The organism is Pseudonocardia sp. WMMC193 (genome assembly GCF_021728735.1).
Lineage (GTDB): Bacteria > Actinomycetota > Actinomycetes > Mycobacteriales > Pseudonocardiaceae > Pseudonocardia > Pseudonocardia oroxyli.
In genome coordinates this window covers 2,959,324-3,016,122 of the sequence record NZ_JAKKDO010000003.1, presented here as the reverse complement: position 1 = coordinate 3,016,122, position 56,799 = coordinate 2,959,324, and the positions used below count along the sequence as shown (strand labels likewise).

Genomic DNA, 56,799 nt, shown 5'->3' with positions numbered 1-56,799 from the left:
AGCCTCGGCAACCTGCTCGCCGACGCGATGGCGGCCTACCGCGGCATGTAGACGAGCGCACTCGGTGAGCCGGCGCGGTGGTGAGCCGGGACCTCGCTGACCGGCGGCCTTGGTGAGTGGCCTGACAGCCCCTCCTCCGGCGAACGGCGCGTTCGCTCACACCAAGTGAGCGAACGCGCCGTTCGCTCTTGCTCTTGGCGCACTCCGGGTTGGTCAGCCCGGTGTCAGAACGGTGGCCTCGACGGTCTTCGACCGTCGCGCACAGCGCACGGTCCACTCGCTCAGCGCCGCGACCAGGGTCAACCCGCGGCCCCGGTGCTCGCCCTCGAACCGCGACCGGCCGGGGACGGGGTCGCGCTCCGGGCTGCCGTCGGTCACCGCGACACGCACCCGGTCCTCGGAGACGGCCAGCTCCACCGACCGCGGCCCGCGCGCGTGCTCCACGGCGTTGGTGATGAGCTCGGTGCAGACGAGCTCGGCGTCCCCGCAGCGCTCGGCCTCGCCGACGTGCTCCCGCAACCAGGCCCGTAACCGGGGCAGACAACGCGCGTCCCGGAACGCGGTGGTCAGGGCGACGGGATCCGCGCGCAACGTCGTGGTCACGGACGGCGGGTACCCCGACCGGGCACGGATCATGTGCCGACTGCCCGGTTCGTCCCTATGCTCACGCCACTGTCTCGTGGACCCCTGAGGAGACCTCGTGTCCGTGCCTCCCGTCGTGTGGTGGCTGACGGTCCTCGCGATCGTCGGGCTGCTGGTGTTCGACTTCGTGTTCCACGTCCGCAAGGCGCACGTCCCGACGTTGCGGGAGGCCACCGTCTGGTCGGCCCTCTACGTCGGCATCGCGGTGTTGTTCGGCGTGGGCCTGCTGCTCTTCGGCGGCCCGACGATGGGCGCCGAGTACTTCGCGGGCTACGTCACCGAGAAGGCACTGTCGGTCGACAACCTGTTCGTCTTCCTCATCATCATGGGCAGCTTCTCCGTGCCCCGCGCCGACCAGCAGAAGGTGCTCCTGTTCGGCATCGTGTTCTCGCTGATCGCGCGGACGGCGTTCATCTTCGTGGGCGCCGCGCTGATCAACACGTTCGCCTGGGTGTTCTACCTGTTCGGCCTCATCCTGTTGATCACGGCCGGGAACCTGCTCAAGGGCGAGGGTGGCCAGGACGAGGCGGACAACTTCGTGATCCGGCTCGCGAGGCGCTTCCTGCGCACCTCCGAGCACTACGACGGCGACAAGCTGTTCACCGTCGACAACGGCAAGCGGGTCATGACCCCCATGCTGCTGGTGATGGTCGCCATCGGCGGCACGGACATCCTGTTCGCCCTGGACTCCATCCCGGCGATCTTCGGGCTCACCCAGAACACCTACATCGTGTTCACCGCGACGGCCTTCTCCCTGCTGGGCCTGCGCCAGCTCTACTTCCTGATCGACGGCCTGCTGGACCGGCTCGTCTACCTGTCCTACGGGCTCGCGGCGATCCTGGCGTTCATCGGCGTGAAGCTGATCCTGCACGCGCTGCACGAGAACAACGTGCCGTTCATCAACGACGGCGAGCACGTCAACGTCGTCGAGATCAGTACGGCGGTCTCGCTCAGCGTGATCATCGGCGTGCTGGTGGTGACCGTCATCGCCTCGCTCGCCAGCCCGAAGGGCAAGGCGGTCAACGCCTCCGCGACCGTGCGCCGTCGGGCGAAGGAGTACCTGGCCTGCGAGGACCCGACCGAGCGGGCGCGGCTGATCGAGGTGCTGCGCGGCGAGGAGAAGCGCCTGCAGGAGCTTCCGCCCCGCGCGCGCAAGGCGCTGAAGGAGGACGCGGAGCTCGTCGATCTCGTCAACCGGGTGCGGGCCGAGCACGAGGCGAGCGCCCGAACCTCGTGAGTGGCGATGGTCGCCATGGCGGCCATCGCCACTCACGGGTTCAGTGGTTCAGTGGCCGTTGCTCTGGAACAGGCGGGCCGCACCGGTGCGGGCGCGACGGCGCGGGACCGGCTGGGGTCGTGGGCCCTGGGGGTGGCCGACCGGGTAGCGGTGGCGGGCGCGCTCGCGGTCGAGATCGGCCCAGACGGCGCCGGGCCTGCCGGTGCCGCCCTGCGTGGTCGGGCTCTGGGCGGTCGCGCTCTGGGCGGTGCCGGCCCGACGGGCGCCGGGGCCGTGGTGCAGGCGGTGCAGATGGGCGTAGCCGGGGCAGTTGATCAGCAGCTCACGATGGGTGCCCGCACCGAGGACCCGGCCGTGTTCCAGGTAGAGGATCTGGTCGGCGTCGGTGACGGTGAGCAGGTTGTGGCTGATCACGATGGTGGTCCGGCCGTGCATGAGCCGCCGCATCGGGCCCATGACCTGCTCGGTGGAGTGGGCGTCGAGGCCGGTGGTGGGCTCGTCGAGCAGCAGGACCGGGGCGTCGCGGATCATGGCGCGGGCGATGGCGAGCCGTTGGCGCTGGCCGCCGGAGAGCATCCGACCGCGCTGTCCGACGGGGGTGTCGTAGCCCTGGGGGAGCGCGGTCACGAAGTCGTGCGCATCCGCGGCCACTGCGGCGGCGACCAGCTCCGCCTCGGTGGCGTCGGGTCTGCCCCACAGGATGTTGTCGCGCACGGTGCCGTCGAACACGAGGGTCTCCTGCAGCACGGCGGCGAGGTTCTCCCGGACCCGCACCAGCGACAGGTCCCGCAGGTCGACGCCGTCGAGCCGCACCCGGCCCGCGTCCGGGTCGTAGAAGCGCAGCAGCAGCTTCGTGAGCGTCGTCTTGCCCGCCCCGCTGGGCCCGACGACGGCGAGGGTCCCGCCGGGCGGGACGGTCACCGTCACGCCGTCGAGGGCGGGCCGCTCGGTGCCGGGGTAGGTGAAGCGCACGTTCTCGAGCGTGATCGCGCCGTGAGCGCGGCCCAGCGGCACCGGGTGCGGTGACTCCTCGACCGACGGCCGCTCGCGGAGGATCTCGATGATCCGCTCGGCGCCCGCGCTGGCGGCGAAGACGGTGTTGGTCAGCCCGGCCAGCCCCTTGATCGGCGCGTACATCTGGGAGAGGTAGCCCAGGAACACGATCAGCCCGCCCAGGGTCAGCGCGTCCTGCGCCATCTGCCAGACGGCGAAGCCCGCCACGACCAGGACGGCGGCGACCTCGAACAGGTCGATCAGCGGCGAGAACAGCGCGCGCAGCCGGGCGGCCACCATCGACGCGGCGAAGGAGCCGAGGTTCTCGGTGCGGAAGCGGCGGGTCTCGGCGGGCTGGCGGTTGTAGGCGTGCACGAGCGCGGCGTTGCCCAGGGACTCCTCGGCGACGGCGCCGATCTGCCCGCCGCGCCGGCTCGTCTCGCGCGCGGCGGCCTTCAACCGCCGGGAGAACCAGCGGGAGGCGAGCGCGAACGCGGGCACGCTGACGAGCGAGACGAGCGCCAGCTGCCAGTTCAGGAAGAACAGCAGGCCGCCGTAGACGAGCAGGCGGGTGCCGAAGGAGACGAGCTGCATGAGACCGGACACGACGAGTGACTCGATCGCGTTGACGTCCCCGGAGAGCCGGGCGAGCAGGTCACCGACCGGCCGGCGCTCGAAGAATCCGGGCGACATGCGATGCATGTGGGCGAACAGTCGATCCCGTAGATCCAGGACGAATCGTTCACCGACCCACGTGCAGAGATAGTCGTCCGCAAAGGACAGAATTCCGCCGACGACCATGACGCCGACGAACAATGCAGCAACCGTGCCGAACAGTTCGAAATTGCGCGGAGCCAGGACGTCGTCGACGAGGACCTTGAACAGCCACAGGTTCGCCGCATCGAGCACCGGGCCCACCGCGATGAGCGCCAGGCAGATCGCCAGCCGGCCGCGATAGGGCTTGATGAAGGGCCGGAAGTGGGCGAGGACCGTGCGGACCGGGAGGGCGGGGGTGGCCACCGTGAGCTCCGTTCGTGCAGGTCAATCGCACGGACGACCCCGCCCCGCGGACGGGGCGGGGTCGTCTCGGGTGCGGCTCAGTGGTGGCGGTGGCCGCGACGCTTGCCCTCGAAGGAGCGGTACTCCTCCTCCTTGGACTTGTCGTAGGACTCGTACTCGAACGCGAGCCGGCGACCGGACTCCTCGGACGACTTGCGCTTGAAGACCGACGTCACGCTGTCGAACGCGTTGCGACCCATCTTGGGCACTCCATTCACGGGATCTCTTCTCGAGGAGCAACTCGCGCCTCGCACTGAGTTAATCGAGGAGAGTTCCCCGGCGGTTCGGTGCCCGCGGGGATATCACCCCGACGTGAATGGTCGCGGAAGTGGATTCGAGAATCCACGTCCGTGACGCCGTCACAGAAAAGTCGGCTGTCACGCAGAGTGTCCACGGCCCCGTCCGGCACTCGTTCGGGGCCGGCCTCGGTCAGTGGGGCTCGACCTCGGCCATCTCGTTCCAGGCGTCCCCGTCGAGGTCCTGGTAGTTGATGTACGGCTTGCGAGTGACCACGCCACCCATCCACGGGAAGAAGTTCCGGGCGTGCTCGGTCTGGACGTGCGCGGACCCCGCGTCGCCGTCCCGGAACGTCTCCACGATCACGAACTCGTTCGAGTCCTGGGCGTTCTCGTAGAAGTCGAACGAGACGTTGCCCGGCTCCGCGCGCACCGCCGCGGTGTACTCGGTGATGCCCTTCAGCCACTCCTCGCGCTTGTCCGGCTTGATCGACGCCTTCAGGACGATGAGGATCACGGCTGCCTCCGCACGTGCTCGGTCCCCGGCCGGTCCGGGGACGGTGGGGGCAGCGTCTCACCCCCGCGCGAGGGTCGCTGTCTCAATCCGGGACGGACGCGGGTGGGTCGCTCAGCGGGTGAGCCGGGTCGGGGTGTCGAGCCGGGGCGGGGCCGCGACCTGCGCGAGGGCGTCCTCGATCGTGCGGACGGTGTCCTCGCCGAGCCGGTTCGCCCACTCCGCGCGGAGGGCGTCGAAGATCGCCGCGGAGCGGGCGAGCAGGTCGCGGCCGTGCGCGGTCGGGCGGACGACGACGCGGCGGGCGTCCCCGGGATCCGCGGACCGTTCGACGTAGCCCGCCGCCTCGAGGCCGGCGATCGTCTTGGCCGCGGCCTGCTTGCTCACGCCCAGCGCCCGACCCAGGTCCGCCGCGGTGCAGCCGGTGCCCACGGCCTGCAGGGCGAACCCGTGCATCGGGCGCGCCTGCGGGTGGCCCTGCTCGGCCAGCGTCGCGTGGAGCCGGTCGACCAGGGTCTGGAAGCCGGCGAGCAGCAGCAGGGGCAGCGCGTGGCCGGGCCTTGACGTCATTCGACAACCAGGTTCACTATATCGACAACCATGTTGTCGAACTTACCGGAGGATGCCGTGAGCGTGATCCGCCGCGCCGCGCAGCGCGTGCACGAGACCCCGAACGCCGAGATGACCACCCTCGCCTCTCCTACCCTGGGCGGGGCGGCCCAGTCGGTGTGGTGGGTGCGCATGCGGGCCGACCAGACCGGGCCCGCGCACGTGATGGACCGCGAGCAGGTGTGGACCGTGGTCGAGGGCGCCGTGACCGTGGAGCCGTACGGGAGGCTCGACGCGGGGGACTCCATCGTGCTCCCCGGCGGCCGGGTCCGCCGGGTGGTCCCGGGTCCGGACGGCGTGTCCGCGCTGGTCACCGCGCCCGGTGACAGCCGCGCCACGCTGCCCGACGGGACCGACCGCGGCGTCCCCGACTGGATCGCCTGACCGACGGATCAGCGGCGGAGGAGGGCGACGATCTCCGCGCGGCGGGCCCACGCGACGACCGCCATCAGCACGCCGATGATCACGGGGGTGTACCAGTAGGCGTGCACCACGGTCAGCTGCACGACCGTCGCCCCGATCATCAGGGCGACGAAGCAGGCGGCGGCGAGGCCGGCGACCACCGGGACCAGGAGCCCGATGCCGCCCGCCACCTCGCAGATCCCGACCAGGTAGCGCAACCACTGGCCCGCACCGATCTGGTCGAAGATCTGCACGGCGGTGGCCTCGCCGAACAGCTTCGGCAGCCCCGAGCCGACGGCCAGGAAGAGGCCGAGCAGGACCTGCAGCGTGGACAGGGCGATCCGGGCGGGGGAGCGGCGGGCGGCGGTGACGGTGCCGGCGGTCGTGGCGGTCGTGGTTCCTCCTGGGTGTGGGTCTCGTCAGGAGGGACCGGGGCCGTCACCGGAACTCATCGCTGCGGGGCGCTCCCACACGGTCGCGTCGGCCGGTCGGAACCCGAATCGCTGGTAGAGCCCCTCGGCGTCCTTCGTGTGCAGCACCCACCGCATGCGCGGGCCCCCGGCGACGATCTCCTCGACGAGCGCCTTGCCCAGCCCCCGCCCGCGGGCCGACTCGTGGACCCAGACGTCCGCCAGGTAGGCGAACGCCACGCCGTCGGACACCGCGCGGGCCGAGCCGACCATGTCGGGGCCGCGGTAGACCCCGACCACCCGCCAGGCGCTGTCGAACTGCGCCTCCAGGTGCTCGCGCCGCCGCCAGCGGCCCCAGTAGGCCTGGGTGGACAGCCACGCCCAGGCCGCGTCCCGGTCGATCCGGGACGCGTCGTCGTCGATCTCGAACTCGTCGATGGTGCGCCTCACGCGCGCACTGTGCCTCACCAGGCGACGGGCAGCGACTCCATTCCGAAGATCGCGTTGAAGGAGCGGAAGTGCTCCTCGTCCGAGGCGACCCGCAGGGTCGGGAAGCGCCGGAACAGGGCCGGGAAGGCCGTGCGCATCTCCATCCGGGCCAGCGGGGCGCCGAGGCAGTGGTGGACGCCGTGGCCGAAGGCGACGTGGCCGAGCGCGCCGCGCCGGACGTCGAGCTCCTCCGGGCGGTCGAGCAGCTCCGGGTCGCGGTTCGCCGCGGGCAGCGACAGCATCACCGTGTCGCCCTTCGGGATCGGGGTGCCCGCGATCTCGGTGTCCTCGGTGACGATCTTAAACGTCCCGCTGTGCACGATGGACAGCCAGCGCAGCAGCTCCTCGATCGCCGGGCCGACCGCCTCCGGGTCGTCTCGCACCAGGGCGAGCTGGTCGGGGTGGTGCAGCAGCGCGAGCGTGCCCAGGCCCAGCATGTTCGACGTGGTCTCGTGGCCCGCGATGAGCAGCAGGTTCGCGATGCCGATCAGCTCGTCGGTGGTGACCTCGGTGCCGTGCTCGCGGATCAGCATGCCGAGCAGCTCCTCGCCCGGGTCCGCCTGCTGCCCGGCCACGAGCCGTGCCATGTACGACCGCAGCTCGTCCGAGGCCGCCAGCCGCTCGGGCAGCGGCAGCGAGACGTCGAGCAGCCTGCTGCTGCGCTCCTGGAACTCGCGGCGCTCCTCGTACGGCACGCCGAGCAGCTCGCAGATCACCAGCGAGGGGACCGGCAGCGCGAAGTCCGCGACCAGGTCCGCGGGCGGCCCCTTCCGTTCCATGGCGTCGAGGTGCTCGTCGACGATCGCCTGCACCCGCGGCTCCAGCCTGCGCATCCGGCGGCCGGTGAACTCCCCGGTCAGCAGCCGCCGCAGCCGGGTGTGCTCGGGCGGGTCCTGGGCAGCAGGTTGCCCGCCCGCATCCGGGCGATCTCCTCGGGGCTGCGGCCCTGCTGCATCGGCGCGACGAACGCGTTGCTGAACCGCGCCGGATCCCCCAGCACCTCGCGTACGTCCGCCCAGCGGGTCACCAGCCACGGTTCCAGGCCCATCGGCGTGCGGACCTTCGTCAGGCCCGGCCGCTCGCGCAGGGCGCCCAGCTCGGGGACCGGGTCGAAGCGGTCCCGTCGCATGTGCAGGGGGAGGGTGGTGGCGTGCGTCATCCCCCGACTGTCACACCGCCCGGCCCCGCCCGACAGGGTGGGCGCTGAACGACTCCTGAGAACGCCACAGGTCCCGCAGGAGGAGGAGCTCCGCGCCGTGGTGCAGCGCCTCGCGGGTGATGTGCAGGACGAGCGTGATCATCGGGTGCTCGGCGTACGGCCCCTCCGCGGGCCCGACGGGGCGGGCGAGCGCCGCGTCGTCCAGCCCGCGGACGCCGGCCATCCACCCCGCGTAGGCCGCGTCCAGCTGAGCGAGGCCGCCCGCGGCGGTGCCCGCGTAGGGGAAGGTCCCGTGGTCCAGGGGCGGTCCGTCGAAATGCGCCGCGGTGCGCATGCCGAAGACCCCGATGGTCAGATGCGCCATCCGCCAGGCGATCGAGGTGAGCGGTGGTGGTTCGGGGGTGGGGAGGGAGTAGTCGATCCGGAAGTCCCCGGAGCCGATGTCGGTGGCGCCGGGGGAGCCCGCCGCCCGGATCGTCCAGCCCGGCGCGGGCTCCCAGAGGTACTCCTCGTCGGTGAGCCCCGCCAGCCTCGGGCGGGTCGCCCCCTCCCACTGGAAGGTCAGCTGTTCGACGAGCTCGGTGGTCAGGGTGCGCGTCATGGCGGGGACACTAGACACGCCCCCCGACGGTTCCTCAGCTCTCGGGGACCGGCACGTTGCGGATGCTGGCGTCGAGGAGCTGGACCGGGTGCAGGAGGGGGAGGTCCCCGCCCAGGTGCTTGCCGATCTGCAGCAGGCAGCCCGGGTTGGCGGTCACCACGATCTCCGGGTGGACGGAGCGCACGTTGTCCGCCTTGCGCCTCCCCAGCTCGTCGGCAGGCTCCGGGTTGATCATGTTGTAGATCCCCGCGGAGCCGCAGCACAGGGCCGCGTCGGGGATGTCGACCAGCTCCAGCTCCGGGATGCTGCGCAGGACCGCGCGGGGCTGCTCGCGCACGCCCTGGGCGTGGCCGAGGTGGCAGGCGTCGTGATAGGCGACGCGGGCGCGCACCGGTGAGCGGGGTGCGACCGGCCCCGCGGCGGCGAGCACCTCGGAGACGTCCTTCACCGAGTCGGAGAAGGCCTTGGCCCGGGGCCCCCACTCGGGGTCGTCGGCGAGCAGGTGCCCGTAGTCCTTCATGGACGACCCGCACCCGGCGACGTTGGCGATCACGTGGTCCACGCCCAGGTCGGCGAAGGTCGCGATGGTGCGCTTCGCGCGGGCGAGCGCCGGGTCCTCGCGGCCCGCGTGGAGCTCCAACGCGCCGCAGCACTGCTGGTCCCGGGGCACGACGACATCGAACCCCTCGGCCGAGAACACCCGGACGGTGGCCTCGTTGACCCGGTGGAAGAACACGTCCTGCACGCAGCCGGACAGCAGCGCGACGGTCCCCCGCTTCGGCCCGACGGCGGGGGTGTGCTCGGGCAGCCGGGCGAACGCCTCGCGCACGGTGACCGGCGGGAGCAGGGACTCCAGCGCGGCGAGCCGCGCAGACAGCTCGGTGGCGAACCGCTCCGGGAGCTTCCCGGTGAGCGTCCGCAGGAAGGGGAGCTTCTGGTAGAGCGCCCCGGGCAGCGCGGCCGCCCGCAGCCGCCGCTTGTAGGGGAACAACGCGAAGATCGCCTCGCGGAACAGCCGGTCGGCCCGGCTGCGCTCGACGTTGCGCTCGAGCTGCGGGCGCACCGACTCGAGGAGCTTGTCGTACTGCACGCCGGAGGGGCAGGCGGTCACGCAGGCCATGCAGCCCAGGCACGCGTCGACGTGCTCCTGCAGCGGGCCCTCGAGCCCGATCTCGCCCTTCTCGGCCAGGTCCATGAGGTAGATCCGGCCGCGCGGGGAGTCCATCTCCTCGCCCCACAGCTGGTAGGTGGGGCAGGTGGGCAGGCAGAACCCGCAGTGCACGCAGTCGTCGAGCAGCTCGCGCTGCGGCGGGTGGTGGTCGTCGAAGGCGCTCGGGCCGGTCTGCGGCAGGTTCGTGTGCGCGGAGCCGGCAGGGGTGGTGCTCACGAGATCTCCCACGGGTCGAAACGGCCGGGGCCGAACCTGGAGTCGGGGTCGAACTTCTGTTTGACGGCGCGGAGCACGGCCACCGCGCTGGGCGGCGGTCCCCACGCGGGCACGGCGGTCCCGGACACGGGTCGGGTGCGCAGCACGCTGGTGCCGCCCGCGGCGTGCACGGCCGCGTGGGCCGCGGCGACCTCGCCGACGGGCACGGACACCGTGGCCACACCGGTGCCGAGGCCCGCGGTCACCGTGCCGACGGGCAGCCGCGCCAACAGACCGGGCAGCAGCGAGGGCTTCACCCCGATCCGCAGCACCGCCTCGCCGGGGGTCCCGCGGGTGAGCGCGGCGTGCTCCTCCCACCCTCGTGAGCGGCGATCGTCGCCGGGGCGACGATCGCCGCTCACGGGGTCCGGGGTGCCGCCGACCAGCGCGACCACCCGGTCGAGCCGGGCGGGGAGTGCCTCCTCGGTGGAGTCGATGCGGACCAGGAGCCTCCCGCTGGAGAGCCACTCCACCGCCGTCGGCTCGAGCTGCGACGCGAGCAGCTCGCCCGCGAGCCGGGCGGCCTCGGACAGGTCGCACTCCACCGCGACGGTGCCGACCGCCGCGGGCACCGGGTGCAGCCGCAGGACCACCTCGACGAGCAGGCCCAGGGTGCCGTAGGAGCCGTGGAGCAGCTTCGAGACGTCGAAGCCGGCCACGTTCTTGATCACGTGCCCGCCCGAGCGGACCACGGCGCCGTCGGAGAGCAGGGTGGTCGTGCCGATCACGAGATCGCGCAGCGAGCCGTGGACCAGCGCGGACGGTCCCGCGTCCCCGGTCGCGAGGAGCCCGCCGACGGTCGCGCCCTCCTCGACGCGGGCGGCGTCGAACGACACGTGCTGGCCGTGCTCGCGGACGGCGGCCTGCAGCTCGCGCAGGGGCGTCCCGGCGCGCACCGAGACCGTCATGTCCCCGGGGTTGTGGGTCAGCACGCCGCTCAGCCCGGTCGTGGACAGCTCGGTCTCGACCGGGCCGAGCGCGCCCGCCCAGGTCGCGGCCGTGCCTGCGCCCGCGATCGCCACCGGGCCCGCCGAGTCGAGCAGCGCCGCGCGGGCCTCGGCGAGCGAGGTCGGTCTCACCAGGGTCCTCATAGCCGCTCGATCACTCCCGCCTCCTCCAGGGGATGCGCCCGGTACCTCCCGGGTCGCTCGCCGCACAGCCGCGGCGTGGGCAGGACCTTGCCCGGGTTGCTGATCCCGGTGGGGTCGAAGGCCTCCCGCACGCGCTGCATCACCGCGAGGTCCTCCTCGCCGAACATCGTCGGCATGGAGCAGGCCTTGTCCATGCCGATGCCGTGCTCACCGGACAGCGACCCGCCCAGCTCCACGCACAGCTCCGCGATCCGCCCCGACAGGTGCTCCGCCCGCTCGGTCTCGCCCTTCGCCGCGCTGTAGAGCACCAGCGGGTGCAGGTTGCCGTCGCCCGCGTGGAAGACGTTCGCCACGCGCAGCCCCGCCTCCTCGCCCATCTCCGCGATCCGCTGCAGCACCTCGGCCAGCCGGGTGCGGGGGACGACGCCGTCCTGCACGAAGTAGTCCGGGGAGATCCGGCCGACCGCCGCGAACGCCGCCTTGCGGCCCCGCCAGATCGCCGCCCGCTCCTCCGGGGAGCCCGCGATGTGCAGCCGCGTGCACCCGTGCCGGTCGCAGATCTCCTTGACCTGCGCGAACTCGGAGTCGCACTGCTCGATCGGCCCGTCGAGCTCCACGACGAGCGCGGCCGGGGTGCCCACGGTGTAGCCCGCGTGCACCGCCTCCTCGGCGGCCTCGATCGCGAGCGTGTCCATCATCTCGACGGCGGCGGGCACGATCCCCGCCGCCACGATGTCGCTGACCACGTCCCCCGCCGCGGCCACGGACGGGAAGTCCGCCAGCAGTGTCCGGACGGTCTCGGGCGTGCGCAGCAGCTTCACCGTGACCGACACGGTGATCCCCAGCGTGCCCTCCGAGCCGAGGAACACCCCGCGCAGGTCGGGGCCCTGCTGCTCGCCGGTGTCCCCGCCGAGGGTGACCAGCGACCCGTCCGGCAGGACCACCTCGCAGGAGTACACGTGGTTGGTGGTGAACCCGTACTTCAGGCAGTGGGCGCCGCCGGAGTTCTCCGCGACGTTCCCGCCGATGGTGCACACCTGCTGGCTCGACGGGTCCGGGGCGAAGTACAGCCCGTGCCGCGCCACGGCCGCGGTGATCTCCAGGTTCGTCACCCCGGGCTCGACGACGGCGCGCCGGTTCTCGACGTCGACCTCCAGGACGCGCTTGAGCCGGGCCACCGAGATCACGACACCGTCCGCCACCGGCAGCGCGCCGCCGGACAGTCCGGTCCCGGCGCCGCGGGCCACGAACGGCACCCCGTTGCGGTGGCAGGCCGCGACCGCCCTCGCCACCCCCGCGGCGTCTCGCGGGATGAGCACGATCTCCGGCCGGACGCGGTAGCCGGTCAGCCCGTCGCACTCGTAGGCGCGGGTGCGGACGGGATCGTCGACGACCTCGTCCGGCGGGAGCGCCGCGGTGATCGCGGCGCGCGCGATCGGGTCCAGAGGCATCACTGACCTCCTCGTGGTGGGAACGTGTGGAGCGTAGGTCGGGGCGGGCGGCTCGGGCGTCCCGAGACCAGACGTTCGGTCAGGGTCCGGGGTGCCGTCACGCCGTGGCCAGGAGGGCGCCGAGCCTGCGGCCCGCGGCGACGACGAGCGGGGCGATGCGGGTGATCGTCGCGTCGTCCATGCGGGAGGTGGGGCCGGAGACCGAGACGGCGGCCCGGTTGTCGCCCGCGCCGGGGCCCACGACCGGGGCGGCGACGCAGCGCACGCCGGTCTCCTGCTCGCCCTCGTCCAGCACGTAGCCGCGGACGTGGGCCTCGGCGAGCTCGGCCGCGAACGCGGCGGGGTCGGTGATCGTGGTCGGCGTGACGGCGGGCAGCCCGGTGCGCGCGACGATCGCGGCGGACTCCGCGGCGGGCAGCGCGCTGAGCAGCGCCTTCCCGACCCCGGTGCAGTGGACCGGCACCCGGCGCCCGATCTCGGTGAACATCCGCATGGAGTGCGGCGACGGGACCTGGGCCACGTAGACGGCCTGGTCGCCGTCGAGCAGCGCGAGGTTGGCCGTCTCGCCGATCTGCGCGACCAGCTCCGCGAGCACCGGCTGCGCCCAGCGGCCGAACTGGTGCGCCGCCGTCTCACCCAGCCCGACCAGCTTGGGCCCCAGCGTGTAGCGCCGCGACGGCAGCTGCCGCAGGTACCCGAGGTCCACGAGCGTGCGCACGAGCCGGTGGATGGTGCCCGGCGCCAGGCCGGTGGCCGCGGCGAGCTCGGAGAGCCCGGCCTCGCCGCCCAGCTCGGCCAGCGACTCCAGCACCCCGAACGCGCGGGCGAGGGACTGCACGCCCGTCGGGCGGGGTATGTCCGTGGTCACAAGCGCGGACTCTACATTCCATGATGCGGAAAAGCCACTCCGTCTGGTAGAAATGAGCCAGACGTGACGAGAGGATTGCCGATGGCCCTGCAGGTCGACCCCCAGCTCAAGACCTTCGTGGAGGACGAGCTCCTCGCGGGTCTGGACCTCACCCCGGACGCGTTCTGGACGGCGCTCGAGGACCTCCAGACCCGGTTCGCCCCGCGGATCGCGGAGCTGCTGGCCCGCCGGGACGAGCTGCAGGCGCAGATCGACACCTGGCACGAGTCGCACGGCGCGGGCACGGCCGAGGAGTACGCCGCGTTCCTCACCGAGCTGGGCTACCTGCTGCCCGCCGACGAGCCGGTCGCGATCTCCGTGGAGAACGTCGACGCCGAGATCGCCGAGATCCCCGGGCCCCAGCTCGTGGTGCCCGCGACGGTGCCGCGCTACGCGCTCAACGCCGCGAACGCCCGCTGGGGCTCGCTGTACGACGCGTTCTACGGCACGGACGCCCTGCCGCAGGAGTTCGAGCTCGCCAAGGGCTACGACGAGCGCCGCGGCGCCCAGGTCATCGCGGCCGCGGACGAGCTGCTCGACGAGCTGTTCCCGCTGGCCCAGGGCTCGCACGCGGACGTCGAGCGGTACACCGCGGGGGAGCAGGGCTTCGTCGCGTTCAGCGGGGCGGCCGAGTCCGGGCTGGCCGACCCCGCCCAGTTCGCCGGGTTCGGCGAGTCGTCGATCCTGCTGCAGCGCAACGGGCTGCACGTCGAGCTCACGATCGACCCGGAGTCGCAGGTCGGGCGCCAGCACCACGCCGGCGTCTCGGACGTGCTGCTGGAGTCCGCGGTCACCGCCATCGTCGACCTGGAGGACTCGGTCGCGACGGTCGACGGCGAGGACAAGGCGAACGCCTACCGCACCTGGCTGGGCCTGATGACCGGCGAGCTGGTCTCGGAGTTCTCGAAGGGCGGTCGGACCGTCACCCGCCGGGTGAACGGCGACCGCGAGTACACCGGCGCCGACGGGACCCCGCTCACCCTGCCCGGCCGCTCGCTGCTGCTGGTCCGCAACGTGGGCCACCACATGACCACGGACGCCGTGCTGGTCGACGGCCGGGAGATCGCCGAGGGCGTGCTCGACGCGCTGGTCACGGCCGCCGCCGCGCAGTACGACCTGACCGGCAGGGGTCGGTACTCCAACTCCCGCACCGGCTCGATGTACATCGTGAAGCCCAAGCAGCACGGGCCGGACGAGGTGGCGCTGACCGTCGAGCTGTTCGCGGCGGTCGAGGAGGCCCTCGGGCTGCCCGCGCGCACGCTCAAGATCGGGATCATGGACGAGGAGAAGCGCACCAGCGTCAACCTCGCGAGCGCCGTCGCCGCGGCGCGGGACCGGGTCATCTTCGTCAACACGGGCTTCCTGGACCGCACCGGGGACGAGATCCACACCTGCTTCGTCGCCGGGCCGGTGATCCCCAAGGGGGACATGAAGTCCTCCACCTGGCTCACCACCTACGAGGACCGCAACGTCGACGTCGCGCTGGCCTCCGGGTTCGCCCACACCGCGCAGATCGGCAAGGGCATGTGGGCCAAGCCCGCCGCGATGGCGGACATGCTGGCGCAGAAGGGGGCGCAGCCCCGGCAGGGCGCGAACTGCGCGTGGGTGCCGTCGCCGACCGCGGCGACCCTGCACGCGCTGCACTACCTGCGCACGGACGTCCACGCCGTCCAGGAGTCGCTGAAGGGCCGCACCGCGGACCGGTCGAAGCTCCTCGTGCTGCCGCTGCAGGCCGAGGCCCCCTCGGCCGAGGCGATCACCCACGAGCTGGAGACGAACGCGCAGTCGATCCTCGGCTACGTCGTGCGCTGGGTCGGGCTGGGCATCGGCTGCTCGACCGTGCCGGACCTCGAGGGCGTCGGGTTGATGGAGGACCGCGCCACGCTGCGGATCTCCGCGCAGCTCGTCGCGAACTGGCTGCACCACGGCCTCCTGGACGAGCAGACCGTCCGGGACACCTTCGCCCGCATGGCGGTGCTGGTCGACGAGCAGAACGCGGACGAGCCCGGCTACCCGGCCATGGCCAAGGACCTGGAGCACAGCGAGAGCTTCCAGGCGGCCCTGGAGCTGGTCCTCACCGGCCGGACCGAGCCCAACGGCTACACCGAGCGCGTCCTGACCACGTGGCGCAAGAAGGCCAAGTCCGCCTGAGCCGTGAGTGGCGATGGTCGCTCTGGCGACTATCGCCACTCACGGGGGTGTTGGGGATGGGTATGAAGTCGTGGGCGCGTGTGGCCGCCGTCCTGTTCGTGATCGGGTACGGCGCGAACCAGTTCTCGCCGCTGATGGTCATGTACCGGGAGCAGGGGCACTACTCGGCGACGGTGGTGGCGGCGTTCTTCGGCGTCTACGTCGCCGGGCTGGCCCCGGGGCTGTTCGTCGGCGGTCCGCTGTCGGACCGGTACGGGCGCCGGGCGGTGCTGCTGCCCGCGGTCGTCCTCTCGGTGCCTGCGAGCGCGGTGTTGGCGCTCGGGGCGTTCTCCGAGACCCTGCTGTTCACCGGCCGGTTCCTGTTCGGGCTGGTCACGGGTGTGGCGATGGCGGTCGGGTCCACCTGGGTGAAGGAGCTGTCCCAGGCTCCGCACGATCCCGAGGCGGACTCCTCGGCCGGGGCGCGGCGGGCGGCGTTGTCGCTGTCCGCCGGGTTCGGCGTGGGCCCGGTCGTCGGCGGGGTGCTGGCGCAGTGGGCGCCGCTGCCGATGGAGCTGCCCTACCTCGCCCACATCCTGGTGACGCTGCCGGTGATCGTGCTGGTCCGCCGGGCCCCGGAGACCCGACCGCGGGCCGAGAGGACCGCCGAGGGCGCGTCCCCCGCGGCGGGCGGCTGGACGACCCGGCTGCGCGATCCCCGGTTCCGGGCCCGGGTGCTGCCGCTCGCCCCCTGGGTGTTCGCGGGCCCGGCCGTGTCCTTCGCCGTGCAGCCCGCCGCCCTGGGGGACCGCACCGCGGGGTTCGGCTTGTTCTTCGCGACCCTGCTCACCGCCGTCACGTTGTCGGCGGGGGTGGGGATCCAGTCCACCGCCCGCAGGCTCGACGCGCGCAACCCCCTCGTCGGCGGCAGGCTCGGCCTGGGCCTGATCGCGCTGGGCTCGCTCGTCGCGGCGCTGACCGCGGTCACCGGCTCGCTCGTCGTCGCCGTGGTGGCGAGCGCGATCCTGGGCTCGGGCTTCGGGATCTCGCTGGTCAGCGGGCTCATCGAGGTGCAGCGGATCGCCGCGCCGGACCACCTCGCCGGGGTCACCGCCGTGTACTACTCGCTGACCTACCTCGGGTTCCTGCTGCCGCTGGTGCTCGCCCCCCTGGCCCCCGCGTTCGGCTACCCCGCGCTGCTCGTGGTCGTCGCCTGTCTGGCGCTGGTCTGTCTGGCCGTGCTCAGCCGGGCAGGCGCCCGCCCGGGGGTGACGACACGTCCGGCCCGGTAGGGTGGGGTGCGGCACCCGGGTTCGCCGAGTAGCCCGGCCGCCCCCGCCACACCCTGTTCCGACCCGACCTCGCGCCGGGCCGCTCCCCGCAGCATGCGCGCCGCAGGTCGTCCGACACGCCACGGAGGTGCCTTGCTCGCGCTCGTCGTCGCTCATCTCGTGGTGGCCGCCCTGCTGCCCCTGGTGTCGCGACGCAGTCGACGTGCCGCCTTCGGCGTCGCCGCCGTGCTCCCGGCCGCCACCCTCGTCTGGGGGCTCGCGAACCTGCCCGCGGTGCTGGGCCCGGGCCCGGCGCCGTCCGAGACCCACGTCTGGGCGTCGGCGCTGCACCTCGAGTTCGGGTTCCGGCTGGACGCGCTCGGCGTCGTGATGATCGTGCTGGTCGGCGGGCTCGGCGCCCTGATCCTCGCCTACTCGGCCTGGTACTTCGGCAAGGACAGCCGGGACGCGCCGCGGAACTCCGCGCTGCTGCTGGCCTTCGCCGGCGCCATGCTCGGCCTCGTCCTCGCGGACGACCTGCTGACGCTCTACCTCTTCTGGGAGCTGACGTCCATCGCGTCCTTCCTGCTGGTCGGGCAGGGCGGTCTGCACCGGGCCAACCGGCGCGCGGCGGTGCAGGCGCTGCTGGTCACGGTCATGGGCGGGCTCGCGATGCTGCTCGGGATCGTGATCGTGGGGGAGTCCGCGGGCACCTACCGGATCTCCGAGATCGTGGCGGCCGCGCAGCACGGGGCCGGGCCCGCGGGCGGGCTCGCGGCGACCGGGATCGTGCTGATCCTGATCGGCGCCCTGACGAAGTCCGCGCAGTTCCCGTTCCACCCCTGGCTGCCCGGCGCGATGGCGGCGCCCACGCCGGTCAGCGCCTACCTGCACGCGGCGTCGATGGTGAAGGCGGGCGTCGTGCTCGTCGGGCGGTTGTCGCCCGCGTTCGCCGACCGCAGCTACTGGTGGGTGCCGATCGCGGTGCTCGGCCTGGTCACCATGCTCGTCGGCGGCTGGCGGGCGCTGCACGAGACGGACCTGAAACGGCTGCTCGCCTTCGGCACCGTGAGCCAGCTCGGCTTCCTGATGGTGCTCTTCGGCTCCGGCGACCGGATCGGTGAGATCGCCGCCCTCACGATGCTGCTGGCCCACGGCCTGTTCAAGGCGCCGCTGTTCATGGTCGTCGGGATCGTGGACAAGGTGACCGGGACCCGCGAGGTCGGCGCACTGTCCGGGCTCGGGCGGCGGCTGCCGGGGCTCGCCGCCGCGGCCACCCTCGCGGCGGCCTCGATGGCGGGCATCCCCTTCCTGCTCGGGTTCCTGGGCAAGGAGGCCGCGTTCGAGGCCTTCGTCCACGACGGCGACTGGGTGCTCGCCCTCGGCCTGCTGCTCGGCTCGATCTTCACCGTGGCGTACTCGGCGCGGTTCCTGTGGGGCGCCTTCGCGACCAAGGCCGGCGTCGAGGCCACCGAGCCGAAGGCCGTCGTCCCGGGGCTGTCCGTCCCGACCTGGATCGCGGCGTTCGCCGGGCTCGTGCTCGGGTGCGTCCCGCCGCTGACGGACGCGCTGGCGCGGAACTACGCCGCCGCCTACCCGGCGGAGGACGCGGTCGCGGCCGACTACCACCTCGCGCTCTGGCACGGGCTGTCGCTGCCGTTGCTGTTCTCGGCGGTCGCGCTCATCGTCGGCGCCACCCTGCACCTGCAGCGCGCCCGGGTGACCGGGCTGCACACCGCCTTGCGCCACCCGCTGTCCGCCCAGCGCGGCTACGAGGTCACCATCGGCGGGATCGAGCGGTTCGCGGTGTGGGTCACCGGCCGGATCCAGGCCGGTTCGCTGCCGGTCTACCTCGGCGTCCTGCTGCTCACCGTGCTGGTGCTGCCCGGGCTCGCGCTGGTCTTCGGCGGCACCCTGCCCGCGACGGTGCCCGGCTACGGCTCGCTGATGCAGCTGCCGCTCGGCCTGGTGATCGTCGCCTGCGCGGCCGCCCTGACCCGGGTGCGGCGCCGGTTCACCGCCGTACTGCTCGTCGGCGCCATCGGGTACGCGATCGGCGGCCTGTTCGTGGTCGACGGCGGGCCCGACCTGGCCCTGGCCCAGTTCCTCGTCGAGACGCTGACGATGGTCGCCTTCGTGTTCGTGCTGCGCAGGCTGCCCGCGCACTTCGACGCGGGGCCCCGGGTGGGGCGGGGGATCCAGCTGCGCAAGGCGGCCCTCGCCACCGTCGCGGGCGTGTTCGTCGCGGTGGCGGCGGTCGTGCTCAGCGGGGCGCGGCAGGAGCCGCCCGCGGTCAGCGGGGAGTTCGTCGCGCGGGCGCCGGAGGCGGGCGCGGACAACGTGATCGCCGCGATCCTCGTCGACTTCCGCGCGTTGGACACGGTCGGGGAGATCACGGTGCTGCTCATCGCCGCGGCGGGCACCGCGAGCCTCGTGCTGGCCACCCGGCACGACAAGAAGGGGAAGTCGGGCCGCGTCGAGAGCGGCGGCGGCACCCCCGAGCACGAGGAGGAGATCGCCGGATGACCGCCACCCCCGAGCAGAAGATCCCCTTCGAGCAGTGGGACGCCCCGTCCGGCGAGTGGACGCTGCCGGGCGCCTGCCCCGTGCGCACCAACCGCACCCTGCTGCTCGAGGCGGCGACCCGGTTCCTGTTCCCGGTCGTCCTGGTGTTCTCGGTGTACCTGCTGATCGTCGGCCACTACGCGCCCGGCGGCGGGTTCCAGGGCGGGCTGACCGCGGGCCTGGCCTTCGTGCTGCGCTACATCGCGGGCGGCGGGTCCGAGGGCGTCGAGATCGGCTCCCGGCTGCGGCTGCGCCCGCCCGTGCTGATGGGCACCGGCCTGCTGCTGGCGATGATCACCGCGTTCGCGCCGGTGCTGGTCGGCCGCCCGGTGCTCAGCAGCGCGAAGGTCTCGTTCCTCGGCGTGGAGGTGGTGTCGAGCCTGCTGCTCGACGTCGGGGTGTACCTGCTCATCATCGGCGTCGTCCTCGACCTGCTGCGGTCGCTGGGCAGCGGGATCGAGCGGGACGCCGAGGCCGGGCAGGGGGAGCGCCCGTGACCACGATCAACATCGGGATGGCGGTCGTGCTGGCCGTCCTGTACTCCGTGGGCTTCTACCTGCTCATGCAGCGCTCCCTGATGCGCATCCTGATCGGCATCGTGGTCCTCGGCCACGGCGCGAACCTGCTGCTGCAGCTCGCGGGCGGCCCGCCCGCCCGCGCTCCCGTGCTGGGCACCGCGCCCCCCGCGGAGTTCGCCGACCCGCTCCCGCAGGCCCTGGCGCTCACCGCCATCGTCATCACGTTCGCGCTGACCACCTACCTGCTGGCGCTGGGTTACCGCAGCTGGGTGCTGACCGGGCACGACGAGGTGCAGGACGACCTCGAGGACCGCCGGATCGCGCTGTCCGAGCGGCCCGACGGCGCCATGGAGGAGGACACCGAGGGGGCGGACGAGGACACCGAGGACCCGGGCTCCGCCGCGGCGTCCAACGAGCCGGCGGAGATCGCCACCGGCGGCCCGGACGCGTCGTCGGAGGTGTCCCGGTGAGCACCCTGGTGACCCTGCCGGTGCTGCTGCCGATCCTCGGCGCGGCGCTGAGCGTGATCTTCGTGCGCCAGGCCACGCTGCAGCGGCTGATCGGCATCGTGGTGCTCGTCGCGGTGTGCGTGGTGGCCGCGGTGCTGCTGGTGGCGGCGGACCGCACCGGTCCCGTCGTCGTCGAGCTCGGCGGGTGGCCCGCGCCGGTCGGGATCGTGCTGGTGGCGGACCGGCTGTCGGCGCTGCTGCTGCTCATCTCGACGGTCGTCACGCTGGCGGTGCTGGTCTACGCCATCGACCAGCGGATCTCCGACTACGGCCGGGACACCGCGAGCACCACGTTCCACCCGATCTTCCTGCTGCTGTCGACCGGGGTGTCGCTGGCCTACCTGACCGGTGACCTGTTCAGCCTGTTCGTGGCGTTCGAGATCATGCTCGCGGCCTCGTACGTGCTGATCACGCGGCGGACGAACGCCGAACGCATCCGCTCGGGGATGACGTACGTGATCATCTCGCTGACGTCCTCGCTGCTGTTCCTCACCACGATCGCCCTGGTCTACGCGTCGACGGGCACGGTGAACCTGGCGGACCTGGCGGGCCGGGTGGCCGCCCTGCCGCCGGGCCTGCGGACGCTGCTGTCGATGCTCACGATCGTCACGTTCGGGATCAAGGCGGCCATGGTGCCGCTGCACTTCTGGCTGCCGGACAGCTACCCGAACGCCCCCGCCCCGGTCACCGCGCTGTTCGCGGGCCTGCTCACCAAGGTCGGCATCTACGCGCTGCTGCGCACCCAGACGCTGATCTTCCCCGGGGACGGGCCGAGTGCCGTGCTGCTGGTGTTGGCGGTGCTCACGATGGTCGTCGGAGCGCTGGGCGCGCTCGCCCAGAACGACCTCAACCGGTTGCTGTCCTTCCTGCTGGTCAGCCACATCGGCTTCATGCTGTTCGGGCTCGCGGTGGACGACGCGCGGGGCGCGGCGGGCACGGCCCTCTACATCGTCCACCACATCACCGTGCAGGCCACGCTGTTCCTGGTCAGCGGCTTGATCACGCGGCGGACCGGGACCGTGTCGATCGACCAGATGGGCGGGCTGGCGCGGCGGTCGCCGGTGCTGGCCGTGCTCTTCGCCGTCCCGGCGCTGACGCTGGCGGGCATCCCGCCGACGTCGGGTTTCGTGGCGAAGCTCGCCCTGCTGCAGGCGGGCGCCGCCGGGACCGTCGGCACCGTCGTGGTGGCCGGGTTCGTGGTGCTCGCGTCCCTGCTCACGCTGTGGGCCGTGGTGCGCGTGTGGATCCGGGTGTTCTGGGGTGCGGACAAGGAGCCGCTGCCGGACGACGACCCGAACGACGAGCTCGTCATCGGCACCTCGAAGACGTCCGCACCGATGTACATGGCCTCCGCGGCCCTGGTCGCGGTCAGCATCGCGATCGCCGCGGCGGCCGGGCCGCTGTCCGCCGTCACCGAACGGGCGGGTGCGGACCTGATCGCGCGCGTCCCCTACCTCGAGGCGGTGCTCGGATGAAGCGCTGGCCGCAGATCCTCTGGCTGACCGTGGTGTGGGTGCTGCTGTGGGGGTACGTGACCCCGACGATCGTCGTCGGCGGCCTGGTCGTCGCGCTCCTGGTGACGGTGCTGTTCCCGCTGCCGGTCCTCAACCGGCTCCCGTTCCGGCCGTGGCCGCTGCTGCGGCTGGGGGCGTTCCTGGTGGCGGACCTGTTCCGCTCCGGGTGGGACGTCGCCGTCGAGACGCTGCGCTACGGGCCGAAGTCCCGGGCGGGCATCGTCGCGGTCCCGCTGCTCACCGACTCCGAGCGGGTCATCACGCTGATCGCAGGCGCGGCCGCCCTGACGCCGGGCAGCTTCGTCCTGCAGATCGACCGGGCCGGCTGCGTGCTCTACGTCTACGCGCTCGGGCTGCGCAGCGCCGCGGACGCCGAGCAGACCCGCGCCCACATGCGGCGGCTGCAGGAGCGGGTGGTCTCGGCGGTGGGGGTGACGGTGTGACTCCCGCCGACGGACTCTCTCCCGCGGAGGCGACATGACGATCGTGTTCGGGCTGGTCCTCGGGATGCTCAGCGCCGCGGCGCTGCTGACCGTCGCCCGGCTGCTCAAGGGGCCCGGCACCCTGGACCGGATCGCCGCGCTGGACGTGTTCGTGGTGATCATCGTGGCGGCCTCGGCGGTGTACATCGCCATCTACCGGGACGGGTCCACGGTGCCGCTGATCGCGGCCGTGGCGCTCGTCGGGTTCGTCGGGTCCGCGACCGCGGCCCGGCTCGTCGAGCGGTGGGAGCGGCACCGGTGATCGGCTCATGATCAGAGACATCGTCTCCAGCGTGTTCCTGCTGGGCGGGGCCCTGTTCTGCCTGCTCGGCGCGATCGGGCTGGTCCGGCTGCCGGACCTGCCCGCCCGGCTGCAGGCCGCGACCAAACCGCAGACGCTCGGGCTGCTGTTCGTCCTGATCGGCACCGCCGTGCGGCTGGAGTTCGAGAACGCGGCCACGCTCGTGCTGGTCATCCTGTTCCAGGCGGTGACCGCGCCGGTGATCTCCCAGATCGTCGCCCGGTCGGCCTACCGGACGGGTGCCGTGGACACCGACCTGCTGGTGATCGACGAGCTGACCGCGCGCGTGGCGGAACAGGACGGCGGGGCCGACCGTCGCGCACAGTAGAGTCCGGACGTGGCTGTGTACGCACTCGGTGACGCCGAGCCAGACATCCATCCGACGGCCTACGTGCATCCGGACGCCGTCGTCATCGGGAACGTGACGCTCGGGGCCGAGGCGTCGGTCTGGCCGACCGCCGTGCTCCGGGGGGACGACGGGTACATCACCGTCGGCGCGCGGACGAGCATCCAGGACGGCTCGATCATCCACACCACGGCGCACCAGCCCACGCTGATCGGCGACCGGGTCACCGTGGGGCACAACGTCCACATCGAGGCCGCGGACATCTCCGACGACGCGCTGATCTCGTCCGGCTCCGTGGTGCTCAACGGGTCCACGGTGGGGGAGGGCGCGATCGTCGCCGCGGGCGCGGTCGTGTCGCCGGGCTTCGCGGTCCCGGCCCACCGGATGGCGGTCGGGGTCCCGGCGCGCCTGCGGGAGGGCTACGAGGTCCCGGAGGGGCGCTTCGCCTACGCGGTCGAGTCCTACGTGCAGCGGGGGAAGCGGTTCCGCGCCGAGCTGCGGAGGCTGTCCTGATGGCGGCGAAGCCGTTGGCCGAGGTCGTCGAGGAGGGCTGGGCCCGCGCGCTCGAGCCCGTCGCCCCCGTCGTCGCGCAGATGGGGGAGTTCCTGCGGCAGGAGATCGCCGCGGGCCGGCGGTACCTCCCGTCCGGCGCGAACGTGCTGCGGGCCTTCCAACAGCCCTTCGACGACGTGCGGGTCCTGATCGTCGGCCAGGACCCCTACCCGACGCCGGGGCACGCCGTCGGGCTGTCGTTCTCGGTGTCGCCGCAGACCCGCCCGATCCCGCGCTCGCTGGCGAACATCTACCGGGAGTACTCCGAGGACCTCGGCTACCCGACGCCGTCGACCGGGGACCTCACCCCCTGGACCGAGCAGGGTGTGCTGCTGCTCAACAGGTGCCTGACCGTGGAGCCGGGCTCGCCGGGCTCGCACCGGGACAAGGGCTGGGAGGCGGTCACCGAGCAGGCGATCCGCGCGCTCGTGGAGCGGGACGCCGATCCCATGGTCGCCATCCTCTGGGGCCGGGACGCGCGCAATCTCGCCCCGCTGCTGGTCGACGTCCCGATCATCGAGTCCGCGCACCCGTCGCCGATGTCCGCGGACCGCGGCTTCTTCGGCTCCCGTCCGTTCTCCCGCGCGAACGACCTCCTCGAGGAGATCGGCGGCGAGCCCGTCGACTGGAAGCTGCCGTAGGGTTGGCCCGTGGACGGGGGCAACCTGCGTATTTCGGACGCTGACCGCGAGGCCGCCGCGCAGCGGCTGCACACCGCGATGGCGGAGGGGCGGATCACGCTCGACGAGCTCGAGGAGCGGTTGACCGTCGTCTACGCGGCCAAGACGTTCGCGGACCTCGAGCCCCCGCTGGCGGACCTGCCGGGCGCCGCCGTCGCGCCGTCGGTGGCGGTGCCCGCCCGCAAGGAGTCGGTGCACCTCAACACCGAGATGGGCTCGATCAAGCGCACCGGCGCGTGGGCCGTGCCGCGGCAGCTGAGGCTGACCACGAGCATGGGCTCGATCCACCTCGACCTCACCGAGACCCAGGTCCCCGCCGACCTGCAGGTGGACGTGTCGACCGGCATGGGCTCGGTCACGCTGGTCCTGCCGCCGGGCGGCTCCGCGGACGTGGACGGCGTGAAGACCTCCTGGGGCTCGGTCTCGACGAAGGTCCCCCACACCCCCACCGGTCGCGGCCCGCACCTGGTGGTCACCGGCAGCGCCGGGATGGGCTCGCTGACGATCCGCTACGCCCGCAAGGGCCTCAAGGAGTGGTTCACCTAGGGCACACCCCGGCCGAGATGAACCTGAGGGCGATTCGAGCAGGGTCGGCATCGCCCTCAGGTTCATCTCGGCATGAGAAAGGGCGGCCTCCCTCGGGAGACCGCCCTCACTGTGCAGCGCTGAGCTCAGGCGCGCGTGACCTTGCCCGCCTTGAGGCAGGAGGTGCACACGTTCTGGCGGACCTTGTTCCCGCCGGCGTTCAGCGAACGCACGGTCTGGATGTTCGGGTTCCAGCGACGGTTGGTACGGCGGTGCGAGTGCGAGACGGACATGCCGAAGCCCGGACCCTTGCCGCAGACGTCGCAGACGGCAGCCACGTCGGACACTCCTCGGGTTAGACGGATGAGACAGGCCCGGCGTCGAGCCGGGCACGTGTCGTCCAGGGTAATCGACGGGCTCCGGCGCCCGGTAACTAGGGTGGGTCCCGTGCCCACCACGCTCGACCACGCCCTCCTCCGGCGCTGGGCCGAGGCCGCCGTCGCGGGCCTGGAGGCACGCCGCGCCGAGCTCGACGGGATCAACGTCTTCCCCGTCGCCGACGCCGACACCGGCACGAACATGCTGCTCACCATGCAGGCGGCGCTCGCCGCGTTCGACCCGGCCGAGCCGGGCCCGTCGCTGGCCCGCGGCGCGCTCCGCGGCGCGCGCGGCAACTCCGGGACCCTGCTGTCGCAGGTCCTGCGGGGGATCGCGGAGGAGGCGGAGCTGGGCGCGGGGCTGCGCCGCGCGCTCACACACGCCACCGCCGCCGTGGCGGAGCCGCGTGCGGGCACGATCCTCAGCGTCCTCGAGGCCGCCGCCGAGGCGGGGGACGACCCGCGGGCGGTCGCCGACGCCGCGCACGTCGCCGTCGGGCGGACCACCGGGCAGCTCGCCGAGCTGAGCCGCGCCGGTGTGGTGGACGCGGGCGGGCTCGGGGTGGCCGTGGTGCTGGACGCGCTGGTCACCGCCAGCTCCGGGGAGGCGCCGGTCCGGGAGCCGGCCCGCGTGGTGCGCCCGCGGGCCGCGCTGACGACCGAGCGCGAGACGGGCTCGGCGGAGTACGACCACGAGGTCATGTACCTGCTCGACCGCACGAGCGAGGAGGCCGTCACCCGGCTGCGGACCGTGCTGGCGGCACTCGGCGACTCCGTCGTCGTGGTCGGGGACGGCACCGGCACGTGGAACGTGCACGTGCACTGCTCGGACGTCGGCGCCGCGATCGAGGCCGGTGTCGAGGCGGGCCGGCCGCACCGGATCACAGTGCTGCGCTTCGACTCCGCCACCGCGCGCTTCCGCCGACCCCGCGCCGTGCTGTTGGTGGTGAGCGGCCCGGACGTCGCGGGGCTGGTGCGCGCGGCGGGCGCGGACGTCCTGGAGGCCAGGACCGGGCACACCGTCACCGGTCGGCAGCTGCTGGCGGCGGTCGAGGAGACCGGCGCCGCGCACGTCACGGTCATGACCTGCGACGCGACCCTGTTCGGCCTGGCCGCGCGGGTCGCCGCCGAGGCGCGGGACGCGGGCCGGGAGGTGGTCGTCGTGCCGACGACGTCCGTGCCGCAGGGCCTCGCCGCGCTCGCCGTGCACGACCTGGACCGCAACGCGGCGGACGACGTCGTCGCCATGGCGGAGGCCGCCGCGGGCACGCGCACCGGCGCCCTGGTCGTCGCCGAGGCGGAGGCGCTGACCTGGGTGGGGCGCTGCGCCCCCGGTGAGGTGCTGGGGATGAGCGAGGGCGAGGTCGTGCTGATCGCCCCCGACCTGAGTGTCGGTGCCCTGTGGTTGGCTCACCGCATGCTGACGGCCGGGGGAGAGCTGGTGACCGCGTTGCTGGGGGCGGATGCGCCCGCCGACCTGGGCGAGCGTCTGGAGGAGGACCTGCGGCGGACCCACCCCGAGGTGGACGTCGTGGTGTACCGGGGCGGGCAGGTGGACTTCCCGTTGGTGGTGGGGGTCGAGTGAAGGTCGATCTGGACACGCGGCTGGTGGACGTCCTGGGCGCCACGACCGCGAAGGCGCTGGGCGGCAAGCTGGAGCTGCACACCGTCGGCGACCTGGTGCGGCACTACCCGCGCCGGTACGTCGAGCGGGGGAAGCTCTCGGACATCGCGGGCCTGGCGGTGGGCGACCACGTCACGGTGATCGCGACCGTGGCGTCGGCCACCACCCGGAAGATGCAGAACCGGCGCGGCACGCTGATGAACGCCACGATCCGGGACGCGAAGGGCGCCGAGATCGCCTGCACGTTCTTCAACGCCTACAAGGTGCAGGGGATCATCAAGGTCGGCGCCACGCTGATGTTCTCCGGCACGGTGTCGGTCTACCGGCGCGGCCGGACCTCGCAGCTGCAGCTCACCCACCCCGAGTTCGAGGAGCTGGAGGAGGACTCGGCGGACCGCCCCTTCATCTCGATCTACCCGGCCACCAAGGGCGTCCCCTCGAGCGCCATCGCGCGGTCGGTGCGGCAGGTCCTCGCGGTGCTGGACGACCCGACCGACCCGCTGCCGCGCGAGCTGCGCGAGGAGCACGGGCTCGCCCCGCTCGGCTCGGCGCTGCGCCGGATCCACGTGCCGCAGTCCGAGGCCGAGCGGCACGCGGCGAAGGCCCGGCTGGTGTGGGACGAGGCGTTCGGCGTGCAGCTGGCCCTGTCCCTGCAGCGGGAGCGGTCGCTGCAGCGGCCCGCCGCGCCCTCGCCGCGGATCGCGGGCGGGCTGCGCGAGGCGTTCGACGCCCGGCTGCCGTTCACACTGACCCCCGGCCAGATCGCCGTCGGGGACGAGATCGCCGCGGACCTGGCCCGGCCGCTGCCGATGAACCGGCTCGTCCAGGGAGACGTGGGCGCGGGCAAGACCATCGTGGCGCTGCGGGCGATGCTGCAGGTCGTCGACTCGGGGCGCCAGGCCGCGATGCTGGCGCCCACCGAGGTGCTGGCGACCCAGCACGCCCGGTCGCTGCGGAGCATGCTCGGGCCGCTGGGCATCGAGGGCGAGCTGGGCGCGGCGGACGGCGCCACCCGGGTCACCCTGCTCACCGGGTCGATGTCCACGGCCGAGCGGCGCAAGGCGCTGCTGGACATCCAGTCCGGGGCCGCGGGGATCGTCGTCGGCACGCACGCGATCATCGAGGACACCGTGGGGTTCGCGGAGCTGGGCCTGGTCGTGGTCGACGAGCAGCACCGCTTCGGCGTGGAGCAGCGGGACAAGCTGCGCGGCCGCGGCGAACGCACCCCGCACCTGCTGGTCATGACGGCCACGCCGATCCCGCGCACCGTCGCCATGACCGTCTACGGCGACCTGGAGATCTCCGCGCTCACCGAGCTGCCCAAGGGGCGCTCCCCGATCAAGACCACCGTGGTGCCCGCGGGGGAGAAGCCCTCCTGGCTGGAGCGGGTGTGGACGCGGATCCGCGAGGAGGTCGCGGGCGGGCACCAGTGCTACGTCGTGTTCCCGCGGGTGGGTGGGGAGTACGCGACCGCGAAGAAGAAGTCCGCGTCCGCTCCGGAGGACGAGGAGGAGCCGGATCTCGACGACGACGGGGGCGAGGAGCGCCGCCCCCCGCTCGCGGTGGAGGACGTGGCCCCGCAGCTCGCCGAGGGGCCGCTCGCCGGGCTGAGCGTCGGGATCCTGCACGGCAAGCTGTCCGCGGAGGAGAAGGAGCTCCGCATGCGGGCCTTCGACGCGGGCGAGACGGACGTGCTGATGGCCACGACCGTGATCGAGGTCGGCGTGGACGTCCCGAACGCCACCGGCATGATCATCATGGATGCGGACCGGTTCGGGCTCTCTCAGCTCCACCAGCTGCGCGGGCGCGTCGGGCGCGGCTCGGCGCCGGGGGTGTGCCTGCTGGTCACGGACATGCCCGCGGGCACCACCGCCCGGGAGCGCCTGGACGCGATCGCCTCCACGACCGACGGGTTCGAGCTGGCCCGGCTGGACCTGGAGATGCGCCGCGAGGGGGACATCCTGGGCTCGCAGCAGTCCGGCACCCGCTCGGGCCTGAAGCTGCTGTCCCTGCTCCGCCACGAGCAGGTGATCAGCGAGACCCGTCTGGTCGCCGCCCGTCTGGTCGCCGCGGACCCCGGCCTCGCCCACCACCCCGACCTGCGCGCCCTGGTCACCGAGACCGTCGGAGACGAGGCCGCCGCGGCCTACCTCGACAAGGTCTGACCCGCGGGGTCAGGCGGAGAGGTGGCCCCGGCCGTCGTTCTCCAGGGCGGCGACGGCCTGTTTCGGCAGGTGCAGGACGCCTGCGCGTTCGAGCTTGGCCAGCTCCGAGCGGGCCATCGCGTAGGCGGCGTGGCGTTCGGCGTCGTTGTCGGAGTCCCGCGCGGTGGTGAGGAGCTTGATCGCCCGCTCCACCGACGACCGCTCCGTCGACGACAGGGTGGAGTGCCGGATGCGTTCGGCGGCGTCCTGCGCCGCCTCCCAGGCCCGCACGGCGCGATCGACCGCGGCCACGAAGGCCTCGGCGTGCCCGCGGTCCGCGGGGCGGGTGTCGGTGTCCAGCGCCTGGGCCTCGGCGAAGGCCTCGACGAACCGGCCGGTGCTGGGCACCGAGACGTCCGCGAGGGCGGGCAGGCGCAGCACCGCCATCGCGTCGCACTCGAACGCCGTGTACTCGACCCGCAGCGCGTCGAACCGCTCGCGGGCCCGCTCCCACGGGGGTGCCGCGGCGCGCGGGGCCGCGGCGGCCGGTGGGGGGCCGACCCGACGCCGTCCGGCCCGCTGGGCGGTGATCGCGATGACGGCGAGCAGGAACAGCGGGGAGATCGAGACGGCCGCGAAGGCGGTGAACGCCGCCGCGCTGCCCAGCGCCCCGACGATCAGCACGATCAACGGCAGCGCGATCCACGGCGAGGGCACCGCCATGCCCGGCCGCAGCGGCGGGCCCGCGTGGTAGCGCCCCCGCGGGGCGGCCGCCCGCCGGACGCGCCGGGCCGTCCGCTCCCCGGGGGAGAACCCGCCGCCCCACCGGTCGGCTCCGCGGGCTCCGCCGCGGCGAGTGCCCGGTCCGAAACCGCCCGGGTGGTGCGGACGCCGTGTCATCTCTCCTTGGTACCCCAGGATGGTGGTCGACGGCATCGGCCGAGGTGGGGAATGCCCGCAGATCTCAGGACGATCTCAGGGTGCGCAGTGCGCACCTCACGGTTTCACCACGCGGATCAGCGGTCGACCGCCCTCGGGTGGGCTGTCTAGTCTCACCGAGTCCCCGGCGCCGTCGCGGGGAGACGTCAGCGTCCGACGGAACGAGGAGCCGGATGTTCTCGAAAGTCCTGGTGGCCAACCGTGGTGAGATCGCCATCCGCGCGTTCCGTGCCGCGTTCGAGCTCGGCGTGTCGACGGTGGCGGTGTTCCCCTACGAGGACCGCAACTCGCTGCACCGCGCGAAGGCGGACGAGTCCTACCTGATCGGCGAGCGCGGCCACCCCGTCCGCGCGTACCTGTCGGTGGACGAGGTCATCAAGGCCGCGCAGAAGGCGGGCGCGGACGCCGTCTACCCCGGCTACGGCTTCATGTCCGAGAACCCGGACCTCGCGGCGGCGTGCGCGGAGGCGGGGATCACGTTCGTCGGCCCGCCCGCGGACGTCCTGCACCTCACGGGCAACAAGTCCCGCGCCGTGGCCGCCGCCCGCGAGGCCGGGGTACCGGTGCTGGCCTCCTCGGCCCCCTCGACGGACGTCGACGCGCTGGTGGCGGCGGCGGAGGAGATCGGCTTCCCGATCTTCGTCAAGGCCGTGGCGGGCGGCGGCGGGCGCGGCATGCGCCGCGTCCAGGCGCCCGAGGACCTGCGGGACGCGATCGAGGCGGCCTCGCGCGAGGCGGAGTCGGCGTTCGGCGACGGGACGGTGTTCCTCGAGCAGGCCGTGGTGAACCCGCGGCACATCGAGGTGCAGATCCTGGCGGACGCCGAGGGCAACGTCGTGCACCTCTACGAGCGGGACTGCTCGGTGCAGCGGCGCCACCAGAAGGTGGTGGAGATCGCGCCCGCCCCGAACCTCGACCCGGAGCGGCGGGACCGGATCTGTGCGGACGCCGTGAACTTCGCCCGGCGGATCGGCTACCGGAACGCGGGCACCGTCGAGTTCCTCGTCGACGAGCGCGGCAACCACGTCTTCATCGAGATGAACCCGCGCATCCAGGTGGAGCACACCGTCACCGAGCAGGTCACCGACCGGGACCTGGTGATCGCGCAGCTGCGCATCGCCTCCGGCATGACGCTGCCGGAGCTGCGGCTGACCCAGGAGGAGATCGTCCTGTCCGGGGCGGCCCTGCAGTGCCGGATCACCACCGAGGACCCGGCGAACGGCTTCCGCCCGGACACCGGCGTCATCTCCGCCTACCGGACCCCCGGCGGCCCCGGCGTGCGGCTCGACGGCGGCACCGTGCACGCGGGCGCCGAGGTCTCCGCGCACTTCGACTCGATGCTGGTCAAGCTGACCTGCAACGGCCACGACTTCGCCAACGCCGCCCGCCGCGCCCGGCGCGCCATCGCGGAGTTCCGGATCCGCGGCATCGCGACCAACCTGCCCTTCCTCGCCGCGGTGCTCGACGACCCGGACTTCCAGGCGGGCGGGGTCACCACCAGCTTCATCGAGGAGCGCCCGCAGCTGCTCAAGGCCAAGCCGCCCGCCGACCGCGGGTCGCGGATCCTGCAGTTCCTGGCCAACACCACGGTGAACCAGCCGAACGGGCCGCGGCCCGAGGTCGTCGAGCCGGTCGACAAGCTGCCCCCGGTGGACCTGGGCGCGGCCCCGCCCGCCGGGTCGGCCCAGCTGCTCGCCGAGGTGGGCCCCGAGGAGTTCGCCCGACGGCTGCGGGCCCAGACCGGCGTGGCGGTCACCGACACCACCTTCCGGGACGCCCACCAGTCCCTGCTCGCCACCCGGATCCGGACGAAGGACCTGGTGGCGGTGGCGCCGTACGTCGCGCGGCTCGCCCCGCAGCTGCTCAGCCTGGAGTGCTGGGGCGGTGCCACCTACGACGTCGCGCTGCGGTTCCTCGCCGAGGACCCGTGGGAGCGGCTGGCCGCGATCAAGGCCGCAGCGCCGAACATCTGCACCCAGATGCTGCTGCGCGGGCGCAACACCGTGGGCTACACGCCGTACCCGACCGAGGTGACGGACGCGTTCGTCGCCGAGGCCGCGGCCACCGGCATGGACGTCTTCCGGATCTTCGACGCGCTCAACGACGTCTCCCAGATGCGCCCGGCCATCGACGCCGTGCGGGCCACCGGGACGGCCGTCGCGGAGGTCGCGCTCTGCTACACCGCGGACCTGTCCGACCCGGCCGAGCAGCTCTACACCCTCGACTACTACCTGCACCTCGCGGAGGAGATCGTCGAGGCGGGCGCGCACGTGCTGGCCATCAAGGACATGGCCGGGCTGCTGCGCCCGCCCGCCGCGCGCAGGCTGGTCACGGCGCTGCGCGAGCGCTTCGACCTGCCCGTGCACCTGCACACCCACGACACCGCGGGCGGCCAGCTCGCCACCCTGCTCGCCGCGATCGACGCCGGCGTGGACGCCGTCGACGGGGCCGTGGCCTCCATGGCGGGCACGACCTCGCAGCCGTCGCTGTCGGCGCTGGTGGCGGCCACCGACCACAGCGAGCGGGAGACCGGGCTGTCCCTGCAGGCCGTATCGGACCTGGAGCCGTACTGGGAGGCGGTGCGCAAGGTCTACGCGCCGTTCGAGTCCGGGCTCGCCTCGCCGACCGGCCGGGTCTACCACCACGAGATCCCCGGCGGGCAGCTGTCCAACCTGCGCCAGCAGGCCATCGCGCTGGGGCTGGGGGACCGGTTCGAGCTGATCGAGGACTGCTACGCCGCGGCCGACCGGATGCTGGGCCGCCTGGTGAAGGTCACGCCGTCGTCGAAGGTGGTGGGCGACCTGGCCCTGCACCTGGTCGGCGCGGGGGTGACCGCGGCGGACTTCGAGTCCGACCCGGGCAAGTTCGACGTCCCGGACTCCGTGATCGGCTTCCTGCGCGGCGAGCTCGGCACCCCGCCCGGCGGATGGCCGGAGCCCTTCCGCACCCGCGCGCTCGAGGGCCGCTCCCCGGAGGCCGCACAGCCCGACCTGACGATCGACGACCGCCGGGGGCTGCGGGACGACCGCCGCCGCACCCTCAACCGGCTGCTCTTCCCGGGCCCGACGCGGGAGTTCGAGGCGCACCGCGAGTCCTACGGCGACACCAGCGTGCTGTCGTCCAAGGACTTCTTCTACGGCCTGGAGCCGGACCTCGAGCACACGGTGACCCTCGAGCGGGGCGTCACGCTGCTGATCGAGCTGGAGGCCGTCTCCGAGGCCGACGAGCGCGGGTACCGCAGCGTCGTGACGACGATGAACGGGCAGCTGCGGCCCGTGTCCGTGCGGGACGAGTCGGTGCAGACCGAGGTCAAGGCCGCCGAGAAGGCCGACCGCGGCAACGACCGCCACGTCGCGGCGCCCTTCGGCGGGGTGGTGACCCTGCAGGTCGAGGAGGGCGACCCGGTGTCCGCAGGCCAGACCGTCGCGACCATCGAGGCGATGAAGATGGAGGCGAGCATCTCCGCCCAGCGCGGCGGCATCGTCGCGCGCCTGGCCATCGGCCAGGTGCAGCAGGTGGAGGGCGGCGACCTGCTCCTCGAGCTCGGCTAGCGCCCCGTGAGTGGTAAGTAGTGCCCCAGCACCACTTCCCACTCACGAGCGCCGGAGGCGCGGTTTGACCAGGATCATCGCCGGACAGGCCGGGGGGCGGCGGCTCACGGTGCCGTCCGAGGGCACCCGGCCGACGTCGGACCGGGTGCGGGAGGCGTTGTTCTCCGCGCTGGAGCACGACCCGGGGCTGTCCGGCGCCCACGTGCTCGACCTCTGCGCCGGGACCGGGGCCCTCGGGCTCGAGGCGCTGTCGCGGGGGGCCGCGTCCGCGACGTTCGTCGAGATGGACCGGCGGGCGGTGGGGGTCCTGCGGAAGAACCTCGCCGTCGTCGGGCTCGGGGGAGACGTGCGCTACGGGCCCGCGGGGACGGTGCTGGCGGGCGACCCGCCGCGCCCGCACGATCTCGTGTTCGTCGACCCGCCCTACGCCGAACCGGACTCCGCCATCGCCGGGTGGCTCGCCACGGGGCTGCGGTCGGGGTGGATCGGGGAGGGCACGGTCGTCGTCGAGCGGTCCCGCTCGCGCGAGCCCTTCCCCTGGCCCGCGGGGTATGCGGGGGTGCGTGAGCGACGTTACGGGGACACCGTGATCCACGTCGGCGACTGTTACGGTCCCGGCATGGCTGGTGAGACGCGATGAGGCGGGCCGTCTGCCCCGGATCTTTCGACCCCGTGACGCTGGGCCACCTGGACGTGATCGGCCGGGCCGCGGAGCTGTTCGACGAGGTCGTCGTCGCGGTCCTGATCAACAAGAAGAAGCAGGGCATGTTCGCCGTCGAGGAGCGGATCGCCATGCTGAACGAGGTCACGGCCGACCTCCCGAACGTGCGCGCCGACTCCTTCCACGGCCTGCTCGTGGACTACTGCCGGGCCCACGAGATCAAGGCGATCGTCAAGGGCCTGCGCGCGGTCACCGACTTCGACTACGAGCTCCAGATGGCGCAGATGAACCAGCGGCTGTCCGGTGTCGACACGCTGTTCATGTCCACGAGCCCCGAGTTCAGCTTCGTCTCCAGCTCGCTGGTCAAGGAGGTCGCCACGTACGGGGGTGACGTGGCCCACCTCCTGCCGCCGTCCGTACACCGGCAGCTCGTGGAGCGCATCGCGGAGCGCGCGTAATCCCCCCGATCGGAACTTGACACGCCCTGCGTGCGGCCAATACGGGGAACCCGGCTGCGCCGGTGAGAGGATCGGCCGCGTGTACAGGGTCTTCGAGTCGCTCGACGCGCTGGTGACGGTGGTGGAGGAGGCGCGCGGCGTCCCCATGACCTCCAACTGCGTGGTCCCCCGCGGCGACGTGCTCGACCTGCTCGACGACGTCCGCGAGGCGATCCCGGCCGAGCTCGACGACGCCCAGGACGTCCTGGACCGCCGCGACGAGATCGTCGGTGAGGCCGAGCGCGAGGCCGAGGAGACCCGGACGGCGGCGACCACCGAGTCCGACGAGCTGCTCGCCGACGCCCGCGCCGAGGCCGAGCGGCTCGTGAGCGAGGCCCGCGAGGAGGCCGAGCGCACGTTGGCCGAGGCCCGCCACCAGGCCGACACCATGATCGCGGACGGCAGGCAGGAGTACGAGGAGGTCACCGCGCGCGCCCGGCACGACGCGGACCGCCATGTCGAGGCCGGCCGCGCCGCGCACGACCGCTTCGTCGCCGAGGGGCAGCAGGAACAGGCCCGCCTGGTCTCCCAGACCGAGGTCGTGCGCGCCGCCCACGCCCAGTCCGCGCAGATCATCGACACCGCCGAGGGCGAGGCGGACCGCCTGCGCCAGGAGTGCGACGGCTACGTCGACGCCAAGCTCGCGGAGTTCGAGGACACCCTCACCAAGGCCCTGACCACGGTCAGCCGGGGCCGCAGCAGGCTATGGAAGGGCGGTTCCCCGAACGGCACCCCCGCCCCCGCGATGTACGGCCGCACGGGCACGGGGATGGACCTGATCGACTGAGCCTCGCGGCGTCCCGCGCGTCACATGATCCACGGCTCGGGCGCGAGACGGTCGATTTCCGACCGCTCCGCACCCGACGAGTGGATCATCGCTCGATGCGCCACCTGTTGCCAGTCGATCACTATTCGGTCAACCGGAGCAGAACTGGCGGGCGCTCGGGCTAGTCTTCGCCGCCATGCAGCCCCGGCACGAGCCCGATCCGGAGACCTGGTGGGAGCGGTACGGCCATCGGCTGCAGGGCGAGCCGGTGGGGCCCGTCGCCGGATCCCCGGGGGAGACCGTGTCCGAGAGTGCCGAAGCGCCGCCCGCCCCGTTCGACGCCGACGCGCTCCTGCGTACCCGCGGACCCGTCCCGGACCGCGGGTGGCGGCGGTGGCTGCACGGCGTCACGCTCGGGCGGGTCGACCCCGGGCCGAGCCCGGCGCAGCTTGCGGCGCAGGAGCGCCTGAAGCGGGTCCGCAGCCACCTCGCGGGGACCCACCGGGTCGCCGTGACCAGCATCAAGGGCGGCGTCGGCAAGACGACGGTGACCGCCTGCCTCGGGCTCGCGCTGGCCGAGCACCGCGGCGACCGGATCCTCGCTCTCGACGCCAACCCGGACGCGGGCACCCTCGCCGAGCGACTGACCGGGCACAGCGACCGCACCGTCCGCGACCTGCTGAACGACCTGGACCACGTGGACTCCTGGACCGCCGTCTCGCGCTACACGAGCCTCGCGGGGCGGCTGCAGGTGCTGGCGTCGGAGCAGGACCCGGCGGCGGGGGAGGCCTTCACCCGGGACGAGTACCTGCGCGCCGACGCGGTGCTGGCCCGCTTCTTCAGCGTGATGCTCACCGACTCCGGCACGGGGATGGTCCACTCCGCGATGGCGGGCACGCTCGACCGGGCGGACTCCCTGGTCGTCGTGGGGGCGCCGACGGTCGACGGGGCCGGGCGGGCGAGCAAGACGCTGGACTGGCTGCGCGCGCACGGCCACGGCGAGCTGGCGCGGGAGGCCGTCGTCGTGCTGGTGGGGGCGCCGAGCCGGGAGATCGACGGGGAGGGCCTGCGGGAGCACTTCGCCGCCCGCGTCCGCAGCGTGCTGGAGATCCCGCACGACCCGCACCTCGCGACGGGTGGGCGGATCGACCCGGCCCGGCTGCGGCCCGCCAGCCGGGAGGCGTTCCTGGAGCTGGCCGCGGCCGTCGCCGAACGGTTCCCGGCGCGCGTATCCTCGACGCCGACATGAGCACTCAACCGAATCCCTGGCTCTTCTCCGTCCGCGAGATGGGCCGCCGCCCGGGCATCATGCGCACCGCCACCCGCACCATCGTGGCCCCCGGGGTGGACGACCCCGACGCCGCCATCGGGCTGGTCGGGGTGCTCGCCGTGCCGCCGGGCAGCGACATCGCGCTGGACCTGCGCCTGGAGTCCGTCTCCGAGGGCGTCTACGTGTCCGGCACGGCGTCGGCGCAGCTGACGGGGGAGTGTTCGCGCTGCCTCGACGAGCTGGCCGAGGACGTGGTGGAGCGGATCGAGGAGCTCTTCGCCTACCCGGACTCGCTGACCGAGGAGACGACGGACGCGGACGAGATCCCGCGCGTCGTCGACGACCACGTGGACCTCGAGCAGGCGGTGCGGGACGCGATCGCCATCGACCTGCCCATGGCCCCGCTGTGCAGCGAGGACTGCCCTGGTCTGTGCCCCGAGTGCGGGGAGAGGCGGGCCGATCTCGGGCCCGACCACCGGCATGAGACACTGGATCCTCGGTGGGCCGCTCTGCGTGAGCGCCTTTCCTGAGACAACCCTCGTAGAACAGTAGGAGAACTGCCGTGGCCGTACCCAAGCGCCGGATGTCGCGGTCCAACACGCGCTCTCGCCGGGCGCAGTGGAAGGCCACCGCGCCGTCCCTCGTCGCCTGCAGCAACCGCGCGTGCCGTGAGCCCAAGCTCCAGCACATCGCCTGCCCCGTCTGCGGGCAGTACGACGGCCGCCAGGTCGTCCGCCCCGCCTGAGTCGCACCTGGTGGGCGAGAAGAGCGTCACGGGACCCCGTACCGACCGGGCCCCGTTGTTGTCAGCACTCGGCGTCGAGATCGGCGCCGAGCTGCTCACGCTCGCCCTCACCCACCGCTCGTACGCGTACGAGAACGGTGGCCTGCCGACCAACGAGCGCCTGGAGTTCCTGGGTGACTCGGTGCTCGGCGTGATCGTCACCGAGCGGCTCTACCGCGATCATCCCGATCTCCCCGAGGGACAGCTCGCCAAGCTCCGCGCCAGCGTGGTCAACATGCACGCGCTGGCCGGGGTGGCGGCCACGCTGGCCCTCGGGGAGTTCGTGTACCTGGGCCGGGGTGAGGAGCTCACCGGCGGCCGGGAGAAGTCCAGCATCCTGGCGGACGCCACCGAGGCCATGATCGGTGCGGTCTACCTCCAGCACGGCCTCGAGCCGACCCGAGCGTTGGTGCACCGCCTCTTCGACGGGCTGTTGCAGTCCGCCCCGCTGCTCGGCGCGGGCCTGGACTGGAAGACGAGCCTGCAGGAGCTCACCGCCTCGGAGAACCTCGGCGTGCCGGAGTACCGGATCACCGAGGAGGGCCCGGACCACCTCAAGACGTTCACCGCCACCGCCGTCGTCGGCGGGCGGGACCTGGGGTCCGGGGAGGGGCGCACGAAGAAGGAGGCCGAGCAGAAGGCCGCCGCGCTCGCCTGGCGCACGATCACGGACGAGACCGCCGCGAGTGCCTGAGCTGCCCGAGGTGGAGGTCGTCCGCCGCGGGCTCGCCGACCACGTGCTGCACCGCCCGATCCGCTCGGTCGAGGTGCTGCACCCGCGCGCCGTCCGCAGGCACCTGACCGGGGACTTCGCCGAACGGCTCGTGGGCCGCACGATCACCGCGGCGGGCAGGCGCGGCAAGTACCTCTGGCTCGACGTCGGCCACGACGAGGCGATCATGGCCCACCTCGGCATGTCCGGCCAGATGCTCGTCGCGGCGGCCGACCGGCCCGCCGAGAAGCACCTGCGCATCCGCTTCACGTTCGAGACCGGCCCCGAGCTGCGGTTCGTGGACCAGCGGACCTTCGGCGGGCTGTCGATCCACCCCCTCGTCGACGGGGTGCCCGAGCCCGTCGCGCACATCGGCCGCGATCCCATGGATCCCGAGTTCTCGCTGGACGCCGCGGTGGCCGGGATCCGCAGGCGGCGCACCGAGCTCAAACGGGCCCTGCTGGACCAGACGATCGTCTCCGGCATCGGGAACATCTACGCGGACGAGGCGCTCTGGCGGGCCCGGCTGCACGGCCTGCGGCCCACGGAGAAGCTCACCCGGGCCCAGGGGGTCACGGTGCTCCAGGCCGCCTCCGAGGTGATGCACGAGGCCCTCGACCAGGGCGGGACGAGCTTCGACGCCCTGTACGTCAACGTCAACGGCGCGTCGGGCTACTTCGACCGCTCCCTGAACGTCTACGGCCGGGGCGACCGGGCGTGCCGGCGCTGCGGCACCCCGATCGTGCGGGAGCCCTTCATGAACCGCAGCTCGTACAGCTGCCCGCGCTGTCAGCCGCGGCCGCGCGCAGCAGCCGCACCGCGACGGTGAGCCGCGCGCGGTAGTCCGCACGCGTCTCGACCTGGTGCTTGAGGCCCGCGGACACGCTGATCAGCGTCTGTGCGCGGTCCGGGTCCCCCAGCGCCGCCGTGAGCAGCGCCGCGAACCGGGCGGATGCCTCGACGACCTGCGGCGGGTCGCCCGCCAGGGCCCGCTCCCCCACGGCGTCAAGCGGTGGGCGCTCGACCCGGAGCGGGCCGCGCGGCTCTGGGCCCTGTCCACAGACCTCCTCACCGCGCGCTGAGCCGCGGGTCGGCGACGCGGGCCGCGCGGGCGGATCCCTCCGCTACAGCCACCCACGCTTCTTGAAGATCAGGAACAGCAGCCCGCCGAGCAGCACCATCAGCCCCACGGCGAACGGGTAGCCCCACGCCCAGTGCAGCTCCGGCATCTGGTCGAAGTTCATCCCGTAGATCCCGGCGACCAGCGTCGGGGTGAAGAGGATGGCCGCCCAGGAGGACACCTTCTTCATCTGCTCGTTCTGGTCGTACCCGGCCTCGGTGAGCCGGGTCATCTCGTCGTTCTGTCGCTGCGCGACGAGCGTGGAGTTCACCGTGAGGATGTTCTCCAGCAGGGACCGCAGACCCTCGGTGCGCTCGCGGGCGCGGGTGGCGTGGTCGAAGACGTCCCGGAACAGCCGGTGCAGCTCCAGGTCCGGGTCGTCGCTCTTCTTGGAGAACCGGGCGCGCAGGGCGAGGAAGATCTCGGCCAGCGGCTCCACGGCCCGCTGCAGCTCGATCACCTCGCGGGTGAGCTGGTAGATCCGGCGGGAGACGTGGGGGTCGGCGTCCCAGACCTGGGTCTCGATCTGGTCGACGTCGTCCTGCAGGCCGTCCAGGACGGGCCCGTAGTCGTCGACGACCTTGTCCAGCACCGCGTAGAACACGGCGAACGGGCCGTGGGCCAGCAGATCGGGATCGGCTTCGAGGCGCTTGCGGACGTCCGCGAGGTCCGGCTCGTCGGCGTGCCGCACCGTGATCACGAAGTCCCGGCCGAGGAAGAGATGGATCTCGCCGAGCTCCACGTCCTCGGTCTCGTCGAGGTACCGGGCGGGTCGCAGCACCGCGAACTCGGTGTCGCCGTAGCGCTCGAGCTTGGGCCGCTGGTGCCCGTGCAGGGTGTCCTCCACGGCGAGCCGGTGCAGCCCGAACTCCTGCTCCGCGGCCGTGATGTCCTCGGCGGTGGGGCGGAGCATCCCGATCCAGCAGAACGCGTCCCGGCCCGGACCGCAGGCCCGCAGCGTCTCGACGGTCAGGTCCAGGGAGGCGGGCTCCCGGGTCCGGTGCCCGTCCACGTACACCGCGTTGTCGACGACCGTCATGCGGCGACGATAGCTCTACCTGCCGAAGTCCTGCGTCCAGTAGTCCCCGCTGGGCTCGTACCCCACGCCGATGGTGCGCAGCGAGCAGTTCTCGATGTTGCGGCGGTGGCCGGGGGAGTCGAGCCAGGCCGCCACCACCTCGTCGGCGCTGCGCTGGCCCATCGCGATGTTCTCCGCTCCCGGGTCCGGGTAGCCGGCCGCGCGCAACCGGTCCGCGAAGTCCCGCCCGTCGAGCGAGTCGTGGGCGAAGTAGCCGTGCGCGGCCATGTCCGCGCTGTGGTCCCGGGCGGCGGCGGTGATCCGGGCGTCGCTGGTCAGCGGGTCGCAGCCGGCGCGGGCGCGGGCCTCGTTCGTCAGCGCGACGACGCGGGCGGCGGGTCCCGTCGCCACCGGGATGTCGGTGGTGGGCAGCGCGGCGGTGGTGCGCGGGGGTGGGGTCGTCCCGGTCGGCGCCGCGGGCACCGCGGTGATCGCCTCCGCGACCGGTGCGGCGACCGGGACGGGGGTCGGCAGGACCAGGGGCGCGGTGGTCGGCGGCGGCGCCACCACCCGGATCGACGGCGGCGGGGTCGGCTCGGTCGGCTCGGTCGGCTCTGTCGGCTCTGTCGTCCCTGTCGTCTCGGGGACGCTCTGCCCGGCGAGGGCCACCGACCAGGTCTCCGGCACGACGGCGACCACGCCGAGCCCGGCGAGCACCGCCCCCAGGGCGAGCCCGGCGAGGAGTCTCGGACCCGCTCCGACGATCACGGTCCGGTAACGTAGCGCCCCGATGAAGAGCAACGACGAGGCGCCCGTTCGGCTCAACGTCTGGGTCGCAGGTCGCGTCCAGGGGGTCGGTTTCCGCTGGTGGACGCGGTCCCGTGCGCTGGAGCTGGGTCTGGTGGGGGAGGCCCGCAACCTGTCCGACGGCCGGGTGGCGGTCGCGGCCGAGGGGCCGCGGGAGGCGTGCGCGAGCCTGCTGGCCCTGCTGCGCGGTCGCGAGACACCGGGACGGCCCGGACGGGTCGACTCCGTGGCCGAGCAGTGGAGCTCGGCGACGGGACTGTGGACGGAGTTCGCCGAGCGGTAGCCGTTCTGTCGGTGCCCGGGTCTAGCGTGCCCTGCACCACACCGGTGTCGGCCTTGGAGGCAGCGATGACCGTTCAGCTCAACCCCTACCTGCACTTCGACACCTCCGCCCGTGCGGCGCTGGAGTTCTACCAGTCCGTGCTGGGCGGGGACCTGCAGATCATGACGTTCGGCGACATGGGGTCCCCCGGCCCCGTCCCGCCGCCCGAGGGCGTGATGCACGGCCAGCTCCAGACCGCGGACGGGTTCGTGCTCATGGCGTCGGACGGCGATCCGGAGCGGCCCACCGAGGCGGGTGGGCAGGTGTCGGTCAGCATCTCCGGTGACGAGTCGGCGAAGATCGAGGGCTGGTTTTCCGCGCTCGCCGAGGGCGGCGTCGTCGACGTGCCGTTCGAGAAGCAGATGTGGGGAGACCACTTCGGGCAGGTCACCGACCGGTTCGGCATCCGCTGGCTGCTCAACGCGGCCGGGTAGAGTCCCGCGGACTGACCACACCCGGGGGACGTGTGCATCTCAAGAGCCTGACGCTGAAGGGCTTCAAGTCCTTCGCCTCGGCCACGACGCTGCGCCTGGAGCCGGGGATCACCGCCGTCGTGGGGCCCAACGGCTCCGGCAAGTCGAACGTCGTGGACGCCATCTCGTGGGTCCTCGGCGAGCAGGGGGCCAAGGCCCTGCGCGGCGGGAAGATGGAGGACGTGATCTTCGCGGGCACGTCCGGGCGGCAGCCGCTCGGACGCGCCGAGGTCACGCTCACCATCGACAACTCGGACGGCGCGCTGCCGATCGAGTACTCCGAGGTGTCGATCACCCGGCGGATGTTCCGGGACGGCGCGGGCGAGTACGAGATCAACGGCAGCGCGTGTCGGCTGCTGGACATCCAGGAGCTGCTGTCGGACTCCGGCATCGGCCGGGAGATGCACGTCGTGGTCGGGCAGGGCCAGCTGGACGCGATCCTGCGGTCCAAGCCGGAGGAGCGCCGCGCCTACATCGAGGAGGCCGCGGGCGTCCTCAAGCACCGCAAGCGCAAGGAGAAGGCGCTGCGGAAGCTCGACGCGATGCAGGCCAACCTCACCCGGCTCACCGACCTGACCTCCGAGCTGCGCCGCCAGCTCAAACCGCTCGGTAGGCAGGCCGAGATCGCGCGCAAGGCCCAGCAGGTGCAGTCGGAGCTGCGGGACGCGCGGATCCGGCTGGCGGCGGACGACATCGTCACGCTGCGGGAGTCCCTGGCCCGGGAGGAGGCGGACGAGCAGCAGGCCCGCGCCCGCCGTGCCGAGATCGCCGCGCAGCTGGACGAGGCGCGCGCGGCGCAGGCCGGGCTCGAGGAGGCACTGGCTGCGGATGCGCCGCGGCTGCAGGCGGCGCAGGACACCTGGTACGCGCTGTCGGCGCTGGCCGAGCGGCTGCGCGGCACGGTCCGCCTCGCGGAGGAACGGGCCCGGCACCTGGCGGCGTCGGCCGCCCAGGAGTCCGCGGCGCGCTCGCCCGGCCGGGACCCGGACGAGCTCGAGGCCGAGGCCGATCTCGTCGCCGAGCAGGAGGAGGAGCTGGTCGCGGTGGTCGTCGAGGCCCGGCAGCGGCTGGCCGAGGTGCTGGAGGAACGCGCCGAGCACGAGCGCACCCTGCAGGCCGCGGAGCGCGCGCACCTCGCGGCGGTCCGGGCGATCGCGGACCGCAAGGCGGGCCTGGCCACGCTCGCGGGCAAGGCCGAGGCGCTGCGCAGCGGCGCGGCCGCCACCGCGGAGGAGATCGAGAACCTGTCCGAGGCGCTCGGCGAGGCCGAGGCCCGGATCGTCGAGGCGGCCGAGGAGCTGGAGGCCGCCCGCGAGGAGCTCGGCGTGCTGGACGAGGCGGACGCGGGCGAGCTCGCCGCCCGCGTCGAGTCCGCGGCGCAGGCCCAGGAGTCCGCGGCGGCGCGGGTCCGGGAGCTGGTCGCGCAGGAGCGGGAGCTGGAGAAACAGGGCGCGCACTGGCAGGCCCGGGTGGATGCGCTGTCCGTCGGGCTCGCGCGCAAGGACGGCACGGGCGCGTTGCTGGCGTCGGAGTCCGAGGGCGTCCTCGGCGCGGTCGCGGAGCTGATCGAGGTCGAGCCCGCCGCCCGCCCGGCCGTCGCGGCGGTCCTGGGCGAGCTGGCCGAGGGCGTGGCCGTCGCGGGTCCCGCCGCGGCGGTCGCGGCGCTGCGCGCGCTGCGGCAGGGCGAGCACGGCGCGGCGACGCTGCTGGTCGGGGCGTCGGGGGAGGGCCCGGAGCTCGAGGCCGCCGCCGAACGCCGCCCGGTGGCCCCGGCGGGCCGCCCCGCCCCGCCCGCCGGGCGGTGGGCGGCCGAGGCCGTTCGCGCTCCCGCCGGCCTGACCGCGCCGATCGGGGGGCTGCTGAGCGGGATCGTGCTGGTCTCCTCCCTCGACGAGGCCGCCGTCGTCGCCCGGGCCGGGCTCGTCGCCGTCACGTCCGAGGGGGACGTGCTGGAGGAGTTCCGGGCCCGCGGCGGGTCCGGCGGCGGGTCGAGTGCCTTGGAGCTGCAGGCCGCGGTGGACGAGGCCGTCGCCGCGCGCGAGGCGAACGAGGCCGAGCTGGCCCGGCTGCGGCCCGCGCTGGACGGGGCGCGCGCGGAGGAGGCGGCCCGCAAGGCGGACGTCGAGGCCGCCACCGCCGAACGGCGGGCCGCCGAACAGCGGCGGGCCGCGGCGGGCAGCAGGCTCGGGCGGCTCGAACAGGTCGTGCGCTCGGCCGAGCAGGAGGCCCAGCGGCTGCGGCAGCGCCGGGACGCCGTGGAGGCCCGCCGGTCCGAGTCGCTGCTCGCGCTCGAGGCCGCCGAGCACCAGCTCTCCCTGGCCGAGGACGAGGAGGTGGAGGACGAGCCGGACACCGAGGTGCGGGACACCGCGGCCGACCGGCTCGCCACCGCCCGGTCCGAGGAGGTCGAGTGCAGGCTGGCCCTGCGCACCGCGGAGGAGCGGGCCCGCGCCATCGCCGGTCGGGCGGACTCGCTGCGCAGGCAGGCCGCGTCGGAACGGCAGGCCAGGGTCCGCGCGGAGGCCGCGCGCAAGGAGCGTGAGCGGGGGACCGCCGTCGCCGGCATGGTGATCGAGGCGGGTGGCCGCGCCCTCGACCGGCTGGACGTCTCCCTCGCCTCGGCCGCCGCGGAGCGGGACGAGGTCGCCGCGGCCCGGGCCGACCGCGAGGCCGCGCTCACCGAGGCCCGCGCCACGACCGGGCGCCTGTCCGGCCTGCTGGACAAGCTGGTGGACGCCGTGCACCGGGACGAGGTCGCCCGCGCCCAGTCCCGGTTGCGGCTCGACCAGCTCGTGGAGAAGGCGTTGGCGGACTTCGGCGTCGGGGTGGACGACCTGGTCGCCGAGTACGGCCCGGCGGTCGGGGTGCCGCCGTCGCCCGCGGAGATGGCCGAGTACGAGGCCGCGAAGGAACGCGGCGAGGAGGTCGTCGCGCCCCCGCCGATGCCGTACGACCGGCCGACCCAGGAGCGGCGGGCGAAGCGCGCGGAGAAGGACCTGTCGCTGCTGGGCAAGGTCAACCCGCTCGCGCTCGAGGAGTTCGCCGCCCTGGAGGAGCGGTACACCTTCCTGTCCACGCAGCTCGAGGACCTGAAGGACACCCGCCGCGACCTGCTCACCGTCGTCCGCGAGGTGGACGACAAGATCCTCGAGGTCTTCACCACGGCGTACGAGGACGTGGCCCGCGAGTTCGAGACCGTGTTCGCCACCCTCTTCCCTGGCGGCGACGGCCGGCTGGTGCTCACCGACCCGGACGACATGCTGACCACGGGCATCGAGGTCGAGGCGCGGCCGCCGGGCAAGAAGGTGAAGCGGCTGTCGCTGCTCTCCGGCGGCGAGCGTTCGCTCACCGCGATGGCCCTGCTGGTCGCGATCTTCCGGGCCCGGCCCTCGCCGTTCTACGTGCTCGACGAGATCGAGGCGGCCCTCGACGACGCCAACCTCCGCAGGCTCATCTCGCTGATGGAGGAGCTGCGCTCCACCTCACAGCTCATCGTGATCACGCACCAGAAACCGACCATGGAGGTCGCGGACGCCCTCTACGGCGTCTCGATGCGCGGGGACGGCATCACCACGGTCATCTCGCAGCGGCTCCGGGCGGCGTCGTAGGACCGGGGTCTGACAGGGTGGGGGGGTGACGACGCAGACCCTCTGGACCGTCGTGGTCGTGGCTGTGGTGGTCGTGCTGATCGCCCTGGTCGCAGGCATCACGATCAGCCGCCGCCGAAGGATCTCCCTCCGCGAGCCCGAGCAGCTCGAGACCCCGGAGGAGCCGAAGCCGCGGCAGGGGAACACCTACACGGCCCGCAGCGGGTTCGACTTCACCTCCGGGGGCGGCACGGCGACCGTCGAGCCGCCCGCGGAGAAGAGCACGGAGACGAGCGCGGAGAAGAGCGCCGAGAAGGCCGTCGCGCCCGAGCCGGAGCCCGCGCCGCGGCCGGGCACCGTCGTGACCGGCCCGGCGCAGGTCACCGGGACCGAGCCCGCCGCACCCGCCGCACCGACCGAACCGTCCGAGTCGAGCGAGCCGACCCCGCAGATCCCGCGGACTCCGACCGAGCGCCCGCCGGGCGACGAGCTGACCGGCACCGCGGACGATGTCCGCACCCCGCCCCGCGGCCTGCCCACCGGCGGCACCGCGACCGAGGCACGCACGCCCCCGGAGGGGATCGCGGTCGTCCGGGAACCGGACACGGACACCCCGCCCGACGGCCTCCCCGTCACCCCGGCCGAGCCCTCCGCCGCGGAGGCCCCGACCACCGAGGCCCCGACCACCGAGGTCCCGACCACCGAGGTCCCGACCACCGAGGTCCCGACCACCGAGGCCCCGCCCGCGGACACTCCGACCGCGGAGACTCCGGCCGCTGCCGCCGCGGCCCCGACCGCACCCGAGGCGACCGCACCCGAGGCGACCGCACCCGACGCACCGACGACCCGGATGCCGTCCCCGGACGCCCCGACCACCGAGACCCCCACCGCGCCCGAGCCCGGCACCCCCGCCCCCACCCGCCCCGCCGCACCCACCGAGGAGATCGCCCCCGCCGAGGGCCGCCTCGAGCGGCTGCGCGGCAACCTCGCCCGCTCCCGCTCCGCCTTCGGGCAGTCCCTGCTGGGCCTGCTGGGCGGCGGCGAGCTCGACGAGGAGTCGTGGGAGGACGTCGAGGCCACCCTCCTGCAGGCCGACCTCGGGCCGGAGACGACCGCCGAGATCGTCGAGACCCTGCGCACCGAGCTGGCCCGCCGCGCCGTCCGCACCCCCGCCGAGGCGAAGGCCCTGCTGCGCGAGGTGTTGATCGGCGCGCTCGGGCCCGACATGGACCGCTCCATCCGCGCCCTCCCGCACGACGGGCGGCCCGGCGTGCTGCTGGTGGTCGGGGTCAACGGCACCGGCAAGACCACCACCACCGGCAAGCTCGCCCGGGTCCTGGTCGCGGGCGGGCGGACCGTCGTGCTCGGCGCGGCCGACACCTTCCGGGCCGCCGCCGCCGAGCAGCTCGCGACCTGGGGTGACCGCGCGGGCGCCGCCGTGGTGCGCGGGGCCGAGGGCGCGGACCCGGCCGCGGTGGCGTTCGACGCCGTGAAGCGGGGGACCGCGGACGGCGCGGACGTCGTGCTCCTCGACACCGCGGGCAGGCTGCACACGAAGACCGGCCTGATGGACGAGCTGGGCAAGGTCAAGCGCGTCGTCGAGAAGCAGGCCGAGGTGGACGAGGTCATCCTCGTGCTGGACGCCACGACCGGCCAGAACGGCATGATCCAGGCCCGTGTGTTCGGCGAGGTGGTGAAGGTCACCGGCATCGCGCTGACGAAGCTCGACGGCACCGCGAAGGGCGGCATCGTCTTCCGCGTGCAGCGCGAGCTGGGCGTCCCGGTGAAGCTGGTGGGCCTCGGCGAGGGCTCGGACGACCTCGCCCCCTTCGAGCCCGCGGCCTTCGTCGACGCCCTTCTGGGCTAGCGCGGCCCGGCGGTCGGACCAGTCACCCCGCGTCGTCGGTGCGGGACGAATGCCACGAAACGGTCACACTTCTCGTCACGGAGCGCTCACACTGGGTCGCGGGCCGATAACGAAACGTGGATGTAACTCGCTCGGCCGCCGGGTTCACGTTGTCGAAACACAGAGCGCTCTTCCGCGAAACATCGTGGTCCGATTCTCTGCGCACCCACTGCTCCGTCGGGGCGGTAGACGACAGGGAGGGAGAGCCGTGGAAGGGCTCGACACCGGCAATACCGCGTGGATGTTGGCCAGCACTGCGCTGGTCCTGTTCATGACCCCTGGACTGGCGCTGTTCTACGGCGGCATGGTCCGGAGCAAGAGCGTCCTGAACATGATGATGATGAGCCTGTCCGCCATGGGGCTCATCGGCGTCCTGTGGGTGCTGTACGGCTACTCGATCGCGTTCGGGAACGACGTCGGCGCCGGCCTGCTGGGCAACCCGTTCGAGGCCTGGGGCCTCAAGGGCCTGTTCGTCGGCAGCTACACCGGCGACGAGGTCTCCTACGTGCTCTCGGCCGACATCCCGGCCCTGGTGTTCGTCGCCTTCCAGGCCACGTTCGCGATCATCACCGTCGCCCTGATCTCGGGTGCGGTGGCGGACCGCATGAAGTTCGGCGCCTGGCTGCTCTTCGCGGGGCTGTGGGCCACGATCGTCTACTTCCCGGTCGCGCACTGGGTGTTCGCGTTCTCGAACGACGACGCGGGCGTGGTCGGCGGCTGGATCGCCAACGACCTGGCCGCGATCGACTTCGCGGGTGGTACGGCGGTCCACATCAACGCCGGTGTCGCGGCGCTCGCCCTGGCCATCGTGCTGGGCAAGCGCAAGGGCTGGCCGCGTGAGCCCATGCGGCCGCACAACCTGACCCTGGTCATGCTGGGTGCGGGCATCCTGTGGTTCGGCTGGTTCGGGTTCAACGCCGGGTCGGCGCTGGGTGCCAACGGCACGGCCGCCTTCGCGATGGTCAACACGATCGTCGCCACCTGTGCCGCGATGCTCGGCTGGCTCGCCACCGAGCGCGTCCGGGACGGCAAGGCCACCAGCCTCGGCGCCGCCTCCGGCATCGTCGCGGGTCTGGTCGCGATCACCCCGTCCTGCGCCTCGATCTCCCCGATGGGTGCGATCCTGCTCGGCGCGATCGCCGGTGTCGTCTGTGCCCTCGCGGTCGGCCTGAAGTTCCGCTTCGGCTACGACGACTCGCTCGACGTCGTCGGCGTCCACCTCGTCGGCGGCATCCTGGGCACCGTCCTGATCGGCTTCCTGGCCGACCCGGGTTCGCCGGCCGGTGTCGCGGGCCTGTTCTACGGCGGCGGTGTCGACCAGCTGTGGCGCCAGGTCGTCGGTGCGCTCGCCGTCCTGCTCTACTCGGGCATCCTGACCTTCGTCATCGCCCTGATCGTGAAGGCCATCTTCGGTGGCAAGATCCGCGTCAGCGACGAGGACGAGGTCACCGGGATCGACGAGTCGGAGCACGCGGAGACCGCGTACGACTTCTCGAGCCACCGTGGTCTGGCGGGTGTCGCCGGGACGCCGCGTCCCGACGCCGCCACCGCGGGTGCCCAGTCGGTCGTCGCCGGCAAGGAGGGCTGAGGAATGAAGCTGATCACCGCCATCGTGAAGCCGTTCGTGCTGGAGGACGTCAAGGGCGCCCTCGAGCAGATCGGGGTCCTCGGGATGACCGTCTCCGAGGTCCAGGGCTACGGCCGCCAGAAGGGTCACACCGAGGTCTACCGGGGTGCCGAGTACTCCGTCGACTTCGTGCCGAAGGTGCGCGTGGAGGTCGTCGCGGACGACACCCTCGCGGACAAGGTGGTCGACGCGGTCGTCGAGGCCGCCCGCACCGGCAAGATCGGCGACGGGAAGGTCTGGGTCTCCCCGGTCGAGACCGTCGTCCGGGTCCGGACGGGCGAGCGCGGGACCGACGCCATCTGAGTCGGTCCCGAGCAGGGGCACCGGGCCCGCTGTGCCGCTCCGGCGGCGCGGCGGGCCTGCGGTGTCTCGCGGGACCGAGTGATTCCTCCCGTCTGTCCGGTTCCGCCCGCCACCACCGATCGGAGAGCCCCCGATGATGCTCGTGACGGCGATCGTCAAGCCGTTCGCGTTGGACGACGTCCGTGCCGGACTCGAGCGCCTGGACGTCGCAGGCATGACGGTCAGCGAGGTGACGGGCTACGGCCGCCAGCGCGGCCACACCGAGGTCTACCGGGGCGCGGACTACCACGTGGACTTCGTGCCCAAGGTGCGGATCGAGATCGTGGTGGACGAGACCGTCCTGGAGAAGACCATCGAGACGGTCGTCCAGGCGTCGCGGACCGGCAAGATCGGGGACGGCAAGGTCTGGGTCGTCCCCCTGGAGACCGTCGTGCGCGTGCGGACCGGCGAGCGGGGCCCGGACGCCCTGTGATCAACGCAGTGACGCCCTCGGGGGGATCAGGGTCCGCCGAGGACCTGGTCAGGGCCAAGGCCGTGCTGCTCGACCAGCACGGCGGACGACGACGGCTGGCGCCGGACGCGTTGCGCACCGCGCTGGTCGACCTGCACGACTTCTGGCTGTCGTCGCGCGCGACGGCCATCGGCATCTCCGACCGGGCGGCGCTCGTCGCGGTCGGGGCGCTCGGCAGGCGCGAGCTCTGCCCGTACTCCGATCTGGACCTGGTGCTGCTCCACGACGGGCGCAAGGACGTGGACCGGTTGGCGGAGGAGCTCTGGTACCCGCTGTGGGACGCCGGGGTCGGCCTCGACCACTCGGTCCGCACGCCCGGGCAGGCCGTCCAGGTCGCGGCGACCGACCTGCGGGCCGCGTACGGGCTGCTGGAGCTGCGCCACATCGCCGGTGACCCGGCCCTGTCGGAGAAGGTGGCGCAGGCCGTCCGGCAGGCGTGGCGGGCGGGCATGCGGAGCCGGTTCGACGAGATCGCGGACTCCGCCCGGGACCGCTGGGCCAAGGTCGGCGACGTGGCGCACCGCATCGAGCCGGATCTCAAGTCCGGGCACGGCGGCCTGCGAGACGTCCAGCTGCTGGACCACCTCGCCGTCGCGCAGCTGGTCGACCGGCCCTCGGGCGAGGTCGCCGAGGCGCGGCTGCTGCTGCTCGACGTCCGCACCGAGCTGCACCGGATCGCCGGGCGGGCGCGGGACGTGCTGCGCGCCCAGGAGGCGGACGAGATCGCGGGCGTGCTCGAGCTGGGCGACCGGTTCGACCTGGCCAGGGCCGTGTCCGGGGCCGCCCGGGCGGTCGCCTTCGCCGCCGAGGTCGCACTGCGGTCGGCCCGCTCGGCGCTGCCCCGCCGCGGCCTGTCCGCGCTGCGGCGCGCACCCGTGCGCCGTCCGCTGGACTCCGGCGTCGTCGAGCACGCCGGGGAGGTCGCCCTCGCCCGGGACGCCGCGGCGAGCCGGGACCCGGCGCTGGTCCTGCGGGTGGCGGCGGTCGCCGCACGGACCGGGCTGCCGATCGCCGCGGGCACCCTCGCCCGCCTGGCCGAGACCGCCCCGGAGCTGCGCGAACCGTGGCCGCGCGCCGCCCTGGGCGAGCTGCTGTCGCTGCTCGGCACGGGCGAGGGCATGGTCGACGTGGTCGAGGCGCTCGACCGCACCGGCCTGTGGGGTCGGCTGTTCCCCGAGTGGGGCGCGGTGCGCGACCTGCCCCCGCGGGACCGGGCGCACGTCTGGACCGTGGACCGGCACCTGATCGAGGCCTGCGCGCGGGCGGCCGCGCTCACCACCCGCGTGTCCCGGCCGGACCTGCTGCTGGTCGGAGCGCTGCTGCACGACATCGGCAAGGGCCGCGGCGGCGACCACTCGGTGGTGGGGGAGTCCCTGGCCGTGCAGGTCGGGCGGCGGCTCGGGTTCGGCCCGCACGACGTCGACACCCTCGGCGCGATGGTCCGCCACCACCTGCTCCTCCCGCACACCGCGACGCGACGGGACCCCGAGGACCCGGCCACCGTCGCGCGGATCGCGGAGACCCTGGACGGGAACCCGCTGCTCCTGGACCTGCTCGACGCGCTGGCCGAGGCCGACTCGCTCGCCACCGGCCCCGGGGTGTGGACGCCCTGGAAGCGCGCCCTGATCCGGGACCTCGCGACCCGCGTCCGGGCCCGGATGATCGGCGAGCCGCCGCCCGGGCCCGTGCAGCTCGCCGACTCCGCGGCCAAGGCGGCGGAGGAGCTGGTCGCGCTGGTCGGCGCGGACGGCGGCGTGCAGCTGCGGCTGCTGGCCGAGGACGACCTGGCCACGGTCGTCTCGGCCGTCCCCGACCGGCCGGGTGTGCTCTCGGCGGCGGCGGGCGTGCTCGCGCTGCACTCGTTGGAGGTGCACGCCGCGGAGGTGCACACCGAGACCGCGCCGAGCGGCACGGTGGTGGCGGTGTTCAGCTTCGCGGTGTCGCCGCGCTTCGGCGGGCTGCCGGACCCGGCGCTGTTGCGGGCGGACCTGGTCCGCGTGCTCGACGGCGGGCTCGAGCTGCCGGAGGCGTTGGCGCGCAAGGAACGCGACTACGCACCCACCTCCGAGGTCGCGGAGCGCACCGCCCCGCCGCGGGTGCTCTGGTTCGACGACGAGGCCACCGGCGCCGTCGTCCTGGAGCTGCGGGGGCGGAACCGGATCGGGCTGCTCCACCGGGTCGCCGCGGCGCTGGAGGGGGAGGCGATCGACATCCGGTGGGCCCGGGTGGAGACCCTGGGCGCGTCGGTCGTCGACTCGTTCGGCGTGGCGGGGTCCGGTGCGGACGGCCACGTCCCGAAGGGCGACCGCCGCCGGATCGAGCAGGCCGTCCTCGGCGCGGCGAGCGAACGGAGGATCCCCGCCCGCTGAGGCGGGTGCGCGACCCGACGCGGGGACGACGCGGGACGACGCGGGAACGACGCGGAACGAAGCGGACGGACCGGACGTTGGTCTCCCGTGATCCATGCACTGCCCGCCCCCGGCGACACCCCGCGCCGCGCCCTGCCCGTGCCGGGGCACCCCGTGCGCCTCGCGCTCCCGGGGCGGGTGTTGCTGCTGGTCGCGGGCGTGCCGGGCGCGGGGAAGAGCACGGTGCTGCGCCGGTTGCCCCTCGGCGACACGCTGCGGGTGCTGGACTCGGAGGTGCAGCGGGACCGGCTCGTGCGGCTGCTGCCGGACGTGCCGTACGCCCGGCTGCGGCCCTGGGTGCACCTCCTGCACCGGCTCGCGGTGGTCGGTGCGGCGTGCGGGGCGGTGCCCACCGTCGTCGTGCACCTGCCCGCCACGGGGGCGGGCCTGCGCCGCGCCGTGCGCGCGGTGGCGCTCGCGACCGGACGGGAGCCCCACCTGTTGTGGATCGAGGCGCCCGCGGCGGAGGCGCTGTGCGGGCAGGCCGCCCGCGGCCGGATGATCGAGCGCAGCTCCTTCGCCCGGCACGTCGCCCGGGCCGCCGGGGTCGCCGAGCGGATCCGGGGCGGCACGCTCGGCGAGGGCTGGGTCTCGGCGACGGCGCTGGACCGCCGCGCCGCCTCCCGGGGTCTGGTGCTGGACCGTCTGCGGGAGCGGGACCAGGCCAAGTAACCTGGGAGGCGTGTTCGACACCCTGAGCGACCGCCTGTCCGGAGCGCTGCGCGACCTGCGCGGCAAGGGACGGCTGTCCGACGCCGACATCGACACCACGGCGCGCGAGATCCGGATCGCGCTGCTGGAGGCCGACGTCGCGCTGCCGGTGGTCCGGTCGTTCATCGCGCGGATCAAGGAACGGGCCAAGGGCGCCGAGGTCAGCCAGGCGCTGAACCCCGCCCAGCAGGTCGTCAAGATCGTCAACGAGGAGCTCGTCGGCATCCTCGGCGGGGAGACCCGGCGGCTCGCGCTGGCCAAGGAACCGCCGAGTGTGATCATGCTCGCCGGTCTGCAGGGTTCCGGTAAGACCACGCTCGCGGGCAAGCTCGCCAAGTTCCTCGGCGGGCAGGGGCACACCCCGCTGCTGGTGGCCTGCGACCTGCAGCGACCCAACGCGGTCAACCAGCTGCAGATCGTCGGTGAGCGCGCGGGCGTCCCGACCTTCGCGCCCGAGCCCGGCAACGGGGTCGGCGACCCGGTGGACGTGGCCCGCCGCGGCATCGCGTACGCGCGGGAGAAGCAGTACGACATCGTCATCGTCGACACCGCGGGCCGGCTCGGCGTGGACGCCGAGCTGATGCGGCAGGCGTCGGACATCAAGGCCGCCGTCCAGCCGGACGAGACCCTGTTCGTGGTCGACGCCATGATCGGTCAGGACGCGGTGGCCACGGCCGAGGCGTTCCGGGACGGGGTCGGGTTCTCCGGCGTCGTGCTCACCAAGCTCGACGGGGACGCCCGCGGTGGTGCCGCGCTGAGCGTCCGCGAGGTCACCGGCCAGCCGATCCTGTTCGCGTCGAACGGGGAGAAGCTCGAGGACTTCGACGTCTTCCACCCGGACCGGATGGCCTCGCGCATCCTGGGCATGGGCGACCTGCTCACCCTGATCGAGCAGGCCGAGCAGGTCTTCGACCACGAGCAGTCGCAGAAGGCCGCCCAGAAGATCTCGACCGGCGAGCTGACCCTCGAGGACTTCCTCGAGCAGATGCTGGCCATCCGCAAGATGGGGCCGATCGGCAACATCCTGGGCATGCTCCCCGGCGCCAACTCGGCGCAGATGAAGGAGGCGCTCGCCCAGGTCGACGACAAGCAGCTGGACAAGCTGCAGGCGATCATCCGCGGCATGACCCCCGCCGAGCGGGACGATCCGAAGATCATCAACGGGTCGCGCAGGCTGCGCATCGCCAACGGCTCCGGGGTGACCGTCTCGGACGTCAACGACCTGGTCAACCGCTTCTTCGAGGCCCGCAAGCAGATGAAGCAGATGGCGGGGCAGTTCGGCTTCGGCGGCGCCGGGCGCTCCGCGACGCGCAAGCAGGCGAAGAACAAGCGCAAGGCCAAGCAGGCGAAGAAGGGCGGCGGCAGGCCCAACCGCGCCCCCGCGAACCCGTTCGGCGCGGACCTGTCCCAGATGCCGCCGAGCCTGCAGCAGCTGCCGCCGGGGCTCGACGGGCTGCCCGCGGACTTCGACATCAGCAGGCTGAACTTCGGGGACAAGAAGGGCAAGTAGTGCCGGGTCCGACACTGCACCTGCGGGGGACGGTCCTGCCGGACGGGCGCCGGGACCTGGTCGTCGCCGACGGGGTCGTGCAGGCCGACCCGGTCGCCGGCGCCGAGGTGATCGACGCGCCGTTCATCGTCCCCGGGCTGGTGGACGCCCACTGCCACGTCGGGATCGCGACCGGCGGGGTGCCCGCGACCCTGGAGCAGTGCGAGGAGCAGGCGGTCGTCGAGCGCTCGGCGGGGGCGCTGCTGCTGCGGGACTGCGGCTCGCCCACCGACACGTCGTCGCTGCGGGGCAGGCCGGACCTCCCGGAGATCATCCGCGCCGCCCGGCACCTCGCCCGGCCGAAGCGCTACATCCCCGGGCTGGCGCTCGACCTGGACGATCCCGCCCTGCTGCCGGACGCGGTCGCCGCGGCCGCGACCAGGGGCGACGGCTGGGTGAAGCTGGTGGGGGACTGGATCGACCGGGGTGAGGGGGACCTCGCGCCGCTCTGGCCGGACGACGTGCTGAAGGCCGCGATCGACGTCGCCCACTCCCACGGCGCCCGGGTGACGGCCCACGTGTTCGGCACGGACGCCCTGCCCGGCCTCCTCGAGGCGGGCATCGACTGCCTGGAGCACGGCACGGGCCTCACCGAGGACCTGATCGCCGCGATGGTCGCCCACGGCACCGCCCTGGTCCCCACGTTGATCAACATCGAGACCTTCCCGGGCATCGCCGCGGGCGCCGGGAAGTACCCGGTCTACGCCGAGCACATGCGGGACCTGCACCGACGCGTGCGGAACACCGTCGGTGCCGCGATCGACGCCGGCGTGCCCGTCTTCGCGGGGACGGACGCAGGCGGCGGCATCGCCCACGGCCGGATCGCGGACGAGGTCCTCGCGCTGCGGGCGGCGGGACATCCCGACCCGGTGGGCGCGGCGTCCTGGACGGCCCGGGAGTGGCTGGGGCGGCCGCTGCTGGAGCCGGGGGCGCCGGCCGATCTCGTGGTGTACCGGTCGGATCCCCGTGCCGACCCCGAGGTGCTCCGCGAGCCCGTCCTCGTCCTGCTGGGTGGTCACCCCTACTGATCGCCGCTCACGAGGTGGGGCGGGCGCCGGGATCCGGGCGGCGGTAGCGTCGTGACCGTGGGCCAGCCCGATTCCTCCGACCCGCGCCTCGTCGAGCCCGCCGCCGGTCCGGACGGGGCGCCGGCAGGCCTGCCTCCCGAGGAACGGGCCGTCGAGGCGCCGCCCCGGCACCGATGGGGCCTGTGGTCCTACGTCGGGGTGGAGATCCTTTTCCTCGCCTCCTCGTTCGCGATCGGGTGGTTCCTGATCGGGCCCGACGGGCCGACGGCGCTCGCGGTGATCCTGGGGCTGTCGATCCCGACGATCCTCGCCGCGGGCACCGCCGTGCTGATCACGCGCTGGCGCGGCAACGGGCCGGCGGTCGACCTGGGCCTGCGCTGGTCGGCGGCGGACGTCGGCCGCGGGCTGCTGTTCGGCTTCGGCGGGCTGCTCCTGAGCATCCCGGCGTCGCTGGTGTACGTGGCGGTGGTGGGGGAGGACAACGCGACCACGGCCGTGGGGCAGGCGTTCGACGGCATCGAGGTCGGCTGGCCCGTCGCCCTGCTGGTGTTCCTGCTGGTCGCTTTCGTGGCACCGATCTGTGAGGAGATCGTCTACCGCGGGCTGCTCTGGGGTGCGGTGACGAAGCACGGCGCGAACCGCTGGGTGGCCTTCGCGATCACCACGGTGCTGTTCGCCGTGGCGCACCTGGAGCTCACCCGCACGCCGTTGCTGCTGGTCGTGGCGATCCCGATCGGCCTGGCCCGGGTGTTCACCGGCAGGCTGCCCGCCGGCATCGTCGCCCACCAGGTCAACAACCTGGTTCCGGCGCTGGCCCTCGCGCTCGCATTGACAGGTGGGGTACCGCTGGGCTGAAGCCCGTCTGGCAGAATGGTGCGTCAGGTCCGTGGCCGGCCCTCTACCGATGCCGCGGCCGAGCAGACACACGAGTGAGCGAGCCGTACCCCACGCGGTCCAGCGCTGACTCTCGAGCAGCACACACGATCCGCGAGGAGCACAAGAAGCGTGGCCGTCAAGATCAAGCTGATGCGTCTGGGCAAGATCCGTCAGCCGTACTACCGCGTCGTCGTCGCCGACTCGCGCACCCGCCGCAACGGGCGCGCCATCGAGACGATCGGCAAGTACCACCCCAAGAACCAGCCGAGCCTCATCGAGATCGACTCCGAGCGCGCGCAGTACTGGCTGGGCGTCGGCGCGCTGCCGACCGAGCCGGTGCAGCACCTGCTCGAGATCACCGGTGACTGGCAGAAGTTCAAGGGCCTGCCGGGCACCGAGGGCACCCTCAAGCCGCAGCCGGAGAAGGTCGACAAGCTGGCGCTGTTCAACGCCGCGCTCGCCGCCGCAGGCGAGGAGCCCACCACCGAGGCCACCACGCCGAAGAAGAAGGCTCCCAAGGCCGAGAAGACCGACGAGGCGGCGGAGTCCGCCGAGTCGGCTGCACCGTCTGAGGCGTGAGCGTGCTGGCGGACGCGCTGGAGCACCTGG

The 56,799-nt window shown here is 73.3% G+C and carries 59 protein-coding genes (2 of these 59 cut by a window edge); 41 read left to right on the top strand and 18 right to left on the bottom strand.

Translation table 11 applies throughout. The features are described 5' to 3' along the window. Positions 1–51 carry the 3' portion of a hypothetical protein gene (locus tag L3X23_RS15730; protein ID WP_237192909.1) on the top strand. 3,417 nt of this gene lie to the left of the window's left edge, so only the last 51 of its 3,468 coding nucleotides appear in the window; the start codon falls outside the window, past its left edge; the stop codon is at positions 49–51. A 162-nt stretch (positions 52–213) separates the two neighbouring features. Here L3X23_RS15730 and L3X23_RS15725 read toward each other — a convergent pair whose 3' ends face one another. Beyond that, positions 214–603, bottom strand: a complete 390-nt coding sequence (locus L3X23_RS15725; protein ID WP_237192908.1) for an ATP-binding protein — start codon at positions 601–603, stop codon at positions 214–216. A 97-nt stretch (positions 604–700) separates the two neighbouring features. On the opposite strand from L3X23_RS15725, the gene L3X23_RS15720 reads away from it, so the two are divergent. Further along, positions 701–1,879, top strand: coding sequence for a TerC family protein (locus tag L3X23_RS15720; protein ID WP_237192907.1), 1,179 nt, complete (start codon positions 701–703; stop codon positions 1,877–1,879). Between the two features lie 48 nt (positions 1,880–1,927). Here L3X23_RS15720 and L3X23_RS15715 read toward each other — a convergent pair whose 3' ends face one another. The 4 genes from L3X23_RS15715 to L3X23_RS15700 all read right to left on the bottom strand — a co-directional run bounded on the left by L3X23_RS15715 (position 1,928) and on the right by L3X23_RS15700 (position 5,251). Continuing rightward, positions 1,928–3,892 carry an ABC transporter ATP-binding protein gene (locus L3X23_RS15715; protein WP_237192906.1) on the bottom strand — a complete coding sequence of 655 codons (1,965 nt, stop codon included), beginning with the start codon at positions 3,890–3,892 and terminating at the stop codon, positions 1,928–1,930. A gap of 77 nt (positions 3,893–3,969) precedes the next feature. Further along, the gene (locus L3X23_RS15710) at positions 3,970–4,131 is read right to left on the bottom strand and encodes a hypothetical protein (protein WP_176921232.1); all 162 of its coding nucleotides are present in this window, start codon (positions 4,129–4,131) and stop codon (positions 3,970–3,972) included. 229 nt (positions 4,132–4,360) lie between these two features. Continuing rightward, positions 4,361–4,684 (bottom strand): putative quinol monooxygenase, encoded by a 324-nt coding sequence (locus tag L3X23_RS15705; RefSeq protein ID WP_237192905.1) that lies wholly within the window; start codon positions 4,682–4,684, stop codon positions 4,361–4,363. A 111-nt stretch (positions 4,685–4,795) separates the two neighbouring features. After that, positions 4,796–5,251 (bottom strand): MarR family winged helix-turn-helix transcriptional regulator, encoded by a 456-nt coding sequence (locus L3X23_RS15700; RefSeq protein WP_237192904.1) that lies wholly within the window; start codon positions 5,249–5,251, stop codon positions 4,796–4,798. Between the two features lie 57 nt (positions 5,252–5,308). Between L3X23_RS15700 and L3X23_RS15695 the strand changes: the two genes are divergently transcribed. Continuing rightward, positions 5,309–5,674: a cupin domain-containing protein gene (locus tag L3X23_RS15695; protein ID WP_237192903.1), complete on the top strand. Its 366-nt coding sequence runs from the start codon at positions 5,309–5,311 to the stop codon at positions 5,672–5,674. Positions 5,675–5,682: 8 nt separating this feature from the next. On the opposite strand, the gene L3X23_RS15690 is transcribed toward L3X23_RS15695, so the two are convergent. From L3X23_RS15690 to L3X23_RS15655, 9 genes are all read right to left on the bottom strand, one after another. Beyond that, the gene (locus tag L3X23_RS15690) at positions 5,683–6,009 is read right to left on the bottom strand and encodes a DoxX family protein (RefSeq protein WP_305080970.1); all 327 of its coding nucleotides are present in this window, start codon (positions 6,007–6,009) and stop codon (positions 5,683–5,685) included. Between the two features lie 102 nt (positions 6,010–6,111). Further along, on the bottom strand, positions 6,112–6,552 hold the full coding sequence (locus L3X23_RS15685; RefSeq protein ID WP_237192902.1) for a GNAT family N-acetyltransferase: 441 nt from the start codon (positions 6,550–6,552) through the stop codon (positions 6,112–6,114). 14 nt (positions 6,553–6,566) lie between these two features. Beyond that, entirely contained in the window at positions 6,567–7,424 is an 858-nt protein-coding gene (locus tag L3X23_RS15680; RefSeq protein WP_308116908.1) for a cytochrome P450, read from the bottom strand. Positions 7,425–7,447: 23 nt separating this feature from the next. Further along, on the bottom strand, positions 7,448–7,750 hold the full coding sequence (locus L3X23_RS36175) for a hypothetical protein (protein ID WP_308116907.1): 303 nt from the start codon (positions 7,748–7,750) through the stop codon (positions 7,448–7,450). Positions 7,751–7,760: 10 nt separating this feature from the next. After that, positions 7,761–8,351, bottom strand: coding sequence for a DinB family protein (locus L3X23_RS15675; protein WP_237192901.1), 591 nt, complete (start codon positions 8,349–8,351; stop codon positions 7,761–7,763). Between the two features lie 34 nt (positions 8,352–8,385). Then, positions 8,386–9,738 (bottom strand): (Fe-S)-binding protein, encoded by a 1,353-nt coding sequence (locus tag L3X23_RS15670; protein WP_237192900.1) that lies wholly within the window; start codon positions 9,736–9,738, stop codon positions 8,386–8,388. Further along, positions 9,735–10,856, bottom strand: a complete 1,122-nt coding sequence (locus L3X23_RS15665) for an FAD-binding protein (RefSeq protein WP_308116906.1) — start codon at positions 10,854–10,856, stop codon at positions 9,735–9,737. Before L3X23_RS15665 ends, L3X23_RS15670 begins: the two co-directional genes overlap by 4 nt. Before the next feature lie 8 nt (positions 10,857–10,864). Further along, on the bottom strand, positions 10,865–12,319 hold the full coding sequence (locus L3X23_RS15660; RefSeq protein WP_237192898.1) for an FAD-linked oxidase C-terminal domain-containing protein: 1,455 nt from the start codon (positions 12,317–12,319) through the stop codon (positions 10,865–10,867). A 97-nt stretch (positions 12,320–12,416) separates the two neighbouring features. Then, the gene (locus L3X23_RS15655; protein ID WP_237192897.1) at positions 12,417–13,187 is read right to left on the bottom strand and encodes an IclR family transcriptional regulator; all 771 of its coding nucleotides are present in this window, start codon (positions 13,185–13,187) and stop codon (positions 12,417–12,419) included. 81 nt (positions 13,188–13,268) lie between these two features. Here L3X23_RS15655 and L3X23_RS15650 point away from each other — a divergent pair, with 81 nt between their 5' ends. The 12 genes from L3X23_RS15650 (at position 13,269) to L3X23_RS15595 (ending at position 24,640) form a co-directional block, all read left to right on the top strand. Further along, positions 13,269–15,377, top strand: a complete 2,109-nt coding sequence (locus L3X23_RS15650) for a malate synthase G (protein WP_237192896.1) — start codon at positions 13,269–13,271, stop codon at positions 15,375–15,377. Positions 15,378–15,433: 56 nt separating this feature from the next. Then, entirely contained in the window at positions 15,434–16,648 is a 1,215-nt protein-coding gene (locus L3X23_RS15645; RefSeq protein WP_237192895.1) for an MFS transporter, read from the top strand. A gap of 132 nt (positions 16,649–16,780) precedes the next feature. After that, a complete protein-coding gene (gene mbhE, locus L3X23_RS15640; protein WP_237192894.1) occupies positions 16,781–19,153 on the top strand; it encodes a hydrogen gas-evolving membrane-bound hydrogenase subunit E in 2,373 nt (790 codons plus the stop codon). After that, positions 19,150–19,689 carry an MnhB domain-containing protein gene (locus L3X23_RS15635; RefSeq protein WP_093079708.1) on the top strand — a complete coding sequence of 180 codons (540 nt, stop codon included), beginning with the start codon at positions 19,150–19,152 and terminating at the stop codon, positions 19,687–19,689. The genes mbhE and L3X23_RS15635 overlap by 4 nt, the downstream gene beginning before the upstream one ends. Next, positions 19,686–20,180 (top strand): Na(+)/H(+) antiporter subunit C, encoded by a 495-nt coding sequence (locus L3X23_RS15630; protein ID WP_281245823.1) that lies wholly within the window; start codon positions 19,686–19,688, stop codon positions 20,178–20,180. The genes L3X23_RS15635 and L3X23_RS15630 overlap by 4 nt, the downstream gene beginning before the upstream one ends. Next, complete coding sequence (locus tag L3X23_RS15625; RefSeq protein ID WP_237192893.1) at positions 20,177–21,694, top strand: Na+/H+ antiporter subunit D; 1,518 nt, start codon at positions 20,177–20,179, stop codon at positions 21,692–21,694. The genes L3X23_RS15630 and L3X23_RS15625 overlap by 4 nt, the downstream gene beginning before the upstream one ends. After that, positions 21,691–22,176, top strand: coding sequence for a Na+/H+ antiporter subunit E (locus L3X23_RS15620; RefSeq protein WP_237192892.1), 486 nt, complete (start codon positions 21,691–21,693; stop codon positions 22,174–22,176). The genes L3X23_RS15625 and L3X23_RS15620 overlap by 4 nt, the downstream gene beginning before the upstream one ends. A gap of 34 nt (positions 22,177–22,210) precedes the next feature. Continuing rightward, complete coding sequence (locus L3X23_RS15615; protein WP_237192891.1) at positions 22,211–22,477, top strand: monovalent cation/H+ antiporter complex subunit F; 267 nt, start codon at positions 22,211–22,213, stop codon at positions 22,475–22,477. A gap of 7 nt (positions 22,478–22,484) precedes the next feature. Next, a complete protein-coding gene (gene mnhG, locus L3X23_RS15610; RefSeq protein WP_237192890.1) occupies positions 22,485–22,844 on the top strand; it encodes a monovalent cation/H(+) antiporter subunit G in 360 nt (119 codons plus the stop codon). Positions 22,845–22,853: 9 nt separating this feature from the next. Continuing rightward, entirely contained in the window at positions 22,854–23,375 is a 522-nt protein-coding gene (locus L3X23_RS15605; RefSeq protein ID WP_237192889.1) for a gamma carbonic anhydrase family protein, read from the top strand. Then, complete coding sequence (locus L3X23_RS15600; RefSeq protein WP_093079680.1) at positions 23,375–24,055, top strand: uracil-DNA glycosylase; 681 nt, start codon at positions 23,375–23,377, stop codon at positions 24,053–24,055. Before L3X23_RS15605 ends, L3X23_RS15600 begins: the two co-directional genes overlap by 1 nt. Positions 24,056–24,064: 9 nt before the next feature. After that, positions 24,065–24,640 carry a DUF1707 domain-containing protein gene (locus L3X23_RS15595; protein ID WP_237192888.1) on the top strand — a complete coding sequence of 192 codons (576 nt, stop codon included), beginning with the start codon at positions 24,065–24,067 and terminating at the stop codon, positions 24,638–24,640. Positions 24,641–24,765: 125 nt separating this feature from the next. Here the strand turns inward: L3X23_RS15595 and rpmB are convergent, their stop codons facing one another. Continuing rightward, positions 24,766–24,957, bottom strand: a complete 192-nt coding sequence (gene rpmB, locus L3X23_RS15590; protein ID WP_093080087.1) for a 50S ribosomal protein L28 — start codon at positions 24,955–24,957, stop codon at positions 24,766–24,768. A 109-nt stretch (positions 24,958–25,066) separates the two neighbouring features. Here rpmB and L3X23_RS15585 point away from each other — a divergent pair, with 109 nt between their 5' ends. Both L3X23_RS15585 and recG read left to right on the top strand, forming a co-directional pair. Beyond that, complete coding sequence (locus L3X23_RS15585) at positions 25,067–26,581, top strand: DAK2 domain-containing protein (RefSeq protein WP_237192887.1); 1,515 nt, start codon at positions 25,067–25,069, stop codon at positions 26,579–26,581. Beyond that, positions 26,578–28,785, top strand: a complete 2,208-nt coding sequence (recG, locus tag L3X23_RS15580; protein WP_237192886.1) for an ATP-dependent DNA helicase RecG — start codon at positions 26,578–26,580, stop codon at positions 28,783–28,785. Before L3X23_RS15585 ends, recG begins: the two co-directional genes overlap by 4 nt. A 9-nt stretch (positions 28,786–28,794) precedes the next feature. On the opposite strand, the gene L3X23_RS15575 is transcribed toward recG, so the two are convergent. Next, positions 28,795–29,664: a hypothetical protein gene (locus tag L3X23_RS15575; protein WP_237192885.1), complete on the bottom strand. Its 870-nt coding sequence runs from the start codon at positions 29,662–29,664 to the stop codon at positions 28,795–28,797. A gap of 212 nt (positions 29,665–29,876) precedes the next feature. On the opposite strand from L3X23_RS15575, the gene L3X23_RS15570 reads away from it, so the two are divergent. From L3X23_RS15570 to L3X23_RS15525, 10 genes are all read left to right on the top strand, one after another. After that, complete coding sequence (locus L3X23_RS15570; protein WP_237192884.1) at positions 29,877–33,254, top strand: pyruvate carboxylase; 3,378 nt, start codon at positions 29,877–29,879, stop codon at positions 33,252–33,254. A gap of 64 nt (positions 33,255–33,318) precedes the next feature. Beyond that, entirely contained in the window at positions 33,319–33,894 is a 576-nt protein-coding gene (gene rsmD, locus L3X23_RS15565; RefSeq protein ID WP_237192883.1) for a 16S rRNA (guanine(966)-N(2))-methyltransferase RsmD, read from the top strand. Next, on the top strand, positions 33,891–34,373 hold the full coding sequence (coaD, locus tag L3X23_RS15560; RefSeq protein WP_093079654.1) for a pantetheine-phosphate adenylyltransferase: 483 nt from the start codon (positions 33,891–33,893) through the stop codon (positions 34,371–34,373). The genes rsmD and coaD overlap by 4 nt, the downstream gene beginning before the upstream one ends. A 79-nt stretch (positions 34,374–34,452) precedes the next feature. After that, entirely contained in the window at positions 34,453–35,199 is a 747-nt protein-coding gene (locus L3X23_RS15555; RefSeq protein WP_237192882.1) for a DivIVA domain-containing protein, read from the top strand. A gap of 175 nt (positions 35,200–35,374) precedes the next feature. After that, entirely contained in the window at positions 35,375–36,427 is a 1,053-nt protein-coding gene (locus L3X23_RS15550; protein WP_237192881.1) for a MinD/ParA family protein, read from the top strand. Continuing rightward, positions 36,424–36,978: a DUF177 domain-containing protein gene (locus tag L3X23_RS15545; protein ID WP_237192880.1), complete on the top strand. Its 555-nt coding sequence runs from the start codon at positions 36,424–36,426 to the stop codon at positions 36,976–36,978. Before L3X23_RS15550 ends, L3X23_RS15545 begins: the two co-directional genes overlap by 4 nt. A 32-nt stretch (positions 36,979–37,010) precedes the next feature. Further along, the gene (gene rpmF, locus L3X23_RS15540; protein WP_093079637.1) at positions 37,011–37,193 is read left to right on the top strand and encodes a 50S ribosomal protein L32; all 183 of its coding nucleotides are present in this window, start codon (positions 37,011–37,013) and stop codon (positions 37,191–37,193) included. Positions 37,194–37,203: 10 nt separating this feature from the next. Continuing rightward, positions 37,204–37,926: a ribonuclease III gene (gene rnc / locus L3X23_RS15535; RefSeq protein ID WP_237192879.1), complete on the top strand. Its 723-nt coding sequence runs from the start codon at positions 37,204–37,206 to the stop codon at positions 37,924–37,926. Further along, positions 37,919–38,773: a bifunctional DNA-formamidopyrimidine glycosylase/DNA-(apurinic or apyrimidinic site) lyase gene (gene mutM / locus L3X23_RS15530; protein ID WP_237192878.1), complete on the top strand. Its 855-nt coding sequence runs from the start codon at positions 37,919–37,921 to the stop codon at positions 38,771–38,773. Before rnc ends, mutM begins: the two co-directional genes overlap by 8 nt. Before the next feature lie 34 nt (positions 38,774–38,807). Next, positions 38,808–39,026: a hypothetical protein gene (locus L3X23_RS15525; protein ID WP_237192877.1), complete on the top strand. Its 219-nt coding sequence runs from the start codon at positions 38,808–38,810 to the stop codon at positions 39,024–39,026. Between the two features lie 42 nt (positions 39,027–39,068). Here L3X23_RS15525 and L3X23_RS15520 read toward each other — a convergent pair whose 3' ends face one another. Both L3X23_RS15520 and L3X23_RS15515 read right to left on the bottom strand, forming a co-directional pair. Continuing rightward, complete coding sequence (locus tag L3X23_RS15520) at positions 39,069–40,103, bottom strand: magnesium and cobalt transport protein CorA (RefSeq protein ID WP_237192876.1); 1,035 nt, start codon at positions 40,101–40,103, stop codon at positions 39,069–39,071. A gap of 15 nt (positions 40,104–40,118) precedes the next feature. Next, entirely contained in the window at positions 40,119–40,850 is a 732-nt protein-coding gene (locus L3X23_RS15515) for a CAP domain-containing protein (protein WP_237192875.1), read from the bottom strand. Between the two features lie 22 nt (positions 40,851–40,872). Between L3X23_RS15515 and L3X23_RS15510 the strand changes: the two genes are divergently transcribed. From L3X23_RS15510 to L3X23_RS15445, 14 genes are all read left to right on the top strand, one after another. Further along, on the top strand, positions 40,873–41,172 hold the full coding sequence (locus tag L3X23_RS15510; protein ID WP_237192874.1) for an acylphosphatase: 300 nt from the start codon (positions 40,873–40,875) through the stop codon (positions 41,170–41,172). A gap of 65 nt (positions 41,173–41,237) precedes the next feature. Beyond that, entirely contained in the window at positions 41,238–41,645 is a 408-nt protein-coding gene (locus tag L3X23_RS15505; RefSeq protein WP_093079614.1) for a VOC family protein, read from the top strand. A gap of 32 nt (positions 41,646–41,677) precedes the next feature. Continuing rightward, positions 41,678–45,292 carry a chromosome segregation protein SMC gene (smc, locus tag L3X23_RS15500; RefSeq protein WP_237192873.1) on the top strand — a complete coding sequence of 1,205 codons (3,615 nt, stop codon included), beginning with the start codon at positions 41,678–41,680 and terminating at the stop codon, positions 45,290–45,292. Positions 45,293–45,317: 25 nt separating this feature from the next. Further along, positions 45,318–47,138, top strand: a complete 1,821-nt coding sequence (gene ftsY, locus L3X23_RS15495; protein WP_237192872.1) for a signal recognition particle-docking protein FtsY — start codon at positions 45,318–45,320, stop codon at positions 47,136–47,138. Between the two features lie 280 nt (positions 47,139–47,418). After that, the gene (locus L3X23_RS15490) at positions 47,419–48,765 is read left to right on the top strand and encodes an ammonium transporter (RefSeq protein WP_237198044.1); all 1,347 of its coding nucleotides are present in this window, start codon (positions 47,419–47,421) and stop codon (positions 48,763–48,765) included. 3 nt (positions 48,766–48,768) lie between these two features. Further along, positions 48,769–49,107 carry a P-II family nitrogen regulator gene (locus L3X23_RS15485; RefSeq protein ID WP_093079604.1) on the top strand — a complete coding sequence of 113 codons (339 nt, stop codon included), beginning with the start codon at positions 48,769–48,771 and terminating at the stop codon, positions 49,105–49,107. Between the two features lie 133 nt (positions 49,108–49,240). Then, positions 49,241–49,579: a P-II family nitrogen regulator gene (locus L3X23_RS15480; RefSeq protein WP_237192871.1), complete on the top strand. Its 339-nt coding sequence runs from the start codon at positions 49,241–49,243 to the stop codon at positions 49,577–49,579. Between the two features lie 8 nt (positions 49,580–49,587). Beyond that, positions 49,588–51,987 carry a [protein-PII] uridylyltransferase gene (locus L3X23_RS15475; protein WP_237192870.1) on the top strand — a complete coding sequence of 800 codons (2,400 nt, stop codon included), beginning with the start codon at positions 49,588–49,590 and terminating at the stop codon, positions 51,985–51,987. A gap of 87 nt (positions 51,988–52,074) precedes the next feature. Next, positions 52,075–52,698 carry an AAA family ATPase gene (locus L3X23_RS15470; protein WP_237192869.1) on the top strand — a complete coding sequence of 208 codons (624 nt, stop codon included), beginning with the start codon at positions 52,075–52,077 and terminating at the stop codon, positions 52,696–52,698. Between the two features lie 10 nt (positions 52,699–52,708). Then, complete coding sequence (gene ffh, locus L3X23_RS15465) at positions 52,709–54,247, top strand: signal recognition particle protein (RefSeq protein ID WP_237192868.1); 1,539 nt, start codon at positions 52,709–52,711, stop codon at positions 54,245–54,247. Further along, complete coding sequence (locus tag L3X23_RS15460; protein ID WP_237192867.1) at positions 54,247–55,314, top strand: amidohydrolase family protein; 1,068 nt, start codon at positions 54,247–54,249, stop codon at positions 55,312–55,314. The genes ffh and L3X23_RS15460 overlap by 1 nt, the downstream gene beginning before the upstream one ends. Before the next feature lie 57 nt (positions 55,315–55,371). Then, complete coding sequence (locus L3X23_RS36170) at positions 55,372–56,169, top strand: CPBP family intramembrane glutamic endopeptidase (protein WP_237192866.1); 798 nt, start codon at positions 55,372–55,374, stop codon at positions 56,167–56,169. 150 nt (positions 56,170–56,319) lie between these two features. After that, complete coding sequence (gene rpsP, locus L3X23_RS15450) at positions 56,320–56,769, top strand: 30S ribosomal protein S16 (RefSeq protein WP_093079590.1); 450 nt, start codon at positions 56,320–56,322, stop codon at positions 56,767–56,769. After that, positions 56,766–56,799 carry the beginning of an RNA-binding protein gene (locus L3X23_RS15445; protein ID WP_093079585.1) on the top strand. Its footprint extends 206 nt past the window's final position, so the window shows 34 of its 240 coding nt (coding positions 1–34); the start codon lies at positions 56,766–56,768; its stop codon lies beyond the right edge, outside the window. The genes rpsP and L3X23_RS15445 overlap by 4 nt, the downstream gene beginning before the upstream one ends.

Excerpts from the sequence above, each read along its gene's own strand:
- L3X23_RS15710 (WP_176921232.1), bottom strand. The coding sequence starts at position 4,131 with ATGGGTCGCAACGCGTTCGACAGCGTGACGTCGGTCTTCAAGCGCAAG.
- L3X23_RS15700 (WP_237192904.1), bottom strand. The coding sequence starts at position 5,251 with ATGACGTCAAGGCCCGGCCACGCGCTGCCCCTGCTGCTGCTCGCCGGC.
- L3X23_RS15680 (WP_308116908.1), bottom strand. The coding sequence starts at position 7,424 with ATGCGCAGGCTGGAGCCGCGGGTGCAGGCGATCGTCGACGAGCACCTC.
- L3X23_RS36175 (WP_308116907.1), bottom strand. The coding sequence starts at position 7,750 with ATGACGCACGCCACCACCCTCCCCCTGCACATGCGACGGGACCGCTTC.
- L3X23_RS15675 (WP_237192901.1), bottom strand. The coding sequence starts at position 8,351 with ATGACGCGCACCCTGACCACCGAGCTCGTCGAACAGCTGACCTTCCAG.
- L3X23_RS15660 (WP_237192898.1), bottom strand. The coding sequence starts at position 12,319 with ATGCCTCTGGACCCGATCGCGCGCGCCGCGATCACCGCGGCGCTCCCG.
- L3X23_RS15650 (WP_237192896.1), top strand. The coding sequence starts at position 13,269 with ATGGCCCTGCAGGTCGACCCCCAGCTCAAGACCTTCGTGGAGGACGAG.
- L3X23_RS15645 (WP_237192895.1), top strand. The coding sequence starts at position 15,434 with ATGGGTATGAAGTCGTGGGCGCGTGTGGCCGCCGTCCTGTTCGTGATC.
- L3X23_RS15635 (WP_093079708.1), top strand. The coding sequence starts at position 19,150 with ATGACCGCCACCCCCGAGCAGAAGATCCCCTTCGAGCAGTGGGACGCC.
- L3X23_RS15620 (WP_237192892.1), top strand. The coding sequence starts at position 21,691 with ATGAAGCGCTGGCCGCAGATCCTCTGGCTGACCGTGGTGTGGGTGCTG.
- L3X23_RS15615 (WP_237192891.1), top strand. The coding sequence starts at position 22,211 with ATGACGATCGTGTTCGGGCTGGTCCTCGGGATGCTCAGCGCCGCGGCG.
- mnhG (WP_237192890.1), top strand. The coding sequence starts at position 22,485 with ATGATCAGAGACATCGTCTCCAGCGTGTTCCTGCTGGGCGGGGCCCTG.
- L3X23_RS15600 (WP_093079680.1), top strand. The coding sequence starts at position 23,375 with ATGGCGGCGAAGCCGTTGGCCGAGGTCGTCGAGGAGGGCTGGGCCCGC.
- L3X23_RS15575 (WP_237192885.1), bottom strand. The coding sequence starts at position 29,664 with ATGACACGGCGTCCGCACCACCCGGGCGGTTTCGGACCGGGCACTCGC.
- L3X23_RS15570 (WP_237192884.1), top strand. The coding sequence starts at position 29,877 with ATGTTCTCGAAAGTCCTGGTGGCCAACCGTGGTGAGATCGCCATCCGC.
- coaD (WP_093079654.1), top strand. The coding sequence starts at position 33,891 with ATGAGGCGGGCCGTCTGCCCCGGATCTTTCGACCCCGTGACGCTGGGC.
- L3X23_RS15550 (WP_237192881.1), top strand. The coding sequence starts at position 35,375 with ATGCAGCCCCGGCACGAGCCCGATCCGGAGACCTGGTGGGAGCGGTAC.
- L3X23_RS15545 (WP_237192880.1), top strand. The coding sequence starts at position 36,424 with ATGAGCACTCAACCGAATCCCTGGCTCTTCTCCGTCCGCGAGATGGGC.
- L3X23_RS15520 (WP_237192876.1), bottom strand. The coding sequence starts at position 40,103 with ATGACGGTCGTCGACAACGCGGTGTACGTGGACGGGCACCGGACCCGG.
- L3X23_RS15510 (WP_237192874.1), top strand. The coding sequence starts at position 40,873 with ATGAAGAGCAACGACGAGGCGCCCGTTCGGCTCAACGTCTGGGTCGCA.
- L3X23_RS15505 (WP_093079614.1), top strand. The coding sequence starts at position 41,238 with ATGACCGTTCAGCTCAACCCCTACCTGCACTTCGACACCTCCGCCCGT.
- L3X23_RS15490 (WP_237198044.1), top strand. The coding sequence starts at position 47,419 with ATGTTGGCCAGCACTGCGCTGGTCCTGTTCATGACCCCTGGACTGGCG.
- L3X23_RS15485 (WP_093079604.1), top strand. The coding sequence starts at position 48,769 with ATGAAGCTGATCACCGCCATCGTGAAGCCGTTCGTGCTGGAGGACGTC.
- L3X23_RS15480 (WP_237192871.1), top strand. The coding sequence starts at position 49,241 with ATGATGCTCGTGACGGCGATCGTCAAGCCGTTCGCGTTGGACGACGTC.